The 55,010-nt window shown below is 67.1% G+C and carries 53 protein-coding genes, 1 tRNA gene and 2 pseudogenes (2 of these 56 cut by a window edge); 18 read left to right on the forward strand and 38 right to left on the reverse strand.

What is annotated here, in order from left to right; all coding sequences use genetic code 11:
* A protein-coding gene (locus tag QFZ83_RS29060) for a rhodanese-like domain-containing protein (protein ID WP_307511844.1) crosses the window boundary here: on the forward strand, positions 1-131 show its end. It extends 1,519 nt beyond the left edge of the window; only the last 131 of its 1,650 coding nucleotides appear in the window; the start codon falls outside the window, past its left edge; it ends in the stop codon at positions 129-131.
* On the opposite strand, the gene minE is transcribed toward QFZ83_RS29060, so the two are convergent.
* From minE to QFZ83_RS29085, 5 genes are all read right to left on the reverse strand, one after another.
* Entirely contained in the window at positions 94-366 is a 273-nt protein-coding gene (gene minE / locus QFZ83_RS29065) for a cell division topological specificity factor MinE (RefSeq protein WP_013538543.1), read from the reverse strand. The genes QFZ83_RS29060 and minE overlap by 38 nt on opposite strands.
* A 2-nt stretch (positions 367-368) precedes the next feature.
* The gene (gene minD / locus QFZ83_RS29070) at positions 369-1,184 is read right to left on the reverse strand and encodes a septum site-determining protein MinD (protein ID WP_013538544.1); all 816 of its coding nucleotides are present in this window, start codon (positions 1,182-1,184) and stop codon (positions 369-371) included.
* Between the two features lie 52 nt (positions 1,185-1,236).
* The gene (minC, locus tag QFZ83_RS29075) at positions 1,237-2,004 is read right to left on the reverse strand and encodes a septum site-determining protein MinC (protein WP_013538545.1); all 768 of its coding nucleotides are present in this window, start codon (positions 2,002-2,004) and stop codon (positions 1,237-1,239) included.
* 158 nt (positions 2,005-2,162) lie between these two features.
* Positions 2,163-3,446: a solute carrier family 23 protein gene (locus QFZ83_RS29080; RefSeq protein WP_307511845.1), complete on the reverse strand. Its 1,284-nt coding sequence runs from the start codon at positions 3,444-3,446 to the stop codon at positions 2,163-2,165.
* A 131-nt stretch (positions 3,447-3,577) separates the two neighbouring features.
* Positions 3,578-4,000, reverse strand: coding sequence for a hotdog fold thioesterase (locus QFZ83_RS29085; protein WP_307511846.1), 423 nt, complete (start codon positions 3,998-4,000; stop codon positions 3,578-3,580).
* 84 nt (positions 4,001-4,084) lie between these two features.
* Here QFZ83_RS29085 and QFZ83_RS29090 point away from each other — a divergent pair, with 84 nt between their 5' ends.
* A complete protein-coding gene (locus tag QFZ83_RS29090; protein WP_307511847.1) occupies positions 4,085-5,428 on the forward strand; it encodes a hypothetical protein in 1,344 nt (447 codons plus the stop codon).
* Between the two features lie 21 nt (positions 5,429-5,449).
* On the opposite strand, the gene QFZ83_RS29095 is transcribed toward QFZ83_RS29090, so the two are convergent.
* The 4 genes from QFZ83_RS29095 to QFZ83_RS29110 all read right to left on the reverse strand — a co-directional run bounded on the left by QFZ83_RS29095 (position 5,450) and on the right by QFZ83_RS29110 (position 10,770).
* The gene (locus QFZ83_RS29095; RefSeq protein WP_307511848.1) at positions 5,450-7,258 is read right to left on the reverse strand and encodes an ABC transporter ATP-binding protein; all 1,809 of its coding nucleotides are present in this window, start codon (positions 7,256-7,258) and stop codon (positions 5,450-5,452) included.
* Positions 7,259-7,551: 293 nt separating this feature from the next.
* Positions 7,552-8,937: a tripartite tricarboxylate transporter permease gene (locus tag QFZ83_RS29100; protein WP_041943119.1), complete on the reverse strand. Its 1,386-nt coding sequence runs from the start codon at positions 8,935-8,937 to the stop codon at positions 7,552-7,554.
* Positions 8,937-9,389 (reverse strand): hypothetical protein, encoded by a 453-nt coding sequence (locus QFZ83_RS29105; RefSeq protein ID WP_307511849.1) that lies wholly within the window; start codon positions 9,387-9,389, stop codon positions 8,937-8,939. The genes QFZ83_RS29100 and QFZ83_RS29105 overlap by 1 nt, the downstream gene beginning before the upstream one ends.
* 94 nt (positions 9,390-9,483) lie before the next feature.
* Positions 9,484-10,770, reverse strand: coding sequence for a hydroxymethylglutaryl-CoA reductase, degradative (locus QFZ83_RS29110; RefSeq protein WP_307511850.1), 1,287 nt, complete (start codon positions 10,768-10,770; stop codon positions 9,484-9,486).
* 137 nt (positions 10,771-10,907) lie between these two features.
* On the opposite strand from QFZ83_RS29110, the gene QFZ83_RS29115 reads away from it, so the two are divergent.
* Positions 10,908-12,290: a PLP-dependent aminotransferase family protein gene (locus tag QFZ83_RS29115; RefSeq protein WP_306882853.1), complete on the forward strand. Its 1,383-nt coding sequence runs from the start codon at positions 10,908-10,910 to the stop codon at positions 12,288-12,290.
* Position 12,291: 1 nt separating this feature from the next.
* Here the strand turns inward: QFZ83_RS29115 and QFZ83_RS29120 are convergent, their stop codons facing one another.
* Positions 12,292-13,068, reverse strand: coding sequence for a crotonase/enoyl-CoA hydratase family protein (locus QFZ83_RS29120; RefSeq protein ID WP_307512837.1), 777 nt, complete (start codon positions 13,066-13,068; stop codon positions 12,292-12,294).
* A gap of 85 nt (positions 13,069-13,153) precedes the next feature.
* Here QFZ83_RS29120 and QFZ83_RS29125 point away from each other — a divergent pair, with 85 nt between their 5' ends.
* The gene (locus QFZ83_RS29125; RefSeq protein ID WP_307511851.1) at positions 13,154-13,960 is read left to right on the forward strand and encodes a PaaX family transcriptional regulator; all 807 of its coding nucleotides are present in this window, start codon (positions 13,154-13,156) and stop codon (positions 13,958-13,960) included.
* 24 nt (positions 13,961-13,984) lie between these two features.
* Here QFZ83_RS29125 and QFZ83_RS29130 read toward each other — a convergent pair whose 3' ends face one another.
* Genes QFZ83_RS29130 through QFZ83_RS29140 form a run of 3 tightly spaced genes read right to left on the reverse strand, consistent with a single transcriptional unit; the run spans position 13,985 to position 17,123 of the window.
* Positions 13,985-15,232: an amidohydrolase family protein gene (locus QFZ83_RS29130; protein WP_307511852.1), complete on the reverse strand. Its 1,248-nt coding sequence runs from the start codon at positions 15,230-15,232 to the stop codon at positions 13,985-13,987.
* A complete protein-coding gene (locus QFZ83_RS29135; protein WP_307511853.1) occupies positions 15,229-15,741 on the reverse strand; it encodes a GAF domain-containing protein in 513 nt (170 codons plus the stop codon). The genes QFZ83_RS29130 and QFZ83_RS29135 overlap by 4 nt, the downstream gene beginning before the upstream one ends.
* A gap of 14 nt (positions 15,742-15,755) precedes the next feature.
* Positions 15,756-17,123, reverse strand: coding sequence for an MFS transporter (locus tag QFZ83_RS29140; RefSeq protein WP_307511855.1), 1,368 nt, complete (start codon positions 17,121-17,123; stop codon positions 15,756-15,758).
* A gap of 121 nt (positions 17,124-17,244) precedes the next feature.
* Between QFZ83_RS29140 and QFZ83_RS29145 the strand changes: the two genes are divergently transcribed.
* Complete coding sequence (locus tag QFZ83_RS29145; protein WP_176661047.1) at positions 17,245-18,162, forward strand: LysR family transcriptional regulator; 918 nt, start codon at positions 17,245-17,247, stop codon at positions 18,160-18,162.
* On the opposite strand, the gene QFZ83_RS29150 is transcribed toward QFZ83_RS29145, so the two are convergent.
* From QFZ83_RS29150 to QFZ83_RS29165, 4 genes are read right to left on the reverse strand one after another with little or no spacing between them, the layout of a single operon-like run.
* Positions 18,163-19,971: a feruloyl-CoA synthase gene (locus QFZ83_RS29150; protein WP_307511858.1), complete on the reverse strand. Its 1,809-nt coding sequence runs from the start codon at positions 19,969-19,971 to the stop codon at positions 18,163-18,165. It lies immediately after the preceding gene.
* 1 nt (position 19,972) lies between these two features.
* Complete coding sequence (locus tag QFZ83_RS29155) at positions 19,973-20,959, reverse strand: 3-hydroxyacyl-CoA dehydrogenase NAD-binding domain-containing protein (RefSeq protein ID WP_373457517.1); 987 nt, start codon at positions 20,957-20,959, stop codon at positions 19,973-19,975.
* Complete coding sequence (locus QFZ83_RS29160) at positions 20,914-22,128, reverse strand: ABC transporter substrate-binding protein (RefSeq protein WP_307511862.1); 1,215 nt, start codon at positions 22,126-22,128, stop codon at positions 20,914-20,916. The genes QFZ83_RS29155 and QFZ83_RS29160 overlap by 46 nt, the downstream gene beginning before the upstream one ends.
* A 50-nt stretch (positions 22,129-22,178) precedes the next feature.
* Positions 22,179-23,102 carry a 3-keto-5-aminohexanoate cleavage protein gene (locus tag QFZ83_RS29165; protein WP_307511864.1) on the reverse strand — a complete coding sequence of 308 codons (924 nt, stop codon included), beginning with the start codon at positions 23,100-23,102 and terminating at the stop codon, positions 22,179-22,181.
* 125 nt (positions 23,103-23,227) lie between these two features.
* Between QFZ83_RS29165 and QFZ83_RS29170 the strand changes: the two genes are divergently transcribed.
* On the forward strand, positions 23,228-23,941 hold the full coding sequence (locus tag QFZ83_RS29170; protein ID WP_307511866.1) for a Crp/Fnr family transcriptional regulator: 714 nt from the start codon (positions 23,228-23,230) through the stop codon (positions 23,939-23,941).
* 296 nt (positions 23,942-24,237) lie between these two features.
* Positions 24,238-25,515 (forward strand): hypothetical protein, encoded by a 1,278-nt coding sequence (locus tag QFZ83_RS29175; RefSeq protein WP_307511867.1) that lies wholly within the window; start codon positions 24,238-24,240, stop codon positions 25,513-25,515.
* A gap of 82 nt (positions 25,516-25,597) precedes the next feature.
* On the opposite strand, the gene QFZ83_RS29180 is transcribed toward QFZ83_RS29175, so the two are convergent.
* On the reverse strand, positions 25,598-25,810 hold the full coding sequence (locus tag QFZ83_RS29180; protein ID WP_307511869.1) for a 4-oxalocrotonate tautomerase family protein: 213 nt from the start codon (positions 25,808-25,810) through the stop codon (positions 25,598-25,600).
* A gap of 43 nt (positions 25,811-25,853) precedes the next feature.
* Entirely contained in the window at positions 25,854-26,597 is a 744-nt protein-coding gene (locus tag QFZ83_RS29185) for an SDR family NAD(P)-dependent oxidoreductase (protein WP_307511870.1), read from the reverse strand.
* A 107-nt stretch (positions 26,598-26,704) separates the two neighbouring features.
* Between QFZ83_RS29185 and QFZ83_RS29190 the strand changes: the two genes are divergently transcribed.
* Positions 26,705-27,616 carry a LysR family transcriptional regulator gene (locus QFZ83_RS29190; RefSeq protein WP_307511872.1) on the forward strand — a complete coding sequence of 304 codons (912 nt, stop codon included), beginning with the start codon at positions 26,705-26,707 and terminating at the stop codon, positions 27,614-27,616.
* A gap of 355 nt (positions 27,617-27,971) precedes the next feature.
* Here QFZ83_RS29190 and QFZ83_RS29195 read toward each other — a convergent pair whose 3' ends face one another.
* The 10 genes from QFZ83_RS29195 to QFZ83_RS29240 form a co-directional block, all read right to left on the reverse strand.
* Positions 27,972-28,481 (reverse strand): hypothetical protein, encoded by a 510-nt coding sequence (locus tag QFZ83_RS29195; protein ID WP_306882868.1) that lies wholly within the window; start codon positions 28,479-28,481, stop codon positions 27,972-27,974.
* Positions 28,482-28,520: 39 nt separating this feature from the next.
* Positions 28,521-29,222: an ABC transporter ATP-binding protein gene (locus QFZ83_RS29200; RefSeq protein ID WP_013538565.1), complete on the reverse strand. Its 702-nt coding sequence runs from the start codon at positions 29,220-29,222 to the stop codon at positions 28,521-28,523.
* Entirely contained in the window at positions 29,222-29,974 is a 753-nt protein-coding gene (locus QFZ83_RS29205; RefSeq protein ID WP_307511873.1) for an ABC transporter ATP-binding protein, read from the reverse strand. Before QFZ83_RS29205 ends, QFZ83_RS29200 begins: the two co-directional genes overlap by 1 nt.
* Before the next feature lie 142 nt (positions 29,975-30,116).
* A complete protein-coding gene (locus QFZ83_RS29210; protein WP_307511875.1) occupies positions 30,117-31,070 on the reverse strand; it encodes a branched-chain amino acid ABC transporter permease in 954 nt (317 codons plus the stop codon).
* Entirely contained in the window at positions 31,067-31,939 is an 873-nt protein-coding gene (locus QFZ83_RS29215; protein ID WP_042580696.1) for a branched-chain amino acid ABC transporter permease, read from the reverse strand. Before QFZ83_RS29215 ends, QFZ83_RS29210 begins: the two co-directional genes overlap by 4 nt.
* Positions 31,940-32,133: 194 nt before the next feature.
* On the reverse strand, positions 32,134-33,309 hold the full coding sequence (locus QFZ83_RS29220) for an ABC transporter substrate-binding protein (protein ID WP_013538569.1): 1,176 nt from the start codon (positions 33,307-33,309) through the stop codon (positions 32,134-32,136).
* The gene (locus tag QFZ83_RS29225) at positions 33,306-34,115 is read right to left on the reverse strand and encodes an alpha/beta fold hydrolase (RefSeq protein WP_307512839.1); all 810 of its coding nucleotides are present in this window, start codon (positions 34,113-34,115) and stop codon (positions 33,306-33,308) included. The genes QFZ83_RS29220 and QFZ83_RS29225 overlap by 4 nt, the downstream gene beginning before the upstream one ends.
* An 8-nt stretch (positions 34,116-34,123) precedes the next feature.
* A complete protein-coding gene (locus QFZ83_RS29230) occupies positions 34,124-35,671 on the reverse strand; it encodes a benzoate-CoA ligase family protein (protein WP_307511877.1) in 1,548 nt (515 codons plus the stop codon).
* Positions 35,672-35,705: 34 nt separating this feature from the next.
* Positions 35,706-37,256, reverse strand: coding sequence for a 3,4-dehydroadipyl-CoA semialdehyde dehydrogenase (locus QFZ83_RS29235; RefSeq protein WP_307511878.1), 1,551 nt, complete (start codon positions 37,254-37,256; stop codon positions 35,706-35,708).
* Complete coding sequence (locus tag QFZ83_RS29240; RefSeq protein ID WP_307511880.1) at positions 37,253-37,747, reverse strand: DUF4863 family protein; 495 nt, start codon at positions 37,745-37,747, stop codon at positions 37,253-37,255. The genes QFZ83_RS29235 and QFZ83_RS29240 overlap by 4 nt, the downstream gene beginning before the upstream one ends.
* A 164-nt stretch (positions 37,748-37,911) precedes the next feature.
* Between QFZ83_RS29240 and QFZ83_RS29245 the strand changes: the two genes are divergently transcribed.
* The 5 genes from QFZ83_RS29245 (at position 37,912) to QFZ83_RS29265 (ending at position 43,916) form a co-directional block, all read left to right on the forward strand.
* Complete coding sequence (locus tag QFZ83_RS29245) at positions 37,912-38,850, forward strand: helix-turn-helix transcriptional regulator (protein ID WP_307511882.1); 939 nt, start codon at positions 37,912-37,914, stop codon at positions 38,848-38,850.
* Between the two features lie 139 nt (positions 38,851-38,989).
* Positions 38,990-40,666: a 2,3-epoxybenzoyl-CoA dihydrolase gene (gene boxC, locus QFZ83_RS29250; RefSeq protein ID WP_307511883.1), complete on the forward strand. Its 1,677-nt coding sequence runs from the start codon at positions 38,990-38,992 to the stop codon at positions 40,664-40,666.
* Positions 40,667-40,697: 31 nt separating this feature from the next.
* Positions 40,698-42,125 carry a benzoyl-CoA 2,3-epoxidase subunit BoxB gene (gene boxB / locus QFZ83_RS29255; protein WP_306882878.1) on the forward strand — a complete coding sequence of 476 codons (1,428 nt, stop codon included), beginning with the start codon at positions 40,698-40,700 and terminating at the stop codon, positions 42,123-42,125.
* Between the two features lie 50 nt (positions 42,126-42,175).
* Complete coding sequence (boxA, locus tag QFZ83_RS29260; protein WP_306882879.1) at positions 42,176-43,465, forward strand: benzoyl-CoA 2,3-epoxidase subunit BoxA; 1,290 nt, start codon at positions 42,176-42,178, stop codon at positions 43,463-43,465.
* Positions 43,466-43,475: 10 nt separating this feature from the next.
* On the forward strand, positions 43,476-43,916 hold the full coding sequence (locus QFZ83_RS29265) for a MaoC family dehydratase (protein WP_306882880.1): 441 nt from the start codon (positions 43,476-43,478) through the stop codon (positions 43,914-43,916).
* Positions 43,917-43,974: 58 nt separating this feature from the next.
* Here QFZ83_RS29265 and QFZ83_RS29270 read toward each other — a convergent pair whose 3' ends face one another.
* Positions 43,975-44,475 (reverse strand): adhesin, encoded by a 501-nt coding sequence (locus QFZ83_RS29270; protein WP_306882881.1) that lies wholly within the window; start codon positions 44,473-44,475, stop codon positions 43,975-43,977.
* Positions 44,476-44,741: 266 nt separating this feature from the next.
* Between QFZ83_RS29270 and QFZ83_RS29275 the strand changes: the two are divergent.
* Positions 44,742-45,128, forward strand: a pseudogene (locus tag QFZ83_RS29275) (Rrf2 family transcriptional regulator); the annotation flags it as partial.
* On the opposite strand, the pseudogene QFZ83_RS32810 reads toward QFZ83_RS29275, so the two are convergent.
* A pseudogene (locus QFZ83_RS32810) lies at positions 45,126-45,194 on the reverse strand (hypothetical protein); the annotation flags it as partial. The pseudogenes QFZ83_RS29275 and QFZ83_RS32810 overlap by 3 nt on opposite strands.
* On the opposite strand from QFZ83_RS32810, the gene QFZ83_RS29280 reads away from it, so the two are divergent.
* The gene (locus QFZ83_RS29280; protein ID WP_306882883.1) at positions 45,193-46,101 is read left to right on the forward strand and encodes an NAD(P)/FAD-dependent oxidoreductase; all 909 of its coding nucleotides are present in this window, start codon (positions 45,193-45,195) and stop codon (positions 46,099-46,101) included. The pseudogene QFZ83_RS32810 and the gene QFZ83_RS29280 overlap by 2 nt on opposite strands.
* 65 nt (positions 46,102-46,166) lie before the next feature.
* Positions 46,167-46,242 (forward strand) — tRNA-Gly (locus QFZ83_RS29285).
* 53 nt (positions 46,243-46,295) lie between these two features.
* On the opposite strand, the gene fahA is transcribed toward QFZ83_RS29285, so the two are convergent.
* The 7 genes from fahA to QFZ83_RS29320 form a co-directional block, all read right to left on the reverse strand.
* Entirely contained in the window at positions 46,296-47,618 is a 1,323-nt protein-coding gene (fahA, locus tag QFZ83_RS29290) for a fumarylacetoacetase (RefSeq protein ID WP_306882884.1), read from the reverse strand.
* A 19-nt stretch (positions 47,619-47,637) separates the two neighbouring features.
* Positions 47,638-48,444: a cyclase family protein gene (locus QFZ83_RS29295; protein WP_013538585.1), complete on the reverse strand. Its 807-nt coding sequence runs from the start codon at positions 48,442-48,444 to the stop codon at positions 47,638-47,640.
* A gap of 67 nt (positions 48,445-48,511) precedes the next feature.
* Positions 48,512-49,303, reverse strand: coding sequence for an ABC transporter permease (locus QFZ83_RS29300; RefSeq protein WP_306882885.1), 792 nt, complete (start codon positions 49,301-49,303; stop codon positions 48,512-48,514).
* Positions 49,300-50,070 (reverse strand): ABC transporter permease, encoded by a 771-nt coding sequence (locus QFZ83_RS29305; RefSeq protein WP_306882886.1) that lies wholly within the window; start codon positions 50,068-50,070, stop codon positions 49,300-49,302. Before QFZ83_RS29305 ends, QFZ83_RS29300 begins: the two co-directional genes overlap by 4 nt.
* A complete protein-coding gene (locus QFZ83_RS29310) occupies positions 50,063-50,920 on the reverse strand; it encodes an ABC transporter ATP-binding protein (RefSeq protein WP_306882887.1) in 858 nt (285 codons plus the stop codon). The genes QFZ83_RS29305 and QFZ83_RS29310 overlap by 8 nt, the downstream gene beginning before the upstream one ends.
* Positions 50,917-51,864 (reverse strand): ABC transporter substrate-binding protein, encoded by a 948-nt coding sequence (locus QFZ83_RS29315; RefSeq protein ID WP_307511884.1) that lies wholly within the window; start codon positions 51,862-51,864, stop codon positions 50,917-50,919. The genes QFZ83_RS29310 and QFZ83_RS29315 overlap by 4 nt, the downstream gene beginning before the upstream one ends.
* The gene (locus QFZ83_RS29320; protein WP_307511886.1) at positions 51,861-52,595 is read right to left on the reverse strand and encodes a TetR/AcrR family transcriptional regulator; all 735 of its coding nucleotides are present in this window, start codon (positions 52,593-52,595) and stop codon (positions 51,861-51,863) included. The genes QFZ83_RS29315 and QFZ83_RS29320 overlap by 4 nt, the downstream gene beginning before the upstream one ends.
* Before the next feature lie 100 nt (positions 52,596-52,695).
* Here QFZ83_RS29320 and QFZ83_RS29325 point away from each other — a divergent pair, with 100 nt between their 5' ends.
* Both QFZ83_RS29325 and QFZ83_RS29330 read left to right on the forward strand, forming a co-directional pair.
* A complete protein-coding gene (locus QFZ83_RS29325) occupies positions 52,696-54,699 on the forward strand; it encodes an acetoacetate--CoA ligase (protein ID WP_307511888.1) in 2,004 nt (667 codons plus the stop codon).
* An 8-nt stretch (positions 54,700-54,707) separates the two neighbouring features.
* On the forward strand, positions 54,708-55,010 hold the 5' portion of the coding sequence (locus QFZ83_RS29330; RefSeq protein ID WP_234974900.1) for a YbaY family lipoprotein. It continues 144 nt past the right edge of the window; only the first 303 of its 447 coding nucleotides appear in the window; it begins with the start codon at positions 54,708-54,710; its stop codon lies off the right edge, out of view.

Consider the following 55,010-nt stretch of genomic DNA (forward strand, 5'->3'; position numbering starts at 1 on the left):
GCCGCGATGCGGTCTGGGCCGACTACCTCGCGTGGGAGCGGGCGCTGGCCGCGCGGGTCCTGCAGGACCCGTCGGTGCGCTTTCGCTTCTTTCCTACCGGGCAGGGGCCGGATCGGGCAGCTCGATCTTGATGTCGAGCACTTCGAGGTTGTCCTGGGTTTCCAGGTGCACCTTGATGTCGTCGGGATTGATCGACACGTACTTGGAAATCACCGCCACCAGCTCGCGCTGGAGTTCGGGCAGGTAGTCGGGGCGCTTCTTGCCGCTGAGGCTGGAGCGCTCGTGCGCGAGGATGATCTGCAGGCGCTCTTTCGCGACGCTTGCAGTCTTCTTCTTCTCGCCAAGCAGGAACGAGAGAAACGACATGCCTACTTGCCTCCGAAGATCCGCTTGAAGAAGCCCGGCTTCTCGGCGTCGACGAAGCGCATCGGCTTCTCTTCACCGAGAAAGCGCGCCACCACGTCGCTGTAGGCCTGCGCCACGTCGGTGTCCTTGTCGTGGATCGCCGGCACGCCCTGGTTGGAGGCATGCAGCACGCTTTCCGACTCGGGGATCACGCCGATGAGCTTGATGCGCAGGATGTCCTGGATGTCTTCCAGCGAGAGCATCTGGCCGCCCGCCACCCGGTTCGGGTTGTAGCGGGTGATCAGCAGGTGCTCCTTGATCGGATCGCCGCCTTCCTTGGCGCGCTTGGTCTTGCTGCTGAGCATGCCCAGGATGCGGTCCGAGTCGCGCACCGATGAGACCTCGGGGTTGGTCACCACCAGCGCCTCGTCGGCGAAGTGCATCGCCATCATCGCGCCGGTCTCGATGCCGGCGGGCGAGTCGCAGACGATGTACTCGAAGTCCATCGCCGCGAGGTCGTTCAGGATCTTCTCGACGCCTTCCTGCGTGAGCGCTTCCTTGTCGCGCGTCTGCGAGGCAGCCAGCACGAAGAGGTTCTCGCACTGCTTGTCCTTGATGAGCGCCTGGCTCAGGTTGGCTTCGCCCTGAATGACGTTGATCAGGTCGTACACCACGCGGCGTTCGCAGCCCATGATGAGGTCGAGGTTCCGCAGGCCCACGTCGAAGTCGATCACGGCCGTCTTCTTGCCCGCGAGCGCGAGGCCGGATGCGAAGCTGGCGCTGGTGGTCGTCTTGCCGACGCCACCCTTGCCCGAGGTCACCACCACAATTTTGGCCATGGCCATTCCTTCTTGTTTCGATTCTGTTGTTGGTTTCAGAGCGCCGCGTCCGTCAAGGGATCGCGTCGATCACTAGTTTCTTGCCGTCGAGCCGCACCTGCGCCGACTTGCCGAGCACCGGGTCGGGCAGCGGCACTTCATTCGTGCGGTAGATGCCGGCGATGGCCACGAGCTGCGCTTCCATGCAGGTCGAGAAGATCCGCGCCTCGGTGTTGCCGCGCGCGCCCGCGATCGCCTTGCCGCGCAACGGTGCGTACACATGCACGTTCCCGTCGGCGATGACCTCGGCGCCGAAGCTCACCACGGCCGTCACCACCACGTCGCCGCCGCGGGCGTAGACCTGCTGGCCCGAGCGCAGCGGCTTGTCGATGAGGAGCGTGCCATTGGCCGGCACCGGCACTTCGCGAATGATCTGGGGGGCTTCGGCCGGCGCCTCGGCGGGCGGGGCCGGCGGCCGGGGCGCGGGCGCCGAGGGCATGGCCGCCAGCGAGAGGCCGGCGGCGCGGGCCGCGGCATTCTGGGTGTCGTTGCCGCCGCGCACCGCGATCGGCTGGGTCTGGTGGCGCGCCAAGAGGCTGCGCAGGGCCGCGAAGTCGATCTGGGCGGTGGCTTCGCCCGCTTCGTCGTGCTCGGGGAGCTGCGAGAGGTCGATCACCACCGGCTCCTGCTCGAAGAAGTCGGGCGAATCGGCCAGCTGGGCGTCGAGCGCCTCGGCCAGCACGTCCAGGTCGGACGTCTTGAGGATCACTGCAATCAGCGGCAGCGTGGCGCTCTTGAATTCGAAAACCGCCTTGGTGCGCGCGGCGGAGACATCGGCCATTGGGAAAACGTCGGTGCGAAAAGCGTTGGAGTCTAACGGGCGCGGGCTTCCGGGCGGTGACCGGGCCCGGCCTGATCCGCTCCGGACAACACTTCTTGCATGACGTTACGAGGCAAACGCCTGAGATTGCGCGCACTTCGCGCCGCGCCGCCTCCCCCTCAGTTCTTCGTCTTGCCGAGCAATGCGTAGAGGATGATCGCCCCGAAAGTCGCGGTCCCGATGCCGCCCAACGCGAAGTCGCCGAACTTCAGCGTGAAGTCGCCGGTGCCGATGATCAGCGTGATGGCGGCCACGATCAGGTTCTTGTTCTGCGAGAAGTCGACCTTGTTGTCGACCCAGATCTTGGCGCCGGCAATCGCGATCAGGCCGAACACCACGATGCTCACGCCGCCCATCACCGGCAGCGGAATCGCCTGGATCAGCGCGCCGAACTTGGGGCTGAAGCCCAGCACCAGCGCAATCACCGCCGCCACCACGAACACAGCCGTCGAGTAGATGCGTGTGGCCGCCATCACGCCGATGTTCTCGGCATAGGTGGTCACGCCCGTGCCGCCTGCGGCGCCGCTGATGACCGTGGCGATGCCGTCGCCGATGAAGGCGCGGCCCATGTAGGGGTCGAGGTTGCGGCCGGTCATGGCGGTCACCGCCTTCAGGTGGCCGAGGTTTTCCGCCACGAGGATGATCGCCACGGGCGCGATCAGCAGCATCGCGTTGGCCGTGAACACCGGCGTGGTGAAGGTCGGCAGGCCGAACCAGGCGGCGTTGGCGATGCCGCTCAGGTCCACCGGCTTGCCCATGCCCAGGAGGTTCGTGAGCACCGCATAGACGACCGTGGCCAGGATCAGTCCGACCAGGATCAGGAGGCGCTGCAGCATCCCCCGCGCGAACACCGCCACCAGCCCGACGCACAGGAAGGTCACGGCCTGCATCCACGAATCGAAGTTGCTGGCCGCCATGTTCTTGATCGGCACGCTGGCCAGGTTGAGCCCGATCACCGCCACCACGGCGCCGGTGACCACGGGCGGCATGAAGCGCTCGATCCAGCCCGTGCCGATGGCCTGCACCAGCGCCCCGATCAAGATGTAGACGACCCCGCAGGCCACGATGCCGCCGAGCGCCACCGCGATGTTGGCGTTGGGTCCCTTGCCCGCGTAGCCGCTGGCTGCGATCACCACGCCGATGAAGGCGAAGCTCGAGCCCAGGTAGCTGGGCACCTTGCCGCCGGTGACGAAATAGAAGATCAGCGTGCCGATGCCGCTCATCAGGATCGCGATGTTGGGGCTGAAGCCCATGAGGATCGGCGCCAGCACCGTGGCGCCGAACATCGCGATCACGTGCTGGATGCCCATCGCGCCGGTCTGCAGCCAGGGCAGCCGCTCGTCGGGCCCGATGACCGCGCCGTCGGCCAGTGTGGACACCGGCTTTTCAGTCCAGTTGAACATTGCTTGTCTCCTCTTGTTGGTTGTGGCGGGCGCCCCGCGCGCTCCGGGGCGTGATTGTGGTCGATGAACCCCGCGCTGAACACACCCAGAAGAGAAGAAGTGGCGGGGCCGCCCGGCCCGCCGCGCCGGCCTCAGCGCGGCTGCAGCACCGCCATCGTGATCCGCGACACGCAGGTCAATTCGCTCGCCTCGTTCGTCAGGTCGATCTGCCAGACCTGCGTGCTGCGCCCCCGGTGCACCGGCCGCGCGGTGCCGATGACCCAGCCGCTGGTGACCGAGCGGATGTGGTTCGCGTTGATGTCCAGGCCCACGGCGCGGTCGCCCTCGGGGGCCGAGTAATGCGCGCCGCAGGAGCCCAGCGTCTCGGCCAGCACCACCGACACGCCGCCGTGCAGGATGCCGTAGGGCTGGCGGGTGCGCTCGTCGACCGGCACGCGGGCGCGGATGAAGTCGTCGCCCACCTCCAGGAACTCCATGCCCAGCGTGGACACGGCCGTGCCGACGTGGTTGCGGGTCAGTTCTTCGACGGAGATCTCTTTTTTCCAGATACGCATTCGCTTCTTTCGGGGACAGGGTTGCAGAAACTATAGCGACGGCGGCTGACAAGCGCAGTCGCCTTTGCGTGCTAACTTGGCCCGATGAAGCACCCCCTGCGCCGTTGGCTCCTCGGCATTGCCGCCGTCCTGCTGCTCGGCATCGGTGCGCTGGTGTGGTTCGTGAGTTCGCGGCTGCCGAGCGACGAGGAGGTGGCGGTCCGCATCTCCGAGGGCTTCGAAAAACGCTTCGGCGTTGGCCTGAAGGTCGGCGGCGCCCACTGGGCCCTGCTGCCGACGCCGGTGCTCGTGCTCTCCGACATCGCCACCGACCAGCCGCGCCCGATCACCCTGCGGCGCGTGACGGCGCAGCTCAAGCTCACCGAGTTGCTGCACCGCGTCATCGCCGTGGACGAGCTGGAAATCGAAAGCCTCGTGCTGCCGCGCGAGTCTGTGCGCGCGTTCCGCGGCAAGGGGCCGAAGCCCCACGAAGGCGGCAACGTCATCGCGCTGCCCGCGCCCTGGACGCTTGCGCCCATTCCGCTGGAACAGCTGCGCTGGCGCGACGTGGTCTGGATCGACCGGCGCGACATCGCACTCGCCTACGACGGCGAAGTCGCCTTCGACCCCCAGTGGCGTCCGCGCCAGGCCCGCATCGAGCGCGCGGGTGCGACACCGCCCGCGCGCCTGCGCCTCGACCGCGAGGCCGGGCAGGACCGCTGGCGCACCCGCATCGACGTGGGCGGCGGCACGTGGAACGGCGTCGCGCTGTTCGAGATGCCGGCCGGTGGCAAGCTGCGCGTGTCGGCCGAGCTCGATCCGCGCCAGGTCGACATCGAAGGCCTCGTGCAGGCCTTCGGGCGGCGCACCTCGGTCGCGGGCAAGGTCAACGGCCATTCGACGCTCGTGGCCGAAGCCGACGAGGCCAACGAGCTGGGCGCGCTCATACGCAGCATGCACACCCGCACCACCTTCTCGGTGCGGCCTGCCACGCTCACCAAGGTCGACATCGCCAAGGCCGTGACCACCGCCGGCATCAGCCGCGGCGGCACCACGCCGCTGGACGAGCTCACCGGCACGCTCGACACCCAGGGCACCGAAAACGGCATCGTGATGCGCTACACCAACCTCAAGGCACGGTCGGGCGTGCTCACCGCGAGCGGCAACCTGCAGCTCTTCAATCGCAAGATGGAGGGTGACCTCGCGGTGGACCTGGTGGACGGCGTGGTCGGCGTGCCGCTGAAGATCGGCGGCAGCGTGAGCGACCCCGAGGTGTCGCTCACGGGCGGCGCGCTCGCGGGTGCCGCGGTCGGCAGCGCGGTGCTGCCGGGCGTGGGCACGGCCATCGGCGCGCGCGTGGGACAGCAGGTCGAAAAGCTGTTCGGCGGCGGCGAGCCCGAGAAGAAGCCGGCGCCGAAGCCGCGCAAGCCGCCGGCCTCCCAACGCTGAGCGGCGCTGAGGCAGAGCGCTTCAGGCGGGCTCGGCCTCGCCGGGCGGCTCGATGGCCGCAACCGTTTCGGCTTCCTGCACACGCGGCACCGGCCGCTCGCCGATCTGCTGGCGCCACATCGCGTAGTACAGCCCCTTGCCTTCGACGAGCGCCGCATGCGTGCCGCTCTCCACGATGCGCCCTTTTTCCAGCACGTGGATCGTGCCCGCATGCATGATCGTCGAGAGCCGGTGCGCGATGAGGATGGTGATCTGCGTGCTGCGCGCCGAAATCTCGCGCACGGTGGCGGTGATCTGCTCTTCGGTCAGCGAGTCGAGCGCCGAGGTGGCCTCGTCGAAGATCAGGAGGCGCGGCTCCCGCACCAGCGCCCGCGCGATCGACAGCCGTTGTTTCTCGCCGCCCGAGAGCTTCATGCCGCGCTCGCCGATGGGCGTGTCCAGCCCCTCGGGCGACTTCTCGGCCAAGTACGCGCACGAGGCCTGCCGCATGGCTTCGAGGATCTCTACGTCGGTGGCATCGGGCTTCACGAGCTGCAGGTTCTCGCGGATCGTGCCGGCGAAGAGGTGCGTCTCCTGCGTCACGAAGCCGATCTGCCGGCGCGCCTGGTTGTAGCGCAGGTCGCGCGTGGAGATGTCGTTGTAGAACACCTCGCCGCTCGCGGGCGTGTACAGGCCCACCAGCAGCTTCACGAGCGTCGACTTGCCCGAGCCCGAGGGACCGACGAAGGCGATGGTGTCGCCCAGGCCCGCCTCGAACGACACATCGTCGAGCGCGTTGTCCGTCGCGCCTTTGTGCCGGAAGCTCACGTCCGCAAAGCGCAAGTGCGTGACCGGCCCGATGCTGATCGGCGACTCCGGCCGCCGCTCGATCGGCTTCTGCATCAGTGCCTCGAAGTTCAACAGCGACGCCTCGGCCTCGCGGTACGCCAGGATGATGTTGCCCAGCTCCTGCAGCGGCGCAAAGATCGCGACCGAAATGAACTGCATCGCGATCAGCTCGCCCGTGCTCAGCACGTCGCGAAAGATCAGCCACAGCAACGCGAACAGCACCGCCAGCTTCAAGAGGCTCAGCGTGGTGCCCTGCAAGAACGACAGGAGCCGGATGCGCTTCACCTTCTGCATCTCCAGCGCGAAGATGCGCGTGGTCTGTGCCTGCAGCCGGCGTATCTCCGGAAAGGTCAGCCCCAGGCTCTTGATGAGTTCGATGTTGCGCAGCGACTCGGTGATGAAGCCCGAGTTGCGATTGGTCTCGCGCGTGATCGAGCGCTGTTGGCTCTTGATCTCGCGGCTCAGGAGGCCCGTGAGCCCGCCCAGCACCAGCACGCCGATGAGGAACACCGGCACCAGCAACCAGTGCTTGGTTACCGCGTACCAGACCAGGAACCCGATGCCCACGATGGCCGCGAACGCGGTGTTGATGAAGGCGTTGATGAAGCGCTCGCTGTCCGCTCGCACCTTCTGCAGCATCGACAGCGTCTCGCCACTGCGCAGGTCTTCGAACTCGGGGAATTTCAAACGCAGCACCTGCCGCAAACCGTCGTTGAAGATCTGCGTGCCGAATTTCTGAACCACCAGCCGCGTGATGTATTCCTGCAGTGCCTTCGCGAGACGCGACGCGATGGCCACGCCCACCGCGAGCGCCAGCAGGCGCAGCACGCCGGAGACCAGTTCCTGTTCTGTCTTGCCGTCGCGGTGGATGGCGTACCGGTCGATGATCTTGCCGAAGATGATCGGGTCGACCAGCGCCAGAACCTGGCTGATGCCCGCCAGCAGCAGGGCGAGCAGTGCGAGGCGCGCATGCGGCCTCAAGTAGGTCCAGAGGATGTGCATCGTGCCAGTATGCGACGTGGTCGTTCAGGGCGTGTGCACAGGCCACCGGGTACTCCCCTCCGCGAATGTCCCCCGGCCTGCGGCCTCCTCCTTGATTTCGCTGCGGGGAGCACCCGATGCCCTGCGCACACAGAGCGCTGCCGTTGTGCGGGCCGATCAACCGCTGCACCGATAACGAGCACGCCGATGGGGTGCCTTGCGCAGCGAAATCAAGGAGGAGGGGCGGAGCCCCGGGGGACATTCGCTTCGCCGTGTACCCCGTCGGCGTGATCGCCGCCCCGAACAATCCAGCCTTAAGAAAACGCCTTGATCACCGCCGGCACCGTCAGCACCGCCGTGTAGTAGCCCATGAACTGCACCCCGGTGTTGAACCCGATGGCGCGCGACAGCAGCCCGCCGAGCAGGCCCATCGTGAGGATCACCAGCAAGCCGAGCAGCTGGCCTTCCCACACGCTGATCACCACGATCAACCCGACGAAGGTCGCGATGATCGCCTCGTGGCTCACCTTGCGCGAGACGAACAGCGCCGCGCGGCGCGCGAAGTTCATCGTGAACGGGTAAGCCACCAGCGCCGCGAGCACCACGGCCAGCATGCCGTAGCCGAGGAACTCCCAGTGGTTCAGCAGGTTGTGCAGGTTGTGGGTCTGGCCCGTGGCCGAATCGATGGTGAACACCGGCGGCGCGTTGAAGAGCGGTGCGGCGGGGCCGGCCGCGACAGGGCTCAGCGGCAGGCCGATGGCGATCAGCGGGATCAGCGCCTCGGCGATGTAGGTCGCCTCGGTCACGCCGTTGCGCGCGGCCAGCGTGGTGGTGAGGCGGTGGTACGCGTGCTTGATGCGTGAGCCGACCAGTTCGCCCAGCACCACGGTCATCGCGACCGGGCTGAACACGAAGGTGGCGCTGGAGATCGTGGCGGTCGCGAAGGTCCACTTCACCTGCGTGCGGTCGAGCACCTTGAACGGGTTCGGGAAGTAGCCGGTCCAGCCTTTCACATCGGGCGCGAGCGAGAAGGTGCGGACCTTGTCGCGTTTCATGCGCGCACGCGCCGCGGGCGAGATCACCGAGAACAGGTCGGCCACCAACGGTCCGATGGCGATGCCCAGGAAGTAGCTGATGCTGAGCTTCACGCCGTACTTGCCGGTGAGCGCCTGCAGCGCCACGATCACCATCACGAACGGCACCAGCGTGGCGACCGATGCCCAGCGCCCGCTCGAGAAATAGGCGATGGCCACGGCCGCGACCACGAAGATCCACGGCGCCGCCTTGGTGATGGCCGCGCCGTAGGGTGCGAGCAGCACCGCGAACAGCACGGCCAGCGGCACCGCGATGAAGGCCGCGATGATCGCGCCCGACACCATCTTGCGCAGCGCGATGTGCGGCACGCCCAGGTTGCGCAGCACGTTGGCGTCCTGCAGCAGCGGCGTGGCCATGGTGTCGCCCGGAATGCCGAGCAGCGCGGTGGGCACCGCATGCGTCATGTGCTTGGCGACCGCAGCCGCCAGGAAGAAGGTGAACACGCCTTCGGGCGGCACGCCCAGCAGCACCACCAGCAGGGTGAGCGGCGCGAGCGTGGTGGTTTCGTCGGTGCCCGAGACGAGGCCGATGGCCGCGAACACGATGGCGCCCACGAGGCCCATGCCGGTGGCGACGAGGATCTGATTGAGGAGTGCGGCTTCGATCACGAGGTGGCTCCTTCGATGCTCTTGGCGCGGGGCTTGTACGACGCGAACAGGTCGTAGATTTCGAGCTCCTTCATTTCGCGCACCACCGAGGGCGGCAGGTCGTCCACGGAGCCCAGGTCGCCGTGTTCGCCAGCGAGTTCGGCCAGCACCTCTTCACGCCAGCGCGGATCGGGGTCCGTGCCCTCGACCACTTCGCGCTTCGGTGCGAAGAGCTTCGCGCAGATCACCCCCGACACCACGCAGCCGCCGAGGCCCGCGAGCATGGCGTAGGCGCGCGCCAACTCGGGCGTGCTCACCACGCTCGCGAGCACGCGGCTCGCCACGAGGTAGCCGGTGAGGCTCACCGCGACGCCGATCACGATCGACCAGGCGAGGTGCCCCAGGTCGGCTGTGTCGCCCCATATCTCCCCCAGCCGCCACCGTGTGGGCGTTGCGCTGTCTGCGTTCATTTGTGATGTCTCCGTCTTGGTTATGTGACGGCCAATTTCGTGGCCGCCGCGGTATCGGCCGCGGTCCGTTGTGCGGGGCTCTCCCGCCTTCTGCTTACTTCTTGCGCAATGCTTCGAGCAGCGCGACGGCGCGATCAGTGCGCACGTCATGCTCGGCGGCCATCTGCTTGGCGATGCTGTCGATCTCGTCGCCCATGGCGCCCGCGACCAACGCGATGTTGCGGGCATGCAGCGCCATGTGGCCGCGCTGGATGCCTTCGGTGGCGAGCGCGCGCAAGGCGCCGAGGTTCTGCGCGAGGCCCACGGCTACGGCGACTTCGCCCAACTCCTGCGCGGACTTCACGTCGAGGATCTTCAGTGCGAGCCGTGCAAGCGGGTGTGTCTTCGTCGCGCCGCCGACGAGGCCCACCGGCATCGGCATCTCGATGGTGCCGACCAGCGCGCCGCTCGTGTCCTTCTCCCACGTGGTGAGCGAGGTGTAGCGGCCACTGCGGCAGGCGTACGCATGCGCGCCGGCTTCCACCGCGCGCCAGTCGTTGCCGGTCGCGACGATCACCGGGTCGACGCCGTTCATGATTCCCTTGTTGTGCGTCGCCGCGCGGTAGGGGTCGATGGCTGCGAAGGTGTAGGCGTCGATGACGCCCTCGACCACCTCTTCGCCGCTGCGTTCGCGCGTGGCCAGCACGGAAGGTGCGAGCCGCACGCGCGCACGCGCCAGCCGCAGGTCCGCCAGGTTCGACAGGATGCGCAGGCGCACCGTGCCGCCCGTGAGCTTCTCGACCAGCGGCGACACCGCCTCGGCCATGGTGTTGACGGTGTTCGCACCCATCGCGTCGCGCACGTCGACGATCAGGTGCATCACCACCATCGCGCCGCGCGGCGTGTCGCCGAACACATGCACCTCGATGTCGCGGCAGCCGCCGCCCAGGCCGATCAGCACCTTGTCGCGGCTGTTCGCCACGGCCAGGATCTCGTCGCGCGCACGCAGCAGCGCGAGCCGTGCGCCGTAGGGGTCGGTGATGCCGATCACCTGTACCTGCGCGCGCATCAGCGGCCCGGTGCTCGAGGCCTCGAAGCCGCCGCCTTCGCGCGCCAGCTTGGCCATGAAGGATGCGGCTGCGACCACCGAAGGTTCTTCCACCGCCATCGGCACTAGGTAGTCGCGTCCGTTCACGGTGAAGTTGCCGGCCACGCCCAGCGGCAGCTCGAAGGTGCCGATCACGTTCTCGACCATGCCGTTGGCGCGGTCCACGCTCAGCGCGCCGGGCTGGGCGAGCAGGGCGACCTCGTCGTCGGTGAGCGATGCGGCCTTGGCGATGTGGGCGAAGCGCTGCGCGGGCGTGAGGGCACGGAAATTGGGAATGCGGGAGTCGGCGACCATCGTTGCTTGTCTCTTGGGAAGATAAATTCGGGAGCAGGCAATTTAGGTCGGCTGTACCGCCGGCGGAAGGCACAGTTTGGCGGGACAGTGCGGACAGTGACCCGTTTAAGCGGCCCGCTGTGTCACAGTCTCGGCCCATGACAACGATCGCCGATTCGCTCGCCGACACCCTCGCGCGCCAGATCGCGAGCGGCGCCTACAAGGCCGGAGACAAGCTGCCGTCTCTCCGCGAACTCGCGCAACTGCACAGCTATGCCAAGAACACCGTGGTGGCCGCGTTCGAGTTACTGGTGTCGCGCGGCCTTGTCGAGCCGCGGCGCGGCTCCGGCTACTTTGTGCTCGCGCAGTCGAAACCCAAGCCACCCGAGGAAGACGCGGGCAGCCTCGGCCGCGCGATGGACATCGTGTGGCTCATGCGGGAGCAACTCAAGACGCAGCCCGATGCGGTCGCCGTGGGCGACGGCTTTCCGCCCGTCGAATGGCTCGCCGACGTGCGGCTGGACAAATACCACCCCAAAGTCGTCCGCACGGGGCTCGGTGCGCTGTTCCGCTACGGCAGCCGCTTCGGCTACGCACCGCTGCGCGACCACCTCGTGCGCAAGCTCGCGGACTTCGGAATCGGCGCCGAGCCGCGGCAGATCGTGCTCACGCACGGCGCCAACGAGGCGATGGACATCGTCATCCGCTACTTCGTGCCGCCGGGCGGCAAGGTGCTGGTGGACGACCCGGGTTACTACCCGCTGTTTGGCAAGCTCAAGCTCGCGGGTGCGCAGATGCTGGCCGTGCCGCGCCTGGCGGACGGACCCGACCTCGACATGCTGGAGCAGCTACTCATCGCCGAGCGGCCGCGCCTCTTCTTCACCCAGTCGCTCGCGCACAACCCCACGGGCTCCGATATCTCGCCGGCCAAGGCCTTCCGCGTGCTGCAGCTCGCGCAGAAATACAACCTGCTGATCGTGGAGAACGATCCGCTGGCCGACTTCAAACCGACCGCACTGCCGCGGCTCTCTGCGCTGGATCAACTGGAGCGCACGATCTACATCGGCAGCTTCTCCAAGTCGTTCTCGGCAGCGCTGCGCGTGGGCTTCATCGCCTGCGGGGCGGACCTCGCGAGCGACCTCGCCGACCTGAAGGCACTGATCCACGTGAGCAGCTCCGAGTACAGCGAGCGCACGGTCGATGTGATCCTGAGCGAAGGCCACTACCAGCGCCATCTCAATCGCCTGCAGACCCGCTTGGGCGAAGCCACGCGCAAGGCGCTGCAGTTGTTCGATTCGGTCGATGCGGAGGTCTTCGCGCGCACCCCACAGTCGCTCTACATCTGGGCGGCGCTGCCCGGCGTGGCCGACTCGCTGGCGTTCGCGAAGGAACTGCTGCCGCGCAAGATCGTGATGGCGCCAGGGCGCATCTTCAGCGTCGATTCGACGCAGGTCTCGCGTTGGTCGCGCTTCAACGTCGGCGCGATGGTCGACCCGCGTTTCGCGAAGGCGTTGCGCACCGCGCTGCGAAGGCGCGCCTGAATCAGCGCTTGAACGCGCCGTGCCGCCCCGCGCCGCCGGCAAAGCGCGCGGCGCCGGCTTCGCCTTCGGCAAAGACGATCGGCACGCCCTGCGCGCCTTCGCGCCGCAGCGCGTCGGCAAGCGGCAAGTCCCACTGTTCGTAGGCGGAGCGGCGGTCGGCGAGCATGCATTGCTGCGGGAACGCGGCGATCTGCAGCGCCAGTTCCCGTGCGGCAGCGAGCGCGCCGCCCGGTGGCGTGACGCGGTTGACTAGGCCCATCGCCAGCGCCTCGGTGGCGGAGACGGGCCGACCGGTGAGGATCATGTCGAGCGCCCGCCCCATGCCCACGATGCGCGGCAGCCGCACCGTGCCGCCGTCGATCAGCGGCACGCCCCAGCGGCGGCAGAACACGCCGAAGACCGCGTCGTCGTCGGCCACGCGCAGGTCGGCGAGCAGCGCCAGTTCGAGGCCGCCCGCCACCGCATAGCCGTTCACTGCCGCGATCAATGGCTTGGACAAGGCCATGCGCGTTGGCCCCATCGGCCCGCTGCCGCCGCCCTCGGGGTCGAGCTCGTTGCGTTCGTCCGGGTTGCCGACAGCGCCCAGGTCCGCGCCGGCGCAGAAATGGCCGCCCGCGCCTGTGAGGATCGCCACGCGCAGCGCGTCGTCGGACTCGAAGCGTTCGAAGGCCTCGCGCAGTTCGGCGGCCACGATGCCGTTGACGGCGTTGCGCTTGTCGGGGCGGTTTAGCGTGAGGGTGCAGACCGCCCGATCCGTGTCATAGGTCACGTATTCCATAGCCATGCTCGCGTTCCCTTGGAGGCAAAATTACTTACTCAATAGCTCTGGTTCATCGTAGGAAATATTTCTCCGATGTGCAAACGTGGAAAAAATATGCAATGTCCCGGTCGCCATTCCGAGCGCGCCGGAACTGATCCTCGACCTGCTCGTCGCCCACAGCGGGATGCTGAGCGCACAGTCGCTGTGCCGCGCGGGCGCCCTGATGGGCATCGGCGAATCGACGCTGCGCGTGGGCCTCACGCGGCTTGCGAGCGACGGCAAGATCGAACGCAGCGAGCGCGGCAGCTATGCGCTCAACCGCGCGGGGCCGGCGCTGTCTCGCGCGGTCGATGGCTGGCGGCAGCGCGGCGCGCAGGCCGTCGCATGGCGCAACGACTGGCTCGCGGTGCACGACGCGGGCGTGCCGCGTTCGGACAAGACGGCCTGGCGCCACCATGGCCTGGCGCTGTCGCTGCGCGGCTTTGCCCCGTTGCAGACAGGCCTGCACATCCGGCCCGACAACCTCCGGGGCGGGCTGGCGGCCGAGCGCGAACAACTGCAAGGCCTCGGCCTGTCTTCGAAGGCGCTGGTGTTTCGCCTCGCCGACATGGACGAAGCCACGCAGGCCGCCGCGCGCAAGCTGTGGAACGTGCGTGCGCTGACGTCTGGCTACCGGCGCTTGCAGACCGGCATCGAGCGCAGCGAGAAGCGGCTGGACAGGCTACCGCTCGAAGCGGCCGTGCGCGAGTCGCTGCTGCTCGGGCGCGCCGTCATCGCGCATCTCATCCGCGATCCGCTGCTGCCGGCCGAACTCATGTCGCCGGCGCCGCGCATCGCGCTGCAGGCCGTCACGCGCCGCTACCAGGACAAGGCGCGCAAGCTGTGGCGCACGTGGTTCGCACAGGCCTGACCGCCACGGCCGCGGCCAGGGGCTTCAGCCCAGCTCGTCGAACTGGACCACGCCTTCCTTCATGACCAGCGGAATGCGCTCGCCCTGTCCCAGCAGGCATTCGACATCGCGCAGCGGATTGCCATCGACCACGAGGATGTCGGCCAGCGCGCCCGGCACGAGACGACCGAGGCGATCCGGCATGCCCAGCACCTCGGCACCGACCACGGTGGCGCTCGCAATCGCCTCGGCCGGCGACAGCACCTCGGCGCGCAGGCGGAACTCGTCGCTTTGCAGGCGCTGCGATTCGCCCAGCAGATCGGAGCCGAAGCCCATCTTCACGCCGGCCTTCTTGTAGATCTCCAGCGAGCGCAGGCCCGCCTCGCGCACGTCTGCCACCTTGGCGACGCTCTCTTTCGGCAGGCCGAAGCTCTCGCCCTCATTGGCGAGTGCGTCGTAGGTGACCAGCGTCGGTACCGCATAGGCACCCAACTCGGCCATCAGCGCGGCCGTGGGCGCGTCCACGAGGTTGCCGTGCTCGATGGTGCGCACGCCGCAGCGCACGGCGCGCGCGATGGCGGCGGCGGTGTAGGCGTGCGCCATCACGTAGGTGCCGCGCCCCGAGGCTTCTTCCACGATGGCGCGGATCTCGTCCTCGCTGTAGCCGAAGGCGCCCACCGGATCGGTCGGCGAGGCCACGCCGCCGGAGGCCATGATCTTGATCTGGTCCGCGCCCATCTGCAGCTCTTCGCGCACGGCGCGGCGCACCGCATCGACACCATCGACCACGCGCGCCAGTGCCCCGACGCGCACGCAGGTCGAGCAGGTGGCCGCCGGGTCGAGAAAGTCGGAGCGCCCGCGCATGTCGCCGTGTCCGCCCGTCTGGCTCAACGCGCGGCCCGAGACGAACAGACGCGGCCCTTGCGCAAGGCCCGCATCCACCGCCTGCTTGAACGCGAAGCCCGCGCCGCCCGCATCACGCACCGTGGTGAAGCCGCGGCGCAGCATGCCGCGCAGCATGGGCACGCTGCGCAGCGTGATGAGCACGTTGGGCATGTGGACCTGGCGCGAGAGATTCAGCTCCACCGCGATCACGTGCACGTGCAGGTCGATGAGGCCGGGCATCACCGTCTTGCCCTTGACGTCGATGACGCGCGCGGCCTTGCTCTGCAGCGGCTTGTCGGAGACCTCGCGGACCACGCCGCCTTCGACCAGGATGTCGTGGCCTTCGAGCAGTTCGCCGCGCAGCGGATCGAGCAGGTTCGCGTTCTTGAAAAGGACCGTGTTCGTCATGCGATGGATTCCTTGGTCTGTTGCTGCGCCATCACGGCCGGCACCGCCAGTTGCGCGAACACCCGCGCGAGCTCGACGTGGCCGTCGCCGTACCAGTTCTCCTCGTGCAGCATGTTGAGCGTGCCGAGCGTCTCGCCCTGCCAGCGCAGCGGAATGTTCAGCACGCTGCGGCAGCCGAGCGACACGATGAGTTCGTGGTCATAGAACACGTCGCGCAGGTCCTCGGCGTTGCGGCCGATGTAGGGCAGGCCCTGCTGCATCACCTGCTGCATCCACGGCGAATCGGTGATGGGCTTGCGCCCGCCCACCGGGTAGGCCTCGCGCATGTTGGTGTACACGCGCTCGGATTCGCGCGCCTGGCGGTGATGGACCAGGATGGTGAAGAGCCGGTGGCCGATGGTCGCCGCCACCGCCTTGTCGATGGCATCGAAGGTGGCGTGGGGCTGGGCGATGTCGGCGTGGGCGAGTGCCACGGCCGACAGTGAGTCTTCGAGAGATGTCGATTGCATGGTTGTCGGAGTCGTCAGGAAAGTTCGCCGGCCGCGATGTCTTCGAGCGAGCGGCCGCGTGTGGGAATGCCCATGAACGTGACGGCCGCCGCGCCCAGCAGCAGCACCGCCGTCGTCATGCCGAACACACCCGCGAAGCCGGCGGTCGGGTAGATGAAGCCCACCAGGATCGGCGCCGTGATGCCGCCGATGCGCCCGATGGCCGAGGCCAGGCCCGAGCCCGTCGCCCGCACCTGCGTCGGAAACACCTCGGGCGTGTAGGCATAGACGCCCGCGTACGTGCCGTTCATGAAGAAGGACAGCAGCACGCCCGCCGCCATGATCTGCGCATCGCTGTGCGTGAACGCGAGCCCCAGCGCGCAGAGACCGCCCAGCAGCATGTAGCTCACGATGGTGGCCTGCCGGCCGATGCGCTCGTTGAACCACGCGGCCGAAAAGTAGCCGGGAATCTGCGCGATGTACATCACCAGCGAATAGCCGAAGCTCTTGGTGATCGTCATGCCGTTCTGGATCAGGAGGCTCGGAATCCAGGTGAAGAACGAGTAGTAGCTGAAGGTGATCGACAGCCACATCAGCCAGGTCATGGTGCTGATGCGGATGAGCTTCTTGGAGACCAGCGTTGCGTAGTTCGTCAGCAGGTTGCCGCGCGTGGTGCTGGGCGGCGGGGCGGCGACGTCTTCGGCATTGAGCGCGGGCAGCGCCTGGCCGCGGCGCAGGTGGTCGGACTCCATCGCATCCATGATCGCGTCCGCCTCGGCGGCGCGGCCCTGGCTCTCGAGCCAGCGCGGCGACTCCGGCAGCGCGCGGCGCCACCACAGCAACAGCACCACCGGCAGCGCCGTGATGAAGATGACGATGCGCCAGCCCTGCGGGTGCGCGGGCACGATGAAGTAGCCCAAGAGCGCCGCGGCGACGAAGCCGAACGAGAAGAAGCCCGCGAGCGCGCCGGTGAAGGTGCCGCGGTATCGCCGCGCCACGAATTCCGAGAGGTACGGCGCGATGATCGCGCTCTCGGCCCCGGCGCCGAAGCCGGCCACGATGCGCAGCGCGAGGAAGAGCGTCCAGTCGTTGACCATGCCGCTGAAGAGCGAGGCCACACAATAGATCGCGAGCGCCGACATCATCACCTTGCGCCGCCCGATCAGGTCGCCGCAGGCGCCCGCCGCGAGCGCGCCGAAGAAGAAGCCGATGAAGTTCGCGCTGGCCAGCACGCCGATCTGCACGCTGCTCAGCCCCCATTCGGTGCGCAGCACCGGCAGCACGAAGGCGATCACCGCGGCGTCCATCGCGTCGAAGGTGTAGCCGAGGCCCCCCATGAGGAGCAGGCGTCGATGGAAACCAGAGAAGGGTAGGCGCTCGATGCGCGCCGACAGCATGGTCATGGGAATCCCTCGGCTTCAGGTGGGGTGGGGTGAAGCGGCAGATCGTAGGATCGGGGGGATATCACCGCAAATTTATATGCGTGATTGTGTTTATTGAGTCGGTGAATGAACGGGACGCACGATGAACTACCGCAATGCCGATCTCAACCTGCTGAAGGTGTTCGAAGCCCTGATGACCGAAGGCAATGTCACGCGCGCAGCCAGCAAGCTGTCGCTGACGCAGCCCGCCGTCAGCAATGCGCTGCGCCGGCTGCGCGACACCTTCGACGATCCGCTCTTCGTGCGCAGCGGCGCGGGCGTCAATCCGACCCGGCGCGCGATCGATCTCTGGGAGCCGCTGTCGCAGTCGCTGCATGCGATCCGCGCGACGATGGACGACGAGCGCTTCGACGCGCTGCGCAGCACCGCGAGCGTGAGCATCGCGATGTCCGACTACGTATCCTCGATCGTGGTGCCGCGGCTGGCGGCCCGGCTGGGCAAGGTCGCGCCGTCGATGCAGGTTCATGCCATTCCGAACACGTTGGTGGACTTCGGCCCGGTGCTGGCCGACAACAAGGCCGACTTCGCGATCAGCGTCTACAACGAGGAGGTGCGGCGGCCCGCGTTCCTCAAGTCGCGGGCGTTGTGGTCACCCGATTTCCTCTGCTTCATGCGCGCGGGACATCCGCTGGCGCGCACGGGCAAGATTCCGCTGAAGAAATTCCTCGCGGCGCGGCATGTGGATGTGAGCCTGGTCGGCAAGACCACGCCGACCTACGATTTGTTCCTGCGCAGCCGCGGTCTGCAGCGCAACCTGGTCGCGACAGTGAACCACTACGGCGCGGCGTACGAGGCGGTGCGCCGCTCCGACCTGCTCGCGGTGCTGCCGTGGTCGGAGAAGTTCGAACCCTCGCGCCTCGCGGGCCTGCGCATGGTGCCGGTGCCGCTGGAGGCGCCGCCGCGCATCATCGAACTGTTCTGGCACCAGCGGCACGAGACCTCGGCGCTGCACCAGTGGGTCAAGGACACGCTGCTCGCGTTGTTCGAGCAGCCGTCCTGATCAGCCGCGCAGGCGCACCACCTGCGGGTCCGGGTCCGCCGCATGCAGGCGCGCCACATCGGCCGCACGCCGCGCGAGCACCGCGCGCTGGTTGATGTAGCCCTTGTCGGTGATCTCGCCCGCGTCCAGGCTCGGCGGCTCCGCGAGCACCAGCGCGCAGGCCGGGCATTGCGACGAGCCCGCGCCTTCATCGCGCAGCGCACGCAGCACGCCGGCGATGCGTTCGGCCAACGCCTCGGGCGCGAGCGATGCGGCCTGCGGACTGGCGAACACCAGCATGCCGATCTCGTCGAGGTCGTGGCCGGTGAGCACCACGTCCTGCACATGCGGCGCGAGCATCGACACCAGCTTCACGCGCAGCGTGCCCACCGAGACCCAGGTGCCGGTCGAGAGCTTGAAGTCCTCGGCCACACGGCCGTTGAAGATCACGCCGTGCGCGGGCTCCGCGGCGTTCGCGAGGAAGCCGGCGTCGCCGATGCGGTAGTAGCCCTCTTCATCGAACGCCTCCGCCGTTTCACGTGGCGCATCGCGGTAGCCGGGGAACACCGACACGCCCTTGACCCGCATCTCCAGCTTCTGACCGTTGGGCACGAACTTGAGCTCGAGCCCCGGCAGCGGCGCGCCGATGCAGCCGGCGCCGTCGAGCTTCCAGTGCGCGGAGGTGATGGCAGGCGAAGTCTCGGTCGCGCCCCACGAGGTGGTGAGCCACAGCGGCCGCGTGGGCCGCACGCGCTGCGCCACCGCTTCGAGCCGCTGCCATGTGGAAGGCGCGAGCGCGGCCGCCGCATAGAAGGCGAGGCGCAACCGCGAGAACACCTCGGTGGCGAGTGCGTCGTCGGCTTCGAGAAAGGGCAGCAGCATGTCGAAGCCGCGCGGCACGTTGAACAGCAGCGTCGGCTTCACCTCGCGCAGGTTGCGCACCGTCTTCTCGATCAGGCCCGGCGCAGGCCGGCCCTCGTCGATGTAGAGCGCGCCGCCATGGCACAGCACCATGTGCAGGTTGTGGTTCGCGCCGAAGGTGTGGCTCCATGGAAGCCAGTCGACCAGCACCGGCTTTTCTTCCGATAGGAAGCGCCATGTCTGCGCCATCATCTGCTGGTTGGCGCACAGCATGCGGTGCGTGTTGATCACGACTTTGGGCTTGCCGGTGGAGCCGGAGGTCAGCAGGTACTTGGCGTGCGTGTCGGGAAGGATGGCTGCGAAGGCTTCCATCACGGCTGGCGTTTCCTTCGCCGCGAGCAATTGATCGAAGGCCATCGCGCCCGGATGCGCGTCGGCATCGCGGCTGAACACCGTCACGGCCTCGACACCGCAGCCCGCGAGTGCGCCGCCGTACACCTTGGCGTCCGATGCGTAGATCAACGAAGGCCCGAGCGCCTTCAGCATGCCGTGCAGCCGCGATGGGTCCTTCGCCATGCGCGAGTACGCGCTCGAGAGCGAGCACGCGGCGCGGCCGATGTGCATCGTCGCGAGCATCAGTACCGCGTGGTCGATCGCGTTGTCCGAGAGGATCACGATGGGCTGGCCCGCGGGCAGCTTCAGGTCGAGCAAGCCTTGCGCGACCGCACCGACGGCGTGGCGCAGCGCGCGGTAGTCGAGCTTGCGCCAGCCTTCGCCGCTCTCGTCGCGTTCCGCGAACGCCAGCGCATCGGGCGTCTCGCGCGCCCAGCGTTCGATCCATTCGCCGATGCAGCGCGCATAGGGCTTCAGCGTTTGCGGCGAGCGCAGTGCGAAGGAGCCGTCGTCGAAGTCGATGCGCACCGTGCGGGGCGGGGCGATCAGGCCTTCGTCGTGGAGAAAATCGGTCATGTCAGTCGAGTTTGCCGGTGTCGGTCTTCGCGCGAATCAGGTTTAACAGCAGGGTGTCGCGTGCGGCTTCGAGGTCGGCTGTGCGGCGCGCACCCAGTTCCTCTGCGACGCCCGCGGCTACCTTCTGCTTGAGCTCGGCCGTCATCGACGGCGCGCCCAGGTCCTTCCACCAATCTTCGATGGGCCCGCCCAGGTGCGCGAGTACATGTTCGATGCCGCCCGCACCGCCCGACAGATGCAGGTTCATGAACGGCCCCATCACAGCCCAACGCAGGCCGGGGCCGTGCGCGATCGCCGTGTCGATGTCCGCCACGCTCGCCACGCCTTCGTTGACGAGGTGAAAGGCCTCGCGCCACAGCGCAGCCTGCAGCCGATTCGCGATGTGGCCCTTGACCTCGCGCTTCACATGGATCGGCCGCTTGCCGATGGCCGTGTAGAACGCCATCGTGCGTTCGATGACCTCGGCCGAGGTCTTCTCGCCGCCGATCACCTCGACCAGCGGAATCAGGTGCGGCGGATTGAACGGATGACCGAGCACCACGCGCTGCGGATGCGCGCAGCCCGACTGAACACCGCTGATCGCAAGCCCCGACGAACTCGACGCGAGGATGGTTTCCGGCGGCGCTGCCGCGTCCATGCGGCGGAACAGATCGATCTTGAAGTCCATGCGCTCGGGGCCGTTCTCCTGCACGAAGTCGGCGACCGATACCGCGTCTTCCAGGCTGTCGTGAAAGCGCAGCCGGTCGATCGAGGCACCCTCGGCAAGGCCGAAGCGCTCCAGCGTCGGCCAGTGCTGCGCGACGGCGGCGCGCAACCTGTCTTCGGCGCCGGGCGATGGATCGGTCGCGTTCACGTCGAGCCCTTGCGCAAGGAAATACGCGGTCCAGCTCGCACCGATCACGCCGGTGCCGACGACCGCGACACGTTGCACACTCAAGAGGGTCATGATTTCCACCGCGCGCAGCGGCTCTCTGCCTTCGTCGTCCATGCGGCCTCGCCGCGGATCGGCTCGACCACCTTGTAGTAGTCCCACGGCTCTTTCGATTCGTCGGGGGTCTTCACCTGCATCAGCTGCATGTCGTGCACCATGAGGCCGTCGTCGCGCAGCCACCCGCCCTTGACGAACATGTCATTGAACTTCGTCTTGCGCAGTTGCGCCATCACCTTGTCGGCATCGTCGCTGCCGGCCGCCTTCACCGCCTGCAGATATTGCAGCGCGGCCGAGTAGTCGCCGGCATGGAAGGAGGAGGGCATGCGCTTGTGCTTGTCGAAGAACCGCCGCGCCCAGGTGCGCGCCTCGGGGCTCTGGTTCCAGTACCAGCTGTCGGTGAGGTACATGCCCTGCGAGGTTTTCAGGCCCAGCGCATGCACGTCGTTGATCGTGATGATCATGCCGGCCAGCTTCATGTTCTTGCTGATGCCGAACTCGGCCGCCGACTTGATCGCGTTCACCGTGTCGCCGCCCGCATTGGCGAGCGCCAGCACCTGCGCCTTCGAGCCCTGCGCCTGCAGCATGAAGGACGAGAAATCGCTCGCGCCCAACGGGTGCTTCACCGAACCGGCCACCGTGCCGCCGCTGGCGTTGATGATCTTGGCCGCATCGGTCTGCAGCGCGGCGCCGAAGGCGTAGTCGGCGGTAACGAAGTACCAGCTCTTGCCGCCCGCCTTGACCACCGCGGTCGCGGTACCGCGTGCCATCGCCACTGTGTCGTAGGCGTAGTGCACCGTGTAGGGCGAGCAGTATTCGTTGGTGAGGCTCGAGGCGCCCGAGCCGACCACGAAGTACGGCTTCTTCTTGTCGGCCGCCACGCCCGCCATGGCGATGGCCGCGCCTGAGTTGACGCCTGCGATCAGCATGTCGACCTTCTGCACGTCGAACCACTCGCGCGCTTTCGCGGCGGCGATGTCGGGCTTGTTCTGGTGGTCGGCGGTGACCAGCTCGATCTTCTTGCCGTCGATGGCGCCGCCCATGTCGGCAATGGCCATGCGGATGGCCTCCGCGCCGGCCGGGCCGTCGTAGTCGCGGTAGATGCCCGACATGTCGCTGATGAAGCCGATGCGGATGGTGTCGTCCGACACCTGCGCCGAGGCGCCGGTGCTGGCGAAGGCGGTGCCGAGTGCGATGGCGAGCGCAGTGCGCGAGAGGGTGATGTTCATGGTCTTGTCTCCGGTTGTTGTATTTGTTCGTTGGTTCGTTCGTTCTTCGATCAGCCCATCGCGAATTCGGGCCGCGGCGTGCCGGTGCGCGGCAGCCCCATCATCTGCCGCGCCTCGGCCGGCGTGGCTACTTCCATGTCGAGCTCGCGGATCACCCGCACGATGCGCTCGGTGAGCTGCACGTTGGTGGCCAGCTCGCCCTGGCGGAAGTAGAGGTTGTCTTCAAGACCGACGCGCGCATGCCCGCCCAGCAGCAGCGCCGCCACGTTGGCTTCGAGTTGCGAGGGGCCGATGCCGCTCACGCAGAAGATGCTGCCCTTGGGGAGCGTGTCCACCATCATCTGCAGGAAGCGCGGCGAATACGGCATCGCGTTCTGGAAATTGCGGTGCACGTTCATCACGAGGTTGATGAAGTACGGCTCCTCGTCGTGCCCCTCGCCGATCAGCGTGGTCGTGTCCTGCAGGATGTGCGTGGGGCTGAACACCTCCCACTCGGGCTTGATGCCGCGCGCCTTCATGCCGGCAGCCAGTTCTCGGCCCTTGGTGATGGGGGTGTCCATCAGGATCTGCTTGCCCTCGAAGCTCAGGTTCAGCGTGGTCGCGTCCAGCGTGCACATCTCGGCGCCGGCGTCCATGCCCTTGATGCGCTCCTCCCACGCGATCTCCCAGCGGCCGCCTGCGAGCGGCTTGACCATGTCGCCGTGCACGCCGCCGCCGGTCGAGTTGTTGATGACGATGTCGCTGCCGCCCGCGCGGATGCGGCTGTTGATGTCGCGGTACACCTCGGCGTTGCAGGTGGCGCCGTCGTCGGGCCGGCGCGCATGGATCGCCACCACGCTCGCGCCGGCGTTCCAGCAGCGCAGCACGTCGGCGGCGATCTCGGCAGGTTGCGTAGGCAGGTGCGGGTTCTGTGACTTGTGCGCCATGCCGCCGGTCGGGGCGATGGTCACGATCACTTTGCGCTTGGACGACATGGCGTTTTCCTGGTGTCTTGCATGAGGGGCGCGCTATTATTTTTGGGAGCGCAGGCACACTCAGTCATCGCGACGACATTTGGGCTCAGGGTTTACGCACCCGCGCCTCCAGGAGCTTTCATTCCATGCCCACGAAGAAGGCGGAGCCGCCCATCACGGCGGCATCGCTGACCATTTCGCAACTGCTGCAAGGCTCGGCCTGGTTTCCGCTGCTCGATGCGGCCGCGCGCGAGCGCGTGCTCGACGAGATGCGCGAGGTCGAGGTGGCCGCCGGCGCCGCCCTGTGCCGGCGCGGCGACACGCCGCTGCACTGGTACGGCACGCTCGAAGGGCTGCTCAAGTGGTCGATCACCTCCAGCGACGGGCGCTCGGTGACCTTCGGCGGCCTGTCGGTCGGCAGCTGGTTCGGCGAGGGCACGCTGCTGCGCGCGGTGCCGCGCTCGGCCGACATCATTGCGCTGCGCCCGAGCCGTGTTGCCCAGTTGCCGCTGGAGACCTTCGAGTGGCTGCACCGCACGCAGCGCGGCTTCGATCATTTCTTGTTGCAGCAGATCAACGAGCGGCTGCACTGGTTCATGGGCAACTACGCGGCGCACCGGCTGCTCGATGCAGACAGCCAAGTGGCGCGCGCGCTTGCCGGGTTGTTCCACCCGTGGCTGCATCCGGGGAGCGAGCCGTATCTGCAGACTTCGCAAGAGGAGATCGCGAATCTCTCGGGCGTGTCGCGGCAGCGGTGCAATGCGGCGCTGAACCGGTTGAAGGAGGCGGGCTTCTTGCGGATCGAGTACGGGGGAATCACCGTGATCGACTTGGAAGGCCTACAGCGCTTCATCGAGTGAGTGACATTCGATCGAAGAAAGCTTTTGGCTTAATTTCTTGCGGTCATTTCGCCCAGCACCCGAACAACGTGGCGTCGAGGCGACTTCCAGTGCGTTCTTATGAATGCGAAAACCAAGGTTTTCGTTACATTCGTTTCCGACCTGCGGCATCGCTGCAGGCGCATCGAATCAATACGAAAGCAGAGGGATACATGAGGAGAAGCGTTGGAACCGCGTTCGTCGCGGCGTTGGTTTTTGGCTTGGCCGGCTGCGGCGGTGGTGGTGGCGGGGGAGGCGGAGGTGGAGGTGGAGGCGGTTTGGTCTTGCCGCCGATCGGCGTGGTGCCCACGCCGCCTCCCACGGTCGCCGAATTGAAGCTCACGGTCGAGATCGCTGGAAGCGCAGCCACGCCGGACGGCGCGGGCAAGTACACCGTGTTGCCCGGGCAGCAGGTCGTGGTCAAGGCAAGCGACAGCGCCGCATGGCTCGGGAGTGCACAAGGCACGGGCGTCACGCGCACCGATGTCGACACCACTGCCACGCAGTGGATCTCGCGCTTCGCCAATTCCGGCGCGACGGATGGCAGTTTCAAGCTCGTGGCCAGTGCCTCCAGCGACCGCTCGAAGGAATTGAACTTCGTGGTTCAACCGGGTGATTACCGGAATGGCGACTACATGGTGTTTGCGGCCAATGGCTCACGCCAGACCTTCAGCGTCGACTTCGACAAGGCAACCTACAGCATGACGGACGCGGCCGGCGACAAGACTTCCGGCACGTTGACGGCGGGCGGGGCTCCGGCCAACGCATGGACGATCGCCAACAGCCGCATCACCGGCACCAACACCTCGTCGCTCAAACCGCTGCAGGACAGCATCGTCGGCGCGTTCCCGTTCGCCGCGGCGTTTTCGTCCCCGGTGACCTATGCAGCAGCGCCCTTCGTTGCGACCCGCGCGTTCGTGCTCAACCAGGCCAAGCTGGACGGTACCTACGACCGCGCGCGCATCGAGATCACCAGCAGCACCGACCGCGAATCTGCCATTGCGCAGATCCAGATCTCGGGCGGCGGCGCGGTGATGAAGCAGTGCACCGACCTGGTCATCTACCGCATCGAGAGCTGCCCGGCGGGCAGCGTGTCGACGAGTTCGATCGAAGCCGACGGCACCACCGGCCTGTGGCTCATGAAAGACGCCGCCGGTGCCTTGCTCGGGCGCTTCGGCATTGCCAACATCGATGGCGACAAGATCTACCTGAGCGCAGGGACCTCACCGGCCACCTCGGGTCAGGTGCTGGCCATCGGCGTGCCGGCTGCGACAGGCTATGCCGACTTCAACGCCAGCGGCTGGTCGACAAAGGGCACCATCGACCTCGCCACCGTGGCATCGCCAAGCTATACGCTGTCGTCGGCGCCGATGACAGCAGTTGCCGGCCCACTCGCGCTGGGCACCCCTGGCCCCAGCAACCCACAAGGTATCCGCTCGGCAATCACCGGCTCGGACACCTACTTCGCGATGCGTTCGCGCAGCCTGGACCTGCTGATCGGCGCGCGCAGCCAGTCCGCAACGCGGGGCTTCCTGCACTTGGGCGTGATCCAGTAAGCGCCTCGCGTTGAACGCGAAGCCCGCGCGCCGAACCCGGCGCACGGGCTTTTTTTCATTGAGTCCGCCAAGGCGCTGCCGGCTACTTGCCCTCCGCCAATCGCTTGCGGTACTCGGTTGTCGTCACGCCCCCGAACCCCCAGTCATCGGTATCGATTTCCTCGATCACGATGTGCGTCCACTCCGGCGGCTTCTTCAGCACGCGTTCGAGGACTTCGGTGAACTCGGCGATGACCTGGGTTTTCTGCTCGCGCGTGACGCCGTCGCGGGTGATCTTCAGATTGACGAAAGGCATGGTGTGCTCCTTGGGTGAGTGGATGAGTGCGTGAGCGAGGCGATTACCAGGTGCCGGCGCTCGCGCCGCCGTCCACCGCCAGCACCACGCCCGACGTGAAGCCGGCGCCGGTGAGGTACAGCACCGCATCGGCGATCTCGCGCACGGTCGCGATGCGGCCGGCGGGCGCCAGGCCGCTCAAGAAACTGTGGTTCTCGGCCGGGTGCATCGGCGTGTCGACGATGCCGGGCGCCACCGCATTCACCTGGATGTTGTGCGGCGAGAGCTCGAGCGCGAGGGCGCGCGTCGCCGCATTGATGCCGCCCTTGACCAGCACCGGCACCAGGGCCGGCACCTTCAGGTTCGGCTGCAGCGCGATGCCCGCGGTGATGTTCACGATGTGACCCTTGCGGCGCGGAATCATGTGCTTCGCGGCGGCCTGCGAGGCGTAGACGAAACCCTTGAGGTTGGTGGCGACCAGCTGGTCGAGCTCTTCCTCGGTGTAGTCGACGAAGGGCTTGGCGTTGAAGATGCCGGCGTTGTTGATGAGCACATCGACGTGGCCGAAGCGCGCCACGGCGCGGTCGATGAGCTGCTCGGCCGTTGCACGCAGGGCGATGTCGCCCGCGACGCCGAGAAAGCGCGCCGGGTTGCCCAGCTGCTTGGCGGCAGCGGCGAGCCGCTCGTCGGTGCGGGCACCGGCGACCACGTTGAAGCCGCGTTCGAGGTACGCCGCCGCAAGGCCCAGCCCGATGCCGCTCGAGGCGCCGGTGATGACGACGGTGGAAGGTGAAGTGCTGTCTTGCATGTCGGTTCTCCAGAAGAGTTGATGAGGTGAGGAGAACTGTATTGATGACGCAGCCGTAGATAAATCGCTAGACTCGCACTTCACTTGATACGTGGAGTAATCAATCCATGCAACGGCAGTTCGGCGACATCCTCCTTGGCAGCATCGAACTCTTCTGCCTCGCGGCGGAGACGGGCGGCTTCACCTCGGCGGCGCTCGCCGCGGGCGTGACGCCGGCGGCGGTGAGCCGATCGATCTCACGACTGGAGAAACGACTCGGTCTTCGCCTGTTCGTGCGCACCACGCGCAGCGTGCGGCTCACCGACGCGGGCCGCTCCTACTTCGCGCAGTGCCGCCAGGCGCTCGCGCAACTCGCCGAGGCCGAGCGCGAAGTGATGGGCCAGCAGGCGCAGCCCTCGGGCACGCTGCGCATCAGCGTGCCGACCACCTACGGCCACCACCGCATCCTGCCGATGCTGTCCGCGTTCCGCGAACGTTATCCCGACATCCGGCTGCATGTGCACCTGAGCAACCGCAACATCGATTTCGTCGAAGAGGGATACGACATGGCCGTGCGCGTGCGCGCCCAGCCCGACTCCACGCTGATCGCGCGGCACCTGGAGGACGCGGCGCTCGTGGTGGTCGCGACGCGCAAGTACCTGAAGGCGACTGGCACGCCCCGCACGCCGGACGACCTCGTCGCGCACGAGTGCATCCAGTTCGAGCTGCCCAGCAGCGGGCGCCGCATCTCATGGCTCTTCAAGGAAGACGGCAAGGACCGCGAGGTGCTCGCGGACAGCGCCTACAGCTGCTCCGACGACGTGCTCGGCGGCGTCACGCTCGCCAAGAGCGGCGCCGGGTTGTTCCAGACCTACCGCTTCGTGGTGGAGAAGGAGCTTGCCGACGGCTCGCTCGTCGAGGTGCTGAAACCGTTCGCGGGCCGCTCGCGCCCGTACACGCTGCTGTACCCGGATGGGCGCCATGTGCCGCTGCGCATGCGGGTGTTCATCGATTTCCTGATGGCGCAGCGCGCTGCGTAACGCTGGCGAAGGCCGAGGCCTGAGGGCAGTGGGCTGCTAGTGGTCGGAGAAAGACTTTCCCTTCATGCCAGATGGCGTGCAACTTTTTCCAGAACCGCGCGCTGATTGGTAGCAGGTTCTTCTTGAACAGCGCGGGGGACATGAAACCTCTCCACGACCTCGAAGACGTGTTGCAGTGCTGGTTCGTTGCCTGTGACAAGTAGGTTGCACAGATGTCGAACAAAGTCGGCGAACGCCGCCTTATGCGGCAGCGAAGCTCGTCGGCCCACTCAGCCTGGATTTCTTCCCATCTGCCTGCAAGCCTGGGGCGAGCCTCGACGAGGAGCGGCATCATTACGCCGCATCGATCATTGGCTCAAGGCAGCTTCGGCCGAAAGGTCGCCATGGTGGCATTGAAAAGCTGCCCGGCAGCCTCCCTGCCTGGCTCACAGACCATCAACAGATTGAGGACTTTGCGGTTGGTCACGTAGCCGACGAAGAGAAAGACGTTTTCGTTCGCGACCTCTGCCACGTAGCTCATCTCAAGGCCGACGCCTCCCGAGTGCGGCCGGATCGATTGCTGCAGGACTTCCACGCGACCAGGAAATTGCTGCTCGTGCGCCTCGATGCGGCTTTTGATGCAAACCTCTGCCAGCCCTTGTCGTTTGTCTCCAGGCACCTCGTAGAACTGCACGCTCAGGACGATGGCGGCCTTCACGTGCTCTGAGTAGAAATTGAGGGAGTTCGCATCCGGACCCGGCATCGTCTTCCAGTGGTCGGGAAGGTCGAGCATGAACTCGTTGTAGGTGTGCTGGACCACACCAGCGATACGAACCTCCTTGGGGAAGGGAGGCGGTGCAACGGAAAAGGTGTAGTTCAGCTTCATCGCAAAAGCATGCCATATCTGAATGGCTGCACCACGCGCCTAGACGCCCAGCAGCTCCTCGAGCGCCTGCGGCTCGGCCAGCAGATCGGCCGACGCCCCGTGCCGCACGATCTGCCCCTTCTCCATCACCACCGCGAGGTCGGTGTGCGCGAGCACCTTGCGGTAGTCGCGGTCCACGATCAGCGTGGCGATGCCGGTGCTGCGGATCTCGCCGATCACGCGCCAGATCTCGGCGACGATGAGCGGTGCGAGGCCTTCGGTCGCCTCGTCGAGGATCAGCAAACGCGGATTGGTCATCAGCGCACGGCCGATGGAAAGCATCTGCTGCTCGCCGCCCGAGAGCTGCTGCCCGCCGTGCGAGAGCCGCTCGGCCAGCCGTGGAAAGGTCGCCATCACGCGGTCGAAGGTCCAGGCGCGACGGCCGTCGATGCCCGCGCGCTCGCTCATCACGAGGTTCTCGCGCACCGAGAGGTTCGGGAAGATGCCGCGGCCCTCGGGCACGTAGCCGATGCCAAGGCGCGCCATTTTCTCGGGCGGCCAGCCGGTGACGGTGCGGCCATCGACCTGCACTTCGCCCGAGGCGGGGCGCACGTAGCCCATCATGCTGCGGATGAGCGTGGTCTTGCCCATGCCGTTGCGCCCGAGCAGGCCCACCGAAGTGGCCGTCGGAATGCCGGCATGCACGCCGCGCAGGATGTGGCTGTTGCCGTAGTAGGTGTTGAGGTCGCGGACGATCAGCATCAGTGGTCTTCTCCGAGGTAGGCGGTGCGCACTTCGGGGTTCTCGCGAATCGATGTCGGGTCGCCGGTCGCAATCACCGTGCCGTTCACCATCACCGTGATGCGGTCGGCGATGCGGAAGACCGCATCCATGTCGTGCTCCACCAGCAGGATCGCGTGCGTGGCTTTCAGCCGCGCGAGCAGCGTGAGCATGCGGTCGGTTTCCTCGGCGCCCATGCCCGCGAGCGGTTCGTCGAGCAGCAGCACGCGTGGATTCGTCGCGAGGCACATTGCCACTTCGAGCTGGCGCTGCGCACCGTGGCTCAGCGTGCCCGCGATGCGCAGGGCTTCGTTCGAAAGACCCGCGGCTTCGAGCGCCGCATCGGCCGCAGCGTTGCTTGTCGCACACCGCTGCGAGGCCTGCCAGATCGACCAAGGCCGCGCGGTCGCGGCCTGCGCGGCGAGCCGGCAGTTCTCGTGCACGCTGAACTCCGGAAAGATGGTGGTGCGCTGGTAGCTGCGGCCCACGCCGTCGCGCGCGCGCCTCGATTGCGCGCGCTGCGTGATGTCGATGCCGTCGAGCGCGATGCGGCCTTCGGAGGCCTCGATCTCGCCCGAGAGCATGTTGATGAGCGTGGACTTGCCCGCGCCGTTGGTGCCGATCACCGCATGCACTTCGCCGACGTGCAGGTCGAGCGTGACGGCGTTCACCGCGGTGAGGCCGCCGAAGCGGCGGGTGAGGCCTTCGACGGAAAGCAGTGCAGTGGTGTTCATGGCATTGCTCCTTCCCCTTCCGGGGGAAGGTTGGGATGGGGGCAAGCGGCGCTGGCGGACATGGTGCTTTTGCGAAGGCCGCTTGCCCCCACCCCCGCCCTCCCCCGGAAGGGGAGGGAGAAAGACAGAAGATGGAAGCGGGTCATGCGGCCTCCTTCGGCGAGATGCGCTTCACGAGGCCGATCAACCCCTTCGGCAACCACGCCACGAACACGATGATCGCGATGCCCAGCGTGAGCTGCCAGTGGTCCGCGAGCGGCCCCATCACGGCGTGCGTCGAGAAGATTTCCTTCAAGAGCGTGAACGCGATCGCGCCGATCACCGCGCCGCGCAGGTGGCCGAGGCCGCCGAGGATCACCATCAGCAGCACCTCGCCCGAGTTGTGCCAGGCCATCAACTCGGGGTTGACCACCCCGTCGCGCGAAGCGAGCAAAAAGCCAGCGAGCCCCGCCAGCGCACCCGCCAGCACGAAGGCCGCGAGCTTGTAGCCGTACACCGGGAAGCCCGCAGCGCGCATGCGCTGCTCGTTCACGCGGATGCCCGCGAGCGCCGCGCCGAAGCGCGAGCGGCGAATCAGAGCGAGCAGCCCGTAGGTGAACACCAACGACGCGAGCACCACGTAGAACAGTACCGTGCGGTTCTCCAGGTCGAGTGCGCCGATGGCGGGCCGCACGTACATGTAGATGCCGTCGCTGCCGCCGCCGACCTTCGTGTCGTGGAACACGAAGAAGGCCATCTGCGCGAAGGCCAGCGTGACCATGATGAAGTACACGCCGCGCGTGCGCAGGCTCAAGGCGCCGACGAACAGCGCATAGAGCGCCGCTGCGCCCATGGCCATCGGCAGCAGCAGCGCGAAGTTGCCGCCTTCGCTGCCTGATGCAAGCACCGTCACGTACGCGCCGATGCCGTAGAACGCTGCGTGGCCCAGGCTCACGAGGCCGGTCATGCCGACCAGCAGTTCGAGGCTCAGCGCGAAGATCGACAGGATCATCACCTTCACGACGAAGTCCGAGGCGTAGTTGCCCATCAACGGGCCGGCGATGCCGATGAGCAGCGCGCAGGCCAGGGGCACGAGGAATGCACCCTTCTTCATCATGGCCGCCTCCCCATCAGCCCTTCGGGCTTCCAGATCAGCACGATGGCCATCAAGAGGTAGATGCCGATGCCGCTCAAATCCGCGAAGAACACCTTGCCGAAGGTGTCGACAAAACCCACCAGCAGCGAGGCCAGCAGCGCACCGGTGATCGAGCCGATGCCGCCGATCACCACCAGCACGAAGCAGATGATGAGCACGCTCGCGCCCATGTTGGGGTACACCGAGGACATCGGCGCGGCGATCATCCCGGCCAACGCGGCGAGCGCCACGCCCGCCGCGAACACGATGCGGTAGAGCCGCTTCACGTCGATGCCCAAGCCCCGCACCATGTCGCGGTTGCTCGCGCCGGCGCGGATCATCATGCCCAGCCGCGTGCGGTTCACCACCCAGTACAGGCCGACCGCGAGCACGATGCACGCGGCCGATGCGAAGAGCCGGTACCACGGGTAGCTCATGACGTTGCCGAGCGCAAAGCTGCCGTCCAGCCAGGCGGGCACTTTCACGCCATGCACGTCGTTCCCCACGAGGATGGAGCGCAGCTCCTCGAACACCAAAATGAGCCCATAGGTCATGAGCACCTGCTGCAGGTGGTCACGCTGGTAGAGGTAGCTGAAGAACGCCCATTCGAGCAGGTAGCCGAAGATCGCCGCGAGCACCACGCCCGCCACCAGCATCAGCAGGAACTGGTCGCCGAACAGCGGCGCGAGCGAGAACGCGAGATACGCGCCGATCATGTAGAAGCTGCCGTGCGCGAGGTTGATCACGCCCATGATCCCGAAGATCAGCGTGAGGCCCGACGCCACGAGAAAGAGCAGCAGTCCGTACTGAACGGAGTTCAGGCACTGGACGAGGAAGGTTCCGAAATCCACAGGGTGATACCGGTTGGAAGCAAAGACGAAGGCCCCTCACCATCCATTCGACGATCCGTTCGGCCTGAGCTTGTCGAAGGCTTGCCAGGGTTGTGCCCTGGCTTCGACAGGCTCAGCCCGAACGGTGGTGATAGTGGTGGGGTGGTGTGGAACGAACGTTTGGGAAATGACGTGGAATGCGTGCGGTGCGCGGCTTACATCCTGCAGCCGCGTGCCGGATCTGCCAGGCCCTTGATCGCGGTGCTCACGAGCTTGTTCTCCTTGCCATCCACCTTGCGCAGGTAGATGTCCTGCACCGGGTTGTGCGACTTGCTCATGGTGAAGGTGCCGCGCGGGCTGTCGATCTTGGCCTTCTCGATGGCGCCCGTGAACTCGGCCTTCTTCGAGATGTCGCCCTTGGTCGCCGCGAGGCCCACGCCCAGCATCTGTGCCGCGTCGTAGCCCTGCACCGCATACACGTCCGGCTGCAGCTTGAACGACTTGGCATACGCCACGCGGAAGGCATTGTCGCGCGCGGTGTTGAGGCCGTCCGCGTAATGCAGGGTGGTCAGCATGCCCTGTGCCGAGTCGCCTTGCGCATCGAGCGTGCCGTCGGTCAGGAAGCCCGGGCCGTAGAGCGGAATGGTCTTGTTGAGGCCCGCAGCCTGGTAGTCCTTGACGAACTTCACCGCGCCGCCGCCCGCGAAGAAGGCGTACACCGCATCGGGCTTGGCCGCCGCGATTTCGGTGAGGAGCGCCTGGAACTCCACGTTGGGGAAGGGCAGCGTGAGCTGCTTGTCGACCTTGCCGCCGTTCTTCTCGAAGCCTTCCTTGAAGCCGTTGACCGACTCGTCGCCGGCCGCGTACTTCCAGGTGATGGTCATCGCCTTCTTCTTGCCCTGCTGCTTGGCCGCGACCTCGCCCATCGCGAAGGCCGGCTGCCAGTTGCTGAACGAGCTGCGGAAGATGTTGGGCGCGCACATCGGGCCGGTCACCGCGTCGGCGCCGGCATTCGGCACGATCAGCACGGTGCCGCTTTCCTTGGCGGCCTTGGCCATCGCCATCGCGACGCCGGAGTGCACGGTGCCCACGATCACGTCGACGTTGTCGCGCTTGATGAGCTTGTTGACGTTGTCGGTTGCCTTGGCGGGATCCGATTCGTCGTCGACCTTGAAGTACTCGATCTCGCGGCCCGAGAGCTTGCCGCCCTGTTCGTCAACGTAGAGCTTGAAGCCGTTCTCGATGGCCACGCCCAGCGCGGTGTAGGTGCCGCTGTACGGCAGCATGAGGCCGACCTTGAGCTTGCCGGTGCCCTGGGCGCCGGCCGCCGAGGCGAGGGCGGCGAAGGCGATGGCGGTGAGCGCGAGGCGCGCGGTGCGGATGGTCGTCATGGTGTCTGTCTCCTGTTTTTGGTGATGAAAGCGGCGGTTGCGACGGTGACACGTTCCGGCTGATCGCGATGTGGGGAATGCCCGCATTCAGGGATTTCCACCAGTTCGCAATCGCCGGCGACGCGCGCGGCAATGCCGCGGACCTGCGCGAGCGTTCCGTACTCGTCGTCGATGCCCTGGATGGCGAGCACCGGGTAGCGGATGGCGTCGAGTTCGGCCTCGATGTTCCAGTCGCGAAAGGGCGGATGCAGCCAGATGCGGTTCCAGCCCCAGAAGGCGGAATCGGCACTGTCGTGGTAGCGGGCGAGCTTCTTCGGCAGGTCGGTCGAGAGGTAGGCCGTGCGGGCCAGCTCGATGTTCGCGACCGTCACGTCTTCCACGAAGATGTGCGGGGCCAGTACGACAAGGCCCGACACACGCTCGGGAAAGCGCGAGGCATACAGCAGCGAGATCGAGCCGCCGTCGCTGTGGCCGAAGAGCCAGGGCTTTTCGTGGTCGAGCTTCAAGGCGGTGAAGAGGGCAGGCAGCACCTCGTGCGCCTGGCGGTGCATGAAGTCGACGTCCCAGATCTCGTTGTCTTCGCGCGGGGTGGAGCGGCCGTAGCCGGGACGCGAGAACACGAGGCCGCGGGCGTCGGCGGCCTCGCAGATTTGCGCGGGGAAATCCTTCCACATCGCGACGGAGCCGAGGCCTTCATGCAAAAAGACGATGAGCGGAGCGTCGGTGCGCTCGGGGGCGATCCACGCGCACTCGACCTGCACGGCGCGGCCGCGCCAGGCGATGGTGGTGAAGTCGGGCGTGTGCATCGCTGCGCTCACGCCTGCTTCTCGCGCTCGCGCAGGCGGAAGCGCTGGATCTTCCCCGTCGCCGTCTTCGGCAGTTCGCTCACGAATTCGAGAAAACGCGGGTACTTGTACGGCGCGAGGCGCTCCTTCACGAAGGCCTTGAGTTCATCCTCGGTCGCGGCACTGCCGTCCTTCAGCACGACGAAGGCCTTGGTCTTGGTGAGGCCCTCTGCGTCTTCCTTGCCGATCACCGCGGCTTCGAGCACAGACGGATGCTGCATCAGCGTGGCCTCGACCTCGAACGGCGAGACATAGATGCCGCTCACCTTCAGCATGTCGTCGCTGCGGCCCGCGTAGGTGAAGTAGCCGTCGGCATCGCGCGTGTACTTGTCACCGCTCTTGGTCCAGCCGCCCTGGAAGGTGTCGCGCGACTTCTCGCGGTTGTTCCAGTACATGAGCGCCGAGCTCGGGCCGCGGATGTAGAGGTCGCCGACTTCGCCGTCGGGCACGGGGCGGCCGTCTTCGCCGCGCAGTTCGACCTCGTAGCCCTCCACCGGCTTGCCCGTGGTGCCGTAGCGCACGTCACCGGGGCGGTTGGAGATGAAGATGTGCAGCATCTCGGTCGAGCCGATGCCGTCGATGATCTCGCAGCCGTAGTGCGCCTTGAAGCGCTGCGCGATCTCGCCGGGCAGGGCCTCGCCGGCGGACGAGCACATGCGCAGCGCGACAGTGTCGCGTGCGGGCAGCTTGGGCGAGGCGAGCATGCCGGCGAAGCCCGTGGGTGCACCGAAGAACACGGTGGGCTTGTGCTCGGTCCAGCGGCGGAAGGTGGCGTCGGGCGTGGGCCGCTCGGCCATCAGCACGACGGTGGCGCCGACGGTGAGCGGAAAGGTCAGCGCATTGCCCAGGCCGTACGCGAAGTACATCTTGGCGGCCGAGAAGCACACGTCGTCTTCGGTCAGCGCGAGCACCGGCTTGCCGTAGAGCTCGGCCGTCCACCAGAGGTTGGCGTGCGTGTGGACCGTGCCCTTGGGCTTGCCGGTGGAGCCGGAGGAATAGAGCCAGAAGCCGGGGTCGTCGGAGGCGGTGTTCACTGGCGCGGCCAGCGGTTCGGCCTTGGCGAGTGCGGCGTCGAACTCTTGCGCGTTTTCCGGCAACGAGCCGGTGGGCTGCGAGACGATCAGCGCCTGCAGCTCGTGCGCACCGCGCCCCATCGCATCCTGCAGCGTCGGCAGCAGCGCGCCCGACACCAGCGCGGCCTGCGCGCGGCTGTGGTCGAGCATGTAGGCGTAGTCCTCGGGCGTGAGCAGCGTGTTGACGGCGACGGGCACGATGCCGGCGTACAGGCAGCCGAGGAAGCTCACCGGCCAGTCGTTGGTGTCGAGCATCAGCAGCAGCACGCGCTCTTCGCGGCGCACGCCTGCGGCTTTCAGCGCGGCGGCCAGGCGGCGCGCGCGGTCTTCGAGCTGGCCGTAGCTCAGCGTGCCGCGGTCGTCGATGTAGGCGGCGCGCCCGGCGCGGCTGCGGTTGAGTGCGAACAGGTGTTCGGCGAAATTGAATCGTGCGGGCAGGCTCATCGTGTTGTCTCCTTGGGGCCTCTCTCTGTTTGTTCTAGAGGCCGAGGGCGGCGAGCACGCCGGGGCTCGCCTGCACCGCGCTCTTGCGGTGATAGAAATCGAGCGCGCGCAAGCCGCCCAGTTCGGCGCCGCCGCCTGCGCGGCCGGGGCCGCCGTGCATCGACATGGGCATCACGTTGCCGTGGCCCGTGTGGGCTTGTGCGACCTCGGCCGTGATTACGTGGACGCGGCCGTGGCTCGGTGCGACGGCGACTGCGGCCTGTGCGAGCGCGGCGTCGTCGCTGCCATACAAGGATGTGACGAGCGAGCCCTGGCCACGGTGCGCCAATGCGATGCCGTGCGCGAGATCGCGGTACGGCAGCAGCGTGGCGACGGGGCCGAACACCTCGACGTCATGCACGCGCTGCGCCGCATCGGCATCGCGTGCGCCCAGCAGCACCGGGCCGATGCAGGCGGCGATGGCGGGGTCGGCATCGATCAGCGGCTTGCTGCGGCTGTCGTGCAGCACGGTGGTCTGGGCGGCGAGCGCATCGAGTCCATCGCGCACCGCATTCAGTTGCGCACGGCTCACCAGCGAACCCATGCGCACGCTCTCGTTGCGCGGATTGCCGACGGTGACGCCCGCGAGCTTCGCGCCAATGGCTTCGGCTGCCGCGTCGTACACCTCGGCGGGCACGAGGATGCGGCGGATGGCGGTGCACTTCTGGCCCGATTTCACCGTCATCTCGCGCACCACTTCGCGCACGAGCAGGTTGAAGGCCTCGCTGCCGGGCGCGGCGCCGGGCAGCAGCAGGGCGCTGTTGAGGCTGTCGGCCTCGATGTTCGCGCGCACCGAGCGCGCGGCCACGGCGGGGTGCGAGCGGATCACCGCCGCGGTCTCGGCCGAGCCGGTGAACGAGACCACGTCGAAGGGCTGGAGCTGATCCATCAGCCCGGCCGAGCTGCCGCAGATGACCGAGAGCGCGCCCGCGGGCAGCACGCCCGCATCGACCACGTCGCGCACCATGCGCTGCGTGAGCCAGGCGGTGGCCGTCGCGGGCTTCACGATCACGGGCACGCCTGAGAGCAGTGCCGGCGCGGCCTTTTCCCACAAGCCCCACGACGGGAAGTTGAAGGCGTTGATGAACAGCGCCACGCCATGCGTCGGCACCTGCAGGTGCTGCGACTGGAACACCGGCTCCTTGCCGAGCTTGACCGCATCGCCGTCGCGCAGCGCACGCACGTCGCCGAGCGCATCGCCCCACTTGGTGTACTGGCCGAGCGTGAAGATGGCGCCGTCGATGTCGACGGCCGAGTCGTTCTTCACCGTGCCGGAGTTCGCGGTGGCGATCTCGTAATAGGCATCGCGGTTGGCCTGCAGCACCTTGACGATCGCGCCGAGCAGGCCGGCGCGCTGGCGGTAGGTGAGGGCGCGCAATGCGTTGCCGCCCTGTTCGCGCGCAAACGAGAAAGCTTCGGGCAGGTCGAGCCCCGTCGCATCGACACGCGCGAGTTCGGTGCCCAGCACCGGATCGAACAGCGGCGTGCCGGCGCCCGAGCCGCTTTGCCAGCGGCCGGCGACGTAGTTGGAAAGGAGGTCGGTCATTGCGTGAACTTGATCTGCCCTTCGGGCAGGAGATAAAGGACGAGCGCGCGGCCTTGCGCGACGGTCGGGCGGTGCGCGGTGCCGGGCCCGTAGACGCACCAGCCCGCGGGCCGTCCATCGAAGGTGGCGGCGGCGCTGTCGGCCAGCGGCATGATCAGGTCGATCTCGCCGCTGGGATGCGTGTGGTGCGGGCCGGCGATGTCCTGCATGTCGACCACGTCGACCGAGAAGCGGTGCAGCGCGTCTTCGGCCTTGAAGACGCGGCCATATTTGATGCCGCCGCCTTCGCGCTCGCAGAGCCAGCCTTCGGCGACGCCGCCGATGCAGGCCTGGCGCAGTTGTTCGAAGCTGGCGCTGCCTGCGCCGTGGGTGGCGTTGAGCCATTGGTCGAGTTGGGCGTCGAGCGGCCGGCCGGCGATTTCGGCGGTCAGGCCGGCGATCAACTGGTGAAATGCTTCCTTGCCTGTGGCTGGGTGGCTGCTGTCGGACATCGTGGGGCCTCGAACTTGTGGAACTGCCTTGCAGGAATACCGCGTGTGCAGTATCTTGCTTGTGGCCGAACAATAAGCACCGAGACAATGAGTGTCAAGCAATATAGTGCATCTATGGTGTTTACCCTGAGCGCGCACAATCCCGGCCACGAACGAGGACTCGCATGAATGAGCATGTAGACGCGGTGCTGACTACCGCGCCAGAGGGCGGCAACTCCAGCGCCGCACCGGCCGGGGAGGCCAAGAATCCGCTGCTGGCCGCATTGGGCGACCGGGTGCGCAACCTGCGCGCGCAGCGCGGCCTCACGCGCAAGGCGGTGGCCGTTGCGGCCGACGTGTCGGAGCGGCACCTGGCAAACCTGGAATACGGCATCGGCAACGCATCGATCCTGGTGCTGCAGCAGGTGGCCGGCGCGCTGCATTGCTCGCTGGCCGAGCTGGTCGGCGACGTCACGACCAGCTCGCCCGAGTGGCTGCTGATCCGCGAGCTGCTCGAGAACCGCAGCGAAGCCGACCTGCGCCGCGTGCGCGTGGCGCTCGGTGAATTGCTGGGCACCGCTTCGGTCGATCCGGCGCGGCACCGCCGCATCGCCCTCGTGGGCCTGCGCGGCGCGGGCAAGTCCACGCTCGGGCAGATGCTGGCCGACGACCTCGACGTGCCCTTCGTGGAACTGAGCCGCGAGATCGAGAAGCTCGCGGGCTGCAGCGTGCGCGAGATCCACGACCTCTACGGCACCAACGCCTACCGCCGCTACGAGCGCCGTGCGCTCGAAGAGGCCGTGCAGATCTACGGCGAGGTCGTGATCGCGACGCCGGGCGGCATCGTTTCCGACCCCGCCACCTTCAACGAACTGCTCGCGCACTGCACCACCGTGTGGCTGCAGGCCGCGCCCGAGGAGCACATGGGCCGCGTCGCCGCGCAGGGCGACACCCGCCCGATGGCCGCAAGCAAGGAAGCGATGGAAGACCTGCGCCGCATCCTGAACGGCCGCGCCGCCTTCTATTCGAAGGCCGACCTTTCGGTGGACACGACTGGCAAGAGTCTGTCGCAAAGCTTCCACGCGCTGCGTGCGGTGACCCGCCAGTCGATGGGCCTGGTCTAAGGCCGGGCTGAACTGAAAAAAAGCACAACAGGCATTGACTTGCCTGTTTGCATGCAGCATGATGCATGTCATCGGCGCAAGAAAGTGCATTATCTTTCCTGTTCCCGGTTTCCGAACACAGCCCCACAGGAGACTCCGCATGACCGACACCACCACGCTGCAGGCGCCCCCGCGCGTCGACTACCGCACTGAACCTGGCCAGTACCGTCACTGGTCCCTCAGCTTCGACGGCGCCATCGCCCGCCTCGTGCTCGACATCGCGGAAGACGGCGGCATCCGCCCCGGCTACAAGCTCAAGCTCAACAGCTACGACCTGGGCGTGGACATCGAACTGAACGACGCGCTCAACCGCGTGCGCTTCGAGCACCCCGAAGTGCGCAGCGTGATCGTGACGAGCGGCAAGGACCGCATCTTCTGTTCGGGCGCCAACATCTTCATGCTGGGCGTCTCGGGCCACGCCTGGAAGGTGAACTTCTGCAAGTTCACCAACGAGACCCGCAACGGCATCGAAGACTCGTCGAAGCACTCGGGCCTGAAGTTCCTCGCGGCCGTGAACGGCGCCTGCGCCGGCGGCGGCTACGAGCTGGCGCTGGCCTGCGACGAGATCCTGCTGGTGGACGACCGCTCCTCGGCCGTCTCGCTGCCCGAAGTACCGCTGCTCGGCGTGCTGCCCGGCACCGGCGGCCTCACCCGCGTGACCGACAAGCGCCATGTGCGCCATGACCTCGCCGACATCTTCTGCACCAGCGTCGAAGGCGTGCGCGGCCAGCGCGCCGTCGAGTGGCGACTGGTCGATGCCGTGGCCAAGCCCGCGCAGTTTGCCGCCGCCGTGCAAGACCGCGCCTCGCAGCTTGCCGCCGGCAGCGACCGCCCCGCGGGCGGCAAGGGCGTGGCGCTCACGCGCCTGGAACGCACCGACAGCGCCGACGGCATCAGCTACTCGCACGTCGACATCCAGATCGACCGCAGCAAGCGCACCGCGACGATTACCGTGAAGGCACCCACCGGCGCGCAGCCGGCCGACATCGCCGCCATCGAAGCCGCGGGCGCCGCGTGGTGGCCGCTCGCGATGTGCCGCGAACTCGACGACGCGATCCTGAACCTGCGCACCAACGAACTCGACGTGGGCACCTGGCTGCTAAAGACCGAAGGCGAAGCCGCCGCCGTGCTCGCATCGGACGCCGTGATGCTCGCCAACAAGGACCACTGGCTCGTGCGCGAAACCATCGGCGCACTGCGCCGCACGCTGGCGCGCCTCGATGTGTCGTCGCGCAGCCTGTTCGCGCTGGTCGAAGCGGGTTCGTGCTTCGCCGGCACGCTGGCCGAACTGGCCTTCGCGGCCGACCGCACCTACATGCTCGCGCTGCCCGACGATGCCGAGCGCGCCCCGAAGCTCGTGCTCGACGAATTCAACTTCGGATTCTTCCCGATGGTGAACGACCAGAGCCGTCTGCAGCGCCGCTTCTATGAAGAAGCCGCGCCACTCGACGCCGCGCGCGCAGCAGCCGGCAAGCCGCTGGACGCCGATGAGGCCCTGAAGCTCGGCCTGGTCACCGCCGCGCCCGACGACATCGACTGGGACGACGAGATCCGCATCGCCATCGAGGAGCGCGCCGCCATGTCGCCCGACGCGCTCACCGGCCTGGAAGCCAACCTGCGCTTCGCGAGCAAGGAGAACATGGCCACCCGCATCTTCGGCCGGCTCACCGCCTGGCAGAACTGGATCTTCAACCGCCCCAACGCCGTCGGCGAAAAGGGCGCGCTCAAGGTCTACGGCACCGGCGAAAAGGCCGGCTTCGACATGAACCGCGTTTGATACCGCAGTCCGTACAACCCAAGGAACAACGATGAGCACGATCAACTACAGCGAGAAGATCCCCAACAACGTCAACCTCGGCGAAGACCGCACGCTGCAGCGCGCGCTCGAAGGCTGGCAGCCGAACTTCATCAACTGGTGGGACGACGTGGGCCCCGAAGGCTCGACCAACCACGACGTGTACCTGCGCACCGCGGTGAGCGTCGATCCGCAGGGCTGGGCGCAGTTCGGCCACGTGAAGATGCGCGACTACCGCTGGGGCATCTTCCTGAACCCGGGCGATGCGAACCGCGAGGTCCACTTCGGCGACCACAAGGGCGAGAAGGCCTGGCAGGACGTGCCCGGCGAACACCGCGCCAACCTGCGCCGCATCATCGTGACGCAGGGCGACACCGAGCCCGCGTCGGTCGAGCAACAGCGCCACCTGGGCCTCACGGCGCCGTCGATGTACGACCTGCGGAATCTCTTCCAGATCAACGTGGAAGAAGGCCGCCACCTGTGGGCCATGGTCTACCTGCTGCAGAAGCACTTCGGCCGCGATGGCCGCGAAGAAGCCGATGCATTGCTGCAGCGCACCTCGGGCGACGAGAACAACCCGCGCATCCTGGGTGCCTTCAACGAACGCACGCCCGACTGGCTCGCGTTCTTCATGTTCACCTACTTCACCGACCGCGACGGCAAGTTCCAGCTCTCGGCGCTGGCCGAGAGCGCGTTCGATCCGCTCGCGCGCACCACGAAGTTCATGCTGACCGAAGAGGCGCACCACATGTTCGTGGGCGAAAGCGGTGTGTCGCGCGTCATCGCGCGCACCGCACAGGTGATGAACGAACTCAAGACCGACGACGCGCAGAAGATCCGCGCCGCGGGCTGCATCGACCTGGGCACGATCCAGCGCTACCTGAACTTCCACTACAGCGTGACCATCGACCTGTTCGGCGCCGACCAGTCGAGCAACGCCGCCATCTTCTACAGCTCGGGCCTGAAGGGCCGCTACGAAGAAGGCAAGCGCACCGACGACCACATCCTCAAGGGCCAGACCTACAAGGTGCTCGAGGTGAAGGACGGCCAGCTCGTCGAGAAGGACGTGCCGATGCTCAACGCGCTCAACGAAGTGCTGCGCGACGACTTCATCAAGGACTCGGTGGCCGGCGTGGGCCGCTGGAACAAGGTGCTCGAGAAGGCCGGCATCCCGACCCGCCTGGTCGTGCCGCACAAGGCCTTCAACCGCCAGATCGGCGCGCTCGCCGGCATCAAGATGTCGCCCGAGGGCCGCGTGGTGAACGAGGTCGAATGGGCCGCCAAGCGCGATGAGTGGCTGCCCAGTTCCGAAGACTTCGCTTTCGTGGCATCGTTGATGGGCCGCGTGGTGGAGCCGGGCAAGTTCGCAGGCTGGATTTCGCCGCCGGTGATGGGCATCAATCGCCAGCCCGTCGATTTCGAGTACGTGCGCTTCGGCTGAGCGCCTGGATATGAATCCCTCGCCCCCACGGCGAGGGGATGGAGAACAACATGGACATGGCCGTTGAAGCCGGAGTCATCAAGCAGCACCTGATCGACCCCGAGATCTGCATCCGCTGCAACACCTGCGAGGCCACCTGCCCCGTCAACGCGATCACGCACGACGACAACAACTACGTCGTGCGGGCCGACGTGTGCAATGGCTGCATGGCCTGCATCTCGCCGTGCCCGACGGGCTCCATCGACAACTGGCGCACGATGCCGCTGGTGCGCGCGTACACCATCGAGGAACAGCTCACCTGGGAAGAACTGCCCGCGGAACTGACGCCCGAAGAACTCGAAGCCGCCGGTGTTTCCGCCGATGCGGGCGATGAAGGCGGTGCCGGCGCCGCGCCTTCGCCGACCCAAGCGCAAGCCCCGGTCGAGCCCATCGAAGCGGTCTTCAACTCCGCACAGTACGGCGCCACGGTGCCGCCGTGGTCGGCCGCGCATGCGTATACCAACCTGTTCCCGCCGAAGACGCCGACGACCGCCACCGTGGTGGGCAACTTCAATTGCACCGAAGCTGGCTTCGAGAGCGAGACGCACCACATCGTCCTTGACTTCGGCGTGGTGCCGTTCCCCGTGCTCGAAGGCCAGTCGATCGGCATCGTGCCGCCGGGCGTGGATGCCATCGGCAAGCGCCACCATGCGCGCCAGTATTCGGTGGCGAGCCCGCGCAACGGCGAGCGGCCCGGCTACAACAACGTCTCGCTCACCGTCAAGCGCGTGACCGAAGACCACCAGGGCGACCCGGTGCTCGGCGTGTGCTCCAACTACGTGTGCGACCTGAAGGTGGGCGACACGGTGCAGGTGGTGGGGCCCTTCGGCGCCTCGTTCCTGATGCCGAACCATCCCAAGTCGCACATCGTGATGATCTGCACCGGCACCGGCAGCGCACCGATGCGCGCGATGACCGAATGGCGCCGGCGCCTGCGCAAGAGCGGCAAGTTCGAAGGCGGCAAGCTCATGCTGTTCTTCGGCGCGCGCACGCAGCAGGAGCTGCCGTACTTCGGCCCGCTGCAGTCGCTGCCCAAGGACTTCATCGACATCAACCTCGCGTTCTCGCGCACGCCCGGAAACCCCAAGCGCTATGTGCAGGACCTGATGCGCGAGCGCGCCGCGGACCTGGCCGCGCTGCTGAAAGACGGCAGCAGCCACTTCTACGTGTGCGGCTTGAAGAGCATGGAAGAGGGCGTGGTGCTCGCGCTGCGCGATGTGGCGACGGAAGCGGGGCTCGACTGGGACACGGTCGGTGCATCGTTGAAGCGCGAAGGCCGCCTGCACCTGGAAACCTACTGAGCCGCGGCGGATGAAGTTCGCCGACTTTCATGCGGGCCAGGTCATCGAGGCCGGGCCGTACGTGCTCACCGAAGCCGAGCTGGTCCGGTTCGCGAAGGACTACGACCCGCAATGGTTCCACACCGATGCAGAAGCCGCCGCGGACAGCGCGTTCGGTGGACTGATCGCCAGCGGCTGGCACACCTGTGCGATCGCCATGCGCCTCGTGGTCGAAGCGGCGCTGAAGGGTTCGGAGTCTTTTGCGTCACCGGGGCTCGAGCATGTGCGCTGGCCCCACCCCGTGCGGCCCGGCGATGCCTTGCGGCTCGTGGCCGACGTGATCGAGGTGCGCCGCTCCGAGAAGCGGCCGACGCTCGGCATCCTGCGGTGGCGCTGGCGGCTGTTCAACCAGCGTGAACTGATGGTGCTCGACGTGGAAGTCACGAGTCTCTTTCGGCTCGAAGCGATCTGAAAAAAAGCCCGCAACGCGAGCGCTGCGGGCTTGTGCGGACAGCGTGATGCGCGTCTGCTTACTTCGTGAGGTCGACCGCGCCGGAGCCCTTGGCCTTGCCGCTGGCCTTCGCCCCCACGCCGGTCCCCGATGGCTTCACCGCGCCGCCCGCCGAGCCGACCGCACCGGTCGCACTGTTCAGTGTGCCGCCCACGGTGTTCGTGAGGCCGCCTGTCGCACTGGTCGCACCGCCCACGGCACCGGTGGCGCCGCCTACCGTGCTGGTCGCGTTGCCCACGGCGCCAGTCGTGCTGCCGACCACGCCACCGACCGTGCCACCCAGCCCGCTTGCCGCGTTGCCGGCACCGCCATTGGCTGATGTGCCCGCACCCGCCGCAGCGCCGGTACTTGCGCCTGCACTGCCTTGCGCTGGTGCAGCTTTGACCGCGCCCGATGTATTCACATCGGCGTTCACGCCCACGCCGACCCCCACGCCTTGTGCCTGGGCGAAGCCGCTCATGGCAAGAAGGCCTGCGAGCAAGGCGCCGACGAAGATGGATTTGTTTTGTTGTTGCTTCATGGTGACTGTTCCTTTCGTTTGAATGGTCACTGACTGACAAGAACCGGCTCGGGGCCAGTTCGGTCGCTACCGTGACCACGTCGCACCCTGTCGCCGTGTGCGGGGTGTTCGCTCTCGCTTGTGGGACGTGTCCGTCGGCGTGAATGGCGCCTTGCGCGTTGCTGCGCGCGGTCGCTCAAGCGAGCGCAGGGCGCAAACCTTTCGTTCGTCAGGGTCAAATAGACCTTTCGCCGGCACCAATGATTTCACGCAACCAATAATGTTGCATGAAACGAGACAGCAAGCTTTCAGCCGTTCTCCACGTGCTGCTGCACATGGCCGAGATGGAGGGGCCCATCACCTCCGAGTCGCTTGCGGCGGCGATGCACACCAACCCGGTCGTCGTGCGGCGGATCATGGCGGGCCTGCGCCAGGCCGGCTTCGTGAGCTCGGCCAAGGGCCACGGCGGCGGCTGGGTGCTGTCGTGCTCGCTAGCGCGCGTGACGCTCGGCGACATCCACAACGCCGTCGGCGCGCCCGCGCTGCTGGCAATGGGCAACCGCACCGAGAGCCCCGGCTGCATCGTCGAGCAGGCCGTGAATGCGGCGCTCGACGACGCCTTCGATGCGGCGGAGGCCTTGCTGCTCAAGCGCTTCAACAGCATCACGCTGGCCGATCTCTCCAAGGACTTTCATCGCCGCATGGCGGGCGGCGGTTTCACCCAGAAGGACATTGAACATGCGCTATGACGCTCTCGTCGTGGGCGGCAGCTTTGCCGGCCTTTCTGCTGCCATGCAGCTTGCGCGCGCACGCAAGAAGGTGTGCGTGGTCGATGCGGGCGCGCCGCGCAACCGCTTCGCCGCCGCGGCGCACGGCTTCTTCGGACAGGACGGCGTGCCGCCGCTGAAGATGATTGCCGACGCGCGGGCCAAGCTCCTGGCCTATCCGAACGTCACCTTCATCGAAGGCCGCGTGGCGAGTGCGCAGGCTGATGGTGCGGGCGGCTTTGTCGCATCGCTCGATGACGGCGACCGGCAGCTCTCGGCCGGCAAGCTCCTGCTGGCCTTCGGTGTGCAGGACGGCTTTCCGGACGGCATCGCCGGCGTGCGCGAACGCTGGGGTACCAGCGTGCTGCACTGTCCCTATTGCCACGGTTATGAATTCAGCGGCCGCAGGCTCGGTGTGCTGATCGAGGCGCCGCACCCGCCGGATCACGCGATGCTGATCGCCGAGTGGGGGCCGGCGACGCTGTTCCTGAACGGCAACAACACGGTGGACGAGGAGGCGCGCGCGAAGCTGCAGGCGCGCGGCGTGACGATCGAACCTGGCCGCATCGTCGCGCTGGAAGGGCCGGCAAGGGACCTGACCGGTGTGCGCCTCGAAGACGGACGCATCGTGCCGGTCGACGCGCTGTTCATGGTCCCGCGCACGCGTCCTTCCAGCCCCATTGCGGAACAGCTGGGATGCGCATTCGACGACGGCCCGGCCGGCCCGGTGATCCGCACCGACCCGATGAAGATGACCACCGTGCCCGGTGTGTATGCCGCGGGCGATGTGGCAATGCCGATGCACAACGCCACGCTGTCCTCGGCCGACGGCGTGATGGCCGGCACGTCGATGCACCGCGCGATGGTGTTTGGCGCTTGACCCCACTTTTTTCTCGGGCTCGGGAAAAACGGGCTCGGAGCCCCCTATAATTCGACGCTCGAAATGCGGGAATAGCTCAGTTGGTAGAGCGCAACCTTGCCAAGGTTGAGGTCGAGAGTTCGAGACTCTTTTCCCGCTCCACATTTCATGCAAAAGGCCACCTCTTCGGTGGCCTTTTCTTTTGGGGCGCGCATTCAGCCCTTGGCCGGCAACACCGTTCCGCGGCTCTCGCCGAATCCGATGCGCGCATGACCCGGCTTCTCGCAACAGCCGCGCAGCAGCACCGCATCGCCGTCTTCCAGGAACCCGCGCTGCTCGCCGTTCGCCAGCGCCACAGGGCTTTGCCCCGCCCGCGTCAACTCGATGATCGCGCCGGCCTCGCCTTCGCCAGGCCCCGAGATCGTGCCGCTGCCGAACAGGTCGCCCGGGTTCAGCTGGCAACCGCCCATCGTGTGGTGCGCCACCATCTGCGCCACGCTCCAGTACTGGTGTTTGAAGCTCGTGCGCGACAGGCGTGAGGGGCCGCTCTTGCCTTCGCGTGCCTTCTCGCTTTCGAGCCACACCTCCAGGCGGATGTCGATCGCGCCGCTCTCCCGGTTCGATTTGCTCTCCAGATAGTCGAGCGGCTGGGGCTCGCTGCTCGGCCGTGTCCAGGCCTGGCGATAGGGCGCGAGCGCTTCCATCGTCACGATCCACGGCGAGATGGTGGTCGCGAAGTTCTTCGCAAGAAAGGGCCCGAGCGGCGCCATCTCCCAGAACTGGATGTCGCGCGCGGACCAGTCGTTGAGCAAACAGATGCCGAAGATATGTTCCTCCGCGCGTTCGAGCGGAATCGGCTCGCCGGCTGCGTTGCCTTCGCCGATCCACACGCCGAGTTCGAGCTCGTAGTCGAGCCGCGCGCACGCGTGGTACGTCGGCGCCTTCGCGCCCGGTGCCAAGGTCTGCCCCATCGGCCGGTGAAAGCGCTGCCCGCTCACGCCGATGGTCGAGACGCGCCCGTGGTAGGCCGTCGGAATCCAGCGGAAGTTCGGCGTCACGTCGCCTTCGGGATTGAACAGGCGTGTGATGTTCAACGCATGGTCGATCGATGTGTAGAAGTCGGTGTAGTCACCAATGCGTGCGGGCACGGTGTATTCGACTTCGGACTGCGGCACGAGGCACTTGCGCAAGTCGTCCACGGTCGCTGCCGGCGCATCGCTTCGCAGCAGCGAGAAGACCAGATGGCGCAGCGCTTGCCACGCAGCAGGGCCGAGAGCGAAGAAATCGTTCAGCGCGGGCAGGGCGGCCACGCGAGCTGCATCGAGCGCGAGCCCGTCGGCATGCGAGCCGGCAGCCAGCGCCGCCAGGTCGAGCACCTGGTCGCCGATGGCCACGCCGCCGCGAAACGGCTCGGGGCTGCCGATGCGGCGGAACACGGCATACGGCAGGTTCTGGATCGGGAAGTCGCTGCCCGCGACATTGGCGGTGTCCACCCAACTGCGGGCGTCGACGTCGTGCGTGTGGTTGAGTTCGATCATCGGAGGAGTTTTCTTTCGTTCAAACCGACGCCATCAGCGCGTCGTCGAAGATCGCCACCGCACGCGTCCAGCCCGCCGACGCGCCGCGGATCTTGTGCGGAAAGCAGCTGATGAAGAAGCCCGTGGGCGGCAGCACTTCCAGGTTGTGCAGCTTCTCGATGTGGCAGTAGCCGATATCGCGGCCGGCCTTGTGGCCCTCCCAGATCAATGAGGCGTCCTGCGTCTCGCCGTATTTCTTCGCGGTGTGCACGAACGGCGCGTCCCAGCTCCACGCGTCGGTACCGGTGAGGCGCACGCCGCGCTCCAGCAAGTACATCGTCGCTTCGTAGCCCATGCCTGCGCCGGCCGATACGTAGTCGTTGCTGCCGTAGCGCTTGCCCGCACGCGTGTTGACCACCACGATCTCCAGCGGGCTCAGCGTGTGGCCTATGCGTTTCAGTTCGGCCTCCACGTCGGCGGCCGTGACCACGTAGCCATCGGCGAAGTGGCGAAAGTCGAGCTTCACGCCGGGCTGGAAGCACCATTCGAGCGGCACGTCGTGGATGGCGATGGCGGGCTTCTTTTCGCCGAGCGCCTTGTCCATGGTCGAGTGGAAGTGATAGGGCGCATCCAGGTGCGTGCCGTTGTGCGTGGAGAGCTGCACCAGTTCCACGGCCCAGCCTTCGCCGTCGGGCAGGTCCTCTTTCTTCAGGCCGGGGAAGAAGGGCTCGATTTGCTCGTAGGTCTGCTCGTGCGTGAAGTACTGGATCTTCGGCGCGAAGGCGGGCGGATCGGAGAGCACATCGTTCTCGAGAAAGATCGAGAGGTCGACGAATTTGCGTGGCATGGCGGGGCTCCTTATGGGGGATGTTGGTGTTGGCTTGAAGGAAGGAATGAATGACTGAAGCAATCGATCAGGGCTGCTGCCAGCGCAGCAGGCGCTTCTCGGCAAAGGCCAGCAGCGCATTGCTCACGAAGCCGATGAGCCCGAGCAGCACGATGCCGGCGAACAGATCGCTCGCGCGGAAGGCGCGCGCGGCCAGCAGGATGGCTTGGCCCAGGCCGCTCTGCGAGGCGATCATTTCGCCCACCACCGCGACGATGAGCGCGATGGTCAGCGCCAGGCGCATGCCGGCCAGGATGTCGGGCATCGCATTCGGCAATCCCATCTTCCAGATGTACGCGGCACGCGACATCTGCAGGCAGCGCGCCACTTCCGCGAGGCGCGGTTCCACCGCCGCGAAGCCGTGCACCGTGGCCAGCAGTACCGGCCACATCGCGCCGAACGCGACCACGAAGAGCACCATGCCGGGGTTCAGCCCGAAGATCGAAATGGCGAGCGGCAGCAATGCCGAGGCGGGCAGCGGACGGATGAATTCGAGCGTCGGTTGAATCCACGCGCGCACCGCGGGCGACACGCCGATGGCCGCGCCCAGCACCACGCCGAAGAGCGAGGCCAGCAGCCAGCCCTCGACCATGCGGCCGACCGTCGCTTGCGTGAAGGCCAGCAGTTCGCCGTTGCCTGAATCACCGGAGAGGTTGAGCCCTTCGAGCAGGCTTGCGAAAGTGGCTTGTGGCGTCGGCAGGAACACGCGGCTCACCCAGCCCGCGTTGCTCGCAATCCACCAGAGCGCAATAAGCGCGCACAGCACGGCGAACGAACCGAACCAGTTCAGGCCCGAGGGTGCGCGGTCATTGCCGTTCATGGCGCGACTCCCATGCGCCGCGCAACCGTGCGCTGCAACAGCACCATGCCCGCGTTGACCGCGAATCCCACCACGCCGATCCAGCCGAGCCAAGCGAGCATCAGCGCGGGATCGAAGCTCTGCTGCGCGATCATCATCGCGTAGCCCATGCCGTTGGGGTTGGCGGCGATCTCCACCGTCACCGCGACCACCAGCGCCACGGCTACGCCCAGCCGCAGCGCGACGAACAGGCGCGGCACGATGGCCGGCAGCACGATCTTGAAGGCACGCTCTCGCGCCGAGAGGCCTAGCACGCGGCTCACTTCGAGCAGGCGCGGCTCGATCTGCTGCACCGCCGACTGCACCAGCACCAGGAGCGGCCAGAAGGTGGCGAAGGCGACGATGGCCAGTTCCATGCGCACGCCGAAGCCGAAGGCCAGCATCGCGAGCGGAATCAACGCGACCGAAGGCACGGGCCGCAGCACCTCGATGGAGACCGAGCCCAACCGCGCGGCACGGCGCGAGAGGCCGAGCACCAGGCCCAGCGCAATGCCGAGCACTGCGCCGATCAACAGGCCGAGCGCCGCCGTGCCGAGCGTGAAGCCCGTGGCCTGCCAGAGCGAGCCATCGAGCGCCGCGCCGACGAAGGCCTTGGCGGCCGCACTCGGCGGCGCGAGCGCATCGCTGCCCAGTGCCGCTGCGCGCCGCGCATACCACTCGAAGGCGCCGACCAGCAGCGCGGGAAACACCCACGGCCGCAGCCAGCGGAAGAGGCGGCCTTCAGTCATGGCCTTGCTCGATGAAAGCGAACAGCTCACGCCGCAACTGCAGGTATTCGGGATGCTCCTTGGTCGTGAGCTGGTCGCGTGGGCGCGGGATCTTCACGTCGATCATCCGCGCGAGGCTCGGCCGTCCGGGGCCGGGGTTGGCCTGCAGCGCGATCACGCGGTCGCCGAGGTAGATGGCTTCTTCGAGGTCGTGCGTGACGAACAGCACCGTGAGCCCGTCGTCGCGCACCAGCCGCGCGAGCTCGTCCTGCAGGCTCTGGCGGGTGAGCGCATCGAGCGCGCCGAAGGGCTCGTCCATCATCATCAGTTCGGGCTTCTGCGCGAGGCAGCGTGCGATCTGCGCGCGCTGCTGCATGCCGCCCGAGAGCTGCACCGGAAACTTCTGCGCATGCTTCGCAAGGCCGACCTTGCCGAGCACGTCCGCAATGCGGGGTGTGCGCTCGGCCGTGGGCACGCCGGCCGCTTCGAGCGCGAGGCTCACGTTGCCTTCCACCGTTCGCCACGGCAGCAGCGCGCGGCCGTAGTCCTGGAACACGAAGGCCACTTCACGCGAAGGCTCTGTCATCTTCACGCCGTTGCGCCGCACCTCGCCGGCACTCGCGGTAACGAGGCCGCTGGCCGCGCGCAGCAGCGTGGTCTTGCCGCAGCCGCTCGGGCCGACGATGCAGACGAACTCGCCGCGTGCCACGTCGAACGAAGTGGGCGACAGGATCTCGCGGCCACCCAGGCGGATGGCGACGCCGTCGAAGCGAAGGAACGGTGTGGCGTGCATCGTGGAACTTGTCGGCGAACGCGCGGCGCTCACGGAAAGCGCGGCGCGCGCGGTGATCGGGGCGGGTGAGGAAATCACTTGGCGATCAACTTCGCAACGTCGATGTTGGTCTTGAGCATGTCCTGCTCCTTCATGAGCCCGGTCCAGTAGCCGAGCTGCTTGTCGGTGACGACCGGGCCGGGCGGCGAGACCTGCACCTTGGCCAGCACCTCGGGCGGCAGCTTGATGTATTTGCCGATGGCCGCGCGCACCTTCGCATCGTTCTTCGCCTGCTGCATGAAGCCGCCGGACTCGACCAGCGCCTCGCGGAACGCGCGCGCCGTCGCGGGGTTCTTCGCCACCCACTCGCGCTTGGCCGCATGCACGATGGTCTGGTTGTTCTCGGGCAGGAAGGTCGAGTAGTAGGAGGCCACGTAGCCCGCGCCGCTCTCGGTGATGCGGCTCATGAACGGATCGGCCGACACCACCGCATCCACCGAGCCGCCACGCAGCAGGTCGGCGTGCTGTGGGAACGAGGCTTCGACGAAGTTGACCTTTCGATAGTCGACGCCGCTGTCCTTCAGCCATGCACGGAAGGTCACGTGCAGGAAGGCGCCGAGGCCCGGCACGCCGATCTTCTTGCCCACGCAGTCTTGCGGACTCTTGATGCCCGAGCCCGCGCGCGCCACCAGGCCGAAGCCGGTGATGGTCTTCGAGGTGAGGCCGCCGCCGGCCACGAGCACCAGGTCCAGGCCGCCGTCCACCGCCTGCAGGAACACCGAGGGCGTGGGGCCGCCGATCTGCAGCGAGTCGGACTGCAGCGCCGCGGGAATCGTGGAGTTGAGCGGAATGAACTTCAGCTCGACATCGAGCCCGCGCTTCTTGAAATAGCCCTCTTCGGCCGCCACGAAGACGGAGGCGAAATCGGTCACGGCGGTGTAGCCGAACACGATCTTCGGATGGGACTGCTGCGCGCGCGAAGGCAGCGCCGCGCTGGCCGATGCGGCCGCAAGCGCCGACAGCAGGGTGCGTCGTTTCATCATGTCTTCTGTCTCCGGGTGGGGGTTTTCTGTTGTGTGCGCGGGGTCTTGGGCTTCGGCAGCGCGGCGCGCAAGCCGCCGACGATGAAGTTCACGAGCATCGGCGCCACGGCGGGGTCGGCGCGCTTGTTCTCGCCGCGCGAAAGCCGTTCGATGCGGCTGTCGTTCAGGTGGTGCAGCAGCGCACCGAGCGCGAACTGGTAGCCCCATGCGACCTGGCCGCGCGTGGCGTGCGGCAGCGCGACGTGCAGCGCATCGATGTACGCGGCGGCCAGCGGGTCGAAGTAGCCGCGCAGCACGCGGTCGGCTTCCTCGGTCGCGTGATAGAGCTCGCGTGCCACCAGCAGCGCGTAGTACTCGCCCTCGGCGCTCGCGCGCAATGCGAGCACGGGCGTGGTGAAGGCTTCGATGATGCGCGGCAGCGTGCAGGCGTCGTCGGGGTCGTTGTTCACCTCCGCGAGCCGCGTGAGCCGCTCCTGGATGGTGTGGCTCCAGTGCTCGAAGATGGCGTGGAAGAGCTCGTGCTTCGGGCCGAAGTAGTAGCCCACCAGCGCAAGCGGCACGCCGGCCTCCTCGGCGATCTGCCGGATCGTCACCGCGTGATAGCCGTGCTGCGCGAAGAGCTTCTCGGCGGCCAGCAGGATGGCCTGGCGGCGATCGGGCCTGCCGGCCTCGGCGGTGATCGCCGCGGCCCGCGAGGCACTGCGTCGGGCGGTCGGGGTGCGGATGTTCATGGGGTCGTATTGAACGGCCGTACAAAAATGTTGAACACGCGTACAAACCCTGAGGTCAACCCCCATTGAGCACGGTCGTTCGCAGCGCTACGCTCTGGTCATGCCTGTTCCCAATGTTCCCAACATCCCCCAGATCCGCCTCTATCAAAACTGGCTGCGCGAGCAGCGCGGCCTCTCGTTCGACACCTACGACGCGCTCTGGCGCTGGTCCGTTACCGACCTCGATGCGTTCTGGCAGAGCATCTGGGACTACGCGGGTCTGCAGTCGCCCACGCCGCACACCGCGGTGCTCGCCGAGGCGCGCATGCCCGGCGCGCGATGGTTCCCTGGCGCGCAGGTCAACTATGCGCGCGAGGTGCTGCGCCATGCCGATGCAGCGCATGCCGCCGGCATGCCCGCGATCGTGAGCGACAACGAACTCGGCGAAGTGCGCGAGCTGTCGTGGCCCGAGATGCGCCGCCAGGTCGCCGCGGTCGCGCTCACGCTCAAGTCGCTCGGCGTGCGGCGCGGCGACCGTGTCGCGGCCTACATGCCCAACGTGCCCGAGACCATGGTCGCGTTTCTCGCGTGTTCCAGCATCGGCGCGATCTGGAGCGTGTGCGCGCCCGACATGGGCACCGCCGCCGTGGCCGACCGCTTCCGCCAGATCGAGCCCAAGGTACTGATTGCCGTCGACGGCGTGCACTACGGCGGCAAGCCGCTCGACCGCAGCGCCGTCCTGCAGGAACTGCGCGCTCAATTGCCGAGCGTGAAGAAGCTGCTGCTCGTGAACACGCCTTTCGCCGCGAGCCCCGTTGCACACGACGTCGATTGGACGCAAGCCACCGCACGCAACGACGCCGAGGTCGCCGCCTTCGAGCCCGAGTGGCTGCCCTTCGACCACCCGATCTGGATCGTCTATTCAAGCGGCACCACCGGCCTCCCCAAGCCCATCGTGCACGGGCAGGGCGGCATCCTGCTCACCATGCACGCTTGCGGCCTGCACAACGACGTGGGCGCGAGCTATAGCGCCAACAACTTCGGCGAGCGCTACCACTGGTACAGCTCCACCGGCTGGGTGATGTGGAACTCGCAGCTCTCGGGCATGGCCTTCGGCGCGACCATCTGCATCTACGACGGCAACCCGGCGGGCAGCAAGGAGAAGCCCGACTGGGGCGTGCTGTGGCGCTTCGTCGCGCGCCACAAGGTCAGCTTCTTCGGTGCGGGCGCGGCCTACTTCACCAACTGCATGAAGGCCGGCATCGTCGCGAAGGAATGCGGCGATCTGTCGCGTGTGCGCGCGCTCGGCAGCACCGGCTCGCCGCTGCCCGAGGAGGTGCAGCGCTGGGGCTCGCAGCAGATCCTCGATGCGGGCTCCAACGACGTCTGGTGGTGCAACATCTCCGGCGGCACCGACTTCTGCGGCGCCTTCGTCGGCGGCAACCGCGAGCTGCCCGAGGTGCCGGGCCAGATGCAGTGCCGCGAACTCGGCCATGCGGTCGAAGCGTGGAACGAGCAGGGCCAACCGGTCATCGGCGAAGTCGGCGAGCTGGTCTGCACCAAAGCCATTCCGTCGATGCCGCTCTACTTCTGGGGCGACGAGGGCAACGCGCGCTACGTGTCGAGCTACTTCGACACATACCCCGGCGTGTGGCGCCACGGCGACTGGATCAAGGTCGGCGAAGACGGCGGCTGCATCATCTACGGCCGCAGCGATGCCACCATCAACCGCCAGGGCCTGCGCATGGGCACCAGCGAGATCTACAGCGCGGTCGAGGGCCTCCCCGAAGTGCTCGACTCGATGGTGGTCGATCTCGAATACCTGGGCCGCGACAGCTACATGCCGCTCTTCGTGGTGCTGCGACCGGGCGTGGCGCTCGACGAGGCGATGCGTACCCGCCTCAACAATGCGATCAAGACCTCGCTCTCACCGCGCTTCGTGCCCAACGACATCTTTCAGGTCGCCGAGATTCCGCGCACGCTCTCGGGCAAGAAGCAGGAGCTGCCGATCAAGAAGCTGCTGCTGGGCCAGCCGATCGAGAAGGTGGTGAACCGCGAGGCGATGGCCAACCCCGGAAGCCTCGATTGGTACGTGGCCTTTGCCGCGGAGCGTGCCTCCGCATAATGAGCCGGATGAAAAGACGTACCAGCCTCCTGATGCTTTCCGCCGCAGCCGGCGCTTCTATGTTGAGCGCCTGTGCTTCCTCCACACCCGCATCGAAGCCCGCTGGCGCTGCATCGCTGCGCGTGAGCGGCACGGTGGCCTACCGCGAGCGCATCGCGCTCGACCCCGCGGCCGAGGTCGTGGTCCAGCTGCTCGATGTGTCGCGCATGGACGCACCTTCGGTCACGCTGGCCGAGCAGCGCATCAAGGCCAACGGCAAGCAGGTGCCCTTCGCCTACGAGTTGCAGGTCGATGCCGCACGCATCGATCCG

Origin of the sequence: Variovorax sp. W1I1, assembly GCF_030815625.1 — a bacterium.
Taxonomy (GTDB): Bacteria; Pseudomonadota; Gammaproteobacteria; order Burkholderiales; family Burkholderiaceae_C; genus Variovorax; species Variovorax paradoxus_C.

Coding starts and splice junctions, on each gene's coding strand:
- minE (WP_013538543.1), bottom strand. CDS start 366: ATGTCGTTTCTCTCGTTCCTGCTTGGCGAGAAGAAGAAGACTGCAAGC.
- minD (WP_013538544.1), bottom strand. CDS start 1,184: ATGGCCAAAATTGTGGTGGTGACCTCGGGCAAGGGTGGCGTCGGCAAG.
- minC (WP_013538545.1), bottom strand. CDS start 2,004: ATGGCCGATGTCTCCGCCGCGCGCACCAAGGCGGTTTTCGAATTCAAG.
- QFZ83_RS29080 (WP_307511845.1), bottom strand. CDS start 3,446: ATGTTCAACTGGACTGAAAAGCCGGTGTCCACACTGGCCGACGGCGCG.
- QFZ83_RS29085 (WP_307511846.1), bottom strand. CDS start 4,000: ATGCGTATCTGGAAAAAAGAGATCTCCGTCGAAGAACTGACCCGCAAC.
- QFZ83_RS29090 (WP_307511847.1), top strand. CDS start 4,085: ATGAAGCACCCCCTGCGCCGTTGGCTCCTCGGCATTGCCGCCGTCCTG.
- QFZ83_RS29095 (WP_307511848.1), bottom strand. CDS start 7,258: ATGCACATCCTCTGGACCTACTTGAGGCCGCATGCGCGCCTCGCACTG.
- QFZ83_RS29105 (WP_307511849.1), bottom strand. CDS start 9,389: ATGAACGCAGACAGCGCAACGCCCACACGGTGGCGGCTGGGGGAGATA.
- QFZ83_RS29110 (WP_307511850.1), bottom strand. CDS start 10,770: ATGGTCGCCGACTCCCGCATTCCCAATTTCCGTGCCCTCACGCCCGCG.
- QFZ83_RS29115 (WP_306882853.1), top strand. CDS start 10,908: ATGACAACGATCGCCGATTCGCTCGCCGACACCCTCGCGCGCCAGATC.
- QFZ83_RS29120 (WP_307512837.1), bottom strand. CDS start 13,068: ATGGAATACGTGACCTATGACACGGATCGGGCGGTCTGCACCCTCACG.
- QFZ83_RS29130 (WP_307511852.1), bottom strand. CDS start 15,232: ATGACGAACACGGTCCTTTTCAAGAACGCGAACCTGCTCGATCCGCTG.
- QFZ83_RS29135 (WP_307511853.1), bottom strand. CDS start 15,741: ATGCAATCGACATCTCTCGAAGACTCACTGTCGGCCGTGGCACTCGCC.
- QFZ83_RS29140 (WP_307511855.1), bottom strand. CDS start 17,123: ATGACCATGCTGTCGGCGCGCATCGAGCGCCTACCCTTCTCTGGTTTC.
- QFZ83_RS29145 (WP_176661047.1), top strand. CDS start 17,245: ATGAACTACCGCAATGCCGATCTCAACCTGCTGAAGGTGTTCGAAGCC.
- QFZ83_RS29150 (WP_307511858.1), bottom strand. CDS start 19,971: ATGACCGATTTTCTCCACGACGAAGGCCTGATCGCCCCGCCCCGCACG.
- QFZ83_RS29155 (WP_373457517.1), bottom strand. CDS start 20,959: ATGGACGACGAAGGCAGAGAGCCGCTGCGCGCGGTGGAAATCATGACC.
- QFZ83_RS29160 (WP_307511862.1), bottom strand. CDS start 22,128: ATGAACATCACCCTCTCGCGCACTGCGCTCGCCATCGCACTCGGCACC.
- QFZ83_RS29165 (WP_307511864.1), bottom strand. CDS start 23,102: ATGTCGTCCAAGCGCAAAGTGATCGTGACCATCGCCCCGACCGGCGGC.
- QFZ83_RS29170 (WP_307511866.1), top strand. CDS start 23,228: ATGCCCACGAAGAAGGCGGAGCCGCCCATCACGGCGGCATCGCTGACC.
- QFZ83_RS29180 (WP_307511869.1), bottom strand. CDS start 25,810: ATGCCTTTCGTCAATCTGAAGATCACCCGCGACGGCGTCACGCGCGAG.
- QFZ83_RS29185 (WP_307511870.1), bottom strand. CDS start 26,597: ATGCAAGACAGCACTTCACCTTCCACCGTCGTCATCACCGGCGCCTCG.
- QFZ83_RS29190 (WP_307511872.1), top strand. CDS start 26,705: ATGCAACGGCAGTTCGGCGACATCCTCCTTGGCAGCATCGAACTCTTC.
- QFZ83_RS29195 (WP_306882868.1), bottom strand. CDS start 28,481: ATGAAGCTGAACTACACCTTTTCCGTTGCACCGCCTCCCTTCCCCAAG.
- QFZ83_RS29200 (WP_013538565.1), bottom strand. CDS start 29,222: ATGCTGATCGTCCGCGACCTCAACACCTACTACGGCAACAGCCACATC.
- QFZ83_RS29205 (WP_307511873.1), bottom strand. CDS start 29,974: ATGAACACCACTGCACTGCTTTCCGTCGAAGGCCTCACCCGCCGCTTC.
- QFZ83_RS29210 (WP_307511875.1), bottom strand. CDS start 31,070: ATGATGAAGAAGGGTGCATTCCTCGTGCCCCTGGCCTGCGCGCTGCTC.
- QFZ83_RS29220 (WP_013538569.1), bottom strand. CDS start 33,309: ATGACGACCATCCGCACCGCGCGCCTCGCGCTCACCGCCATCGCCTTC.
- QFZ83_RS29225 (WP_307512839.1), bottom strand. CDS start 34,115: ATGCACACGCCCGACTTCACCACCATCGCCTGGCGCGGCCGCGCCGTG.
- QFZ83_RS29230 (WP_307511877.1), bottom strand. CDS start 35,671: ATGAGCCTGCCCGCACGATTCAATTTCGCCGAACACCTGTTCGCACTC.
- QFZ83_RS29235 (WP_307511878.1), bottom strand. CDS start 37,256: ATGACCGACCTCCTTTCCAACTACGTCGCCGGCCGCTGGCAAAGCGGC.
- QFZ83_RS29240 (WP_307511880.1), bottom strand. CDS start 37,747: ATGTCCGACAGCAGCCACCCAGCCACAGGCAAGGAAGCATTTCACCAG.
- QFZ83_RS29245 (WP_307511882.1), top strand. CDS start 37,912: ATGAATGAGCATGTAGACGCGGTGCTGACTACCGCGCCAGAGGGCGGC.
- boxC (WP_307511883.1), top strand. CDS start 38,990: ATGACCGACACCACCACGCTGCAGGCGCCCCCGCGCGTCGACTACCGC.
- boxB (WP_306882878.1), top strand. CDS start 40,698: ATGAGCACGATCAACTACAGCGAGAAGATCCCCAACAACGTCAACCTC.
- boxA (WP_306882879.1), top strand. CDS start 42,176: ATGGACATGGCCGTTGAAGCCGGAGTCATCAAGCAGCACCTGATCGAC.
- QFZ83_RS29265 (WP_306882880.1), top strand. CDS start 43,476: ATGAAGTTCGCCGACTTTCATGCGGGCCAGGTCATCGAGGCCGGGCCG.
- QFZ83_RS29270 (WP_306882881.1), bottom strand. CDS start 44,475: ATGAAGCAACAACAAAACAAATCCATCTTCGTCGGCGCCTTGCTCGCA.
- QFZ83_RS29280 (WP_306882883.1), top strand. CDS start 45,193: ATGCGCTATGACGCTCTCGTCGTGGGCGGCAGCTTTGCCGGCCTTTCT.
- fahA (WP_306882884.1), bottom strand. CDS start 47,618: ATGATCGAACTCAACCACACGCACGACGTCGACGCCCGCAGTTGGGTG.
- QFZ83_RS29295 (WP_013538585.1), bottom strand. CDS start 48,444: ATGCCACGCAAATTCGTCGACCTCTCGATCTTTCTCGAGAACGATGTG.
- QFZ83_RS29300 (WP_306882885.1), bottom strand. CDS start 49,303: ATGAACGGCAATGACCGCGCACCCTCGGGCCTGAACTGGTTCGGTTCG.
- QFZ83_RS29305 (WP_306882886.1), bottom strand. CDS start 50,070: ATGACTGAAGGCCGCCTCTTCCGCTGGCTGCGGCCGTGGGTGTTTCCC.
- QFZ83_RS29315 (WP_307511884.1), bottom strand. CDS start 51,864: ATGATGAAACGACGCACCCTGCTGTCGGCGCTTGCGGCCGCATCGGCC.
- QFZ83_RS29320 (WP_307511886.1), bottom strand. CDS start 52,595: ATGAACATCCGCACCCCGACCGCCCGACGCAGTGCCTCGCGGGCCGCG.
- QFZ83_RS29325 (WP_307511888.1), top strand. CDS start 52,696: ATGCCTGTTCCCAATGTTCCCAACATCCCCCAGATCCGCCTCTATCAA.